Annotated in this window: 56 protein-coding genes, 1 tRNA gene and 2 pseudogenes (1 of these 59 running past the window's edge); 22 read left to right on the top strand and 37 right to left on the bottom strand. The window is 39.8% G+C overall.

Annotation, left to right across the window (positions count from 1 at the left end; translation table 11 throughout):
- From KME09_23420 to KME09_23385, 8 genes are all read right to left on the bottom strand, one after another.
- Positions 1 to 1,095, bottom strand: the 5' portion of a protein-coding gene (locus KME09_23420; GenBank protein MBW4536884.1) for an ABC transporter ATP-binding protein. The gene continues 207 nt to the left of window position 1, outside the view; the window shows 1,095 of its 1,302 coding nt (coding positions 1–1,095); its start codon is at positions 1,093 to 1,095; its stop codon lies off the left edge, out of view.
- 84 nt (positions 1,096 to 1,179) lie between these two features.
- A complete protein-coding gene (glf, locus tag KME09_23415) occupies positions 1,180 to 2,319 on the bottom strand; it encodes a UDP-galactopyranose mutase (GenBank protein MBW4536883.1) in 1,140 nt (379 codons plus the stop codon).
- 221 nt (positions 2,320 to 2,540) lie between these two features.
- The gene (locus tag KME09_23410; GenBank protein ID MBW4536882.1) at positions 2,541 to 3,497 is read right to left on the bottom strand and encodes a glycosyltransferase family 2 protein; all 957 of its coding nucleotides are present in this window, start codon (positions 3,495 to 3,497) and stop codon (positions 2,541 to 2,543) included.
- A 152-nt stretch (positions 3,498 to 3,649) separates the two neighbouring features.
- The gene (locus KME09_23405; protein MBW4536881.1) at positions 3,650 to 5,995 is read right to left on the bottom strand and encodes a glycosyltransferase; all 2,346 of its coding nucleotides are present in this window, start codon (positions 5,993 to 5,995) and stop codon (positions 3,650 to 3,652) included.
- Positions 5,992 to 7,560, bottom strand: a complete 1,569-nt coding sequence (locus KME09_23400; GenBank protein ID MBW4536880.1) for an O-antigen ligase family protein — start codon at positions 7,558 to 7,560, stop codon at positions 5,992 to 5,994. The genes KME09_23405 and KME09_23400 overlap by 4 nt, the downstream gene beginning before the upstream one ends.
- Before the next feature lie 32 nt (positions 7,561 to 7,592).
- Entirely contained in the window at positions 7,593 to 9,728 is a 2,136-nt protein-coding gene (locus KME09_23395) for a polysaccharide biosynthesis tyrosine autokinase (protein ID MBW4536879.1), read from the bottom strand.
- A gap of 125 nt (positions 9,729 to 9,853) precedes the next feature.
- Positions 9,854 to 11,026: a glycosyltransferase family 4 protein gene (locus KME09_23390; protein ID MBW4536878.1), complete on the bottom strand. Its 1,173-nt coding sequence runs from the start codon at positions 11,024 to 11,026 to the stop codon at positions 9,854 to 9,856.
- Positions 11,027 to 11,081: 55 nt separating this feature from the next.
- On the bottom strand, positions 11,082 to 12,290 hold the full coding sequence (locus KME09_23385) for a glycosyltransferase (protein ID MBW4536877.1): 1,209 nt from the start codon (positions 12,288 to 12,290) through the stop codon (positions 11,082 to 11,084).
- Between the two features lie 482 nt (positions 12,291 to 12,772).
- On the opposite strand from KME09_23385, the gene KME09_23380 reads away from it, so the two are divergent.
- Entirely contained in the window at positions 12,773 to 13,846 is a 1,074-nt protein-coding gene (locus KME09_23380) for a hypothetical protein (protein MBW4536876.1), read from the top strand.
- Between the two features lie 81 nt (positions 13,847 to 13,927).
- On the opposite strand, the gene mscL is transcribed toward KME09_23380, so the two are convergent.
- Both mscL and KME09_23370 read right to left on the bottom strand, forming a co-directional pair.
- Entirely contained in the window at positions 13,928 to 14,362 is a 435-nt protein-coding gene (mscL, locus tag KME09_23375) for a large conductance mechanosensitive channel protein MscL (protein ID MBW4536875.1), read from the bottom strand.
- Positions 14,363 to 14,527: 165 nt separating this feature from the next.
- Positions 14,528 to 15,703: an AGE family epimerase/isomerase gene (locus tag KME09_23370; GenBank protein ID MBW4536874.1), complete on the bottom strand. Its 1,176-nt coding sequence runs from the start codon at positions 15,701 to 15,703 to the stop codon at positions 14,528 to 14,530.
- A 658-nt stretch (positions 15,704 to 16,361) separates the two neighbouring features.
- Here KME09_23370 and KME09_23365 point away from each other — a divergent pair.
- Positions 16,362 to 16,643, top strand: a complete 282-nt coding sequence (locus KME09_23365) for a hypothetical protein (GenBank protein ID MBW4536873.1) — start codon at positions 16,362 to 16,364, stop codon at positions 16,641 to 16,643.
- A 17-nt stretch (positions 16,644 to 16,660) separates the two neighbouring features.
- On the opposite strand, the pseudogene KME09_23360 reads toward KME09_23365, so the two are convergent.
- Positions 16,661 to 16,768, bottom strand: a pseudogene (locus KME09_23360) (GMC family oxidoreductase).
- A gap of 793 nt (positions 16,769 to 17,561) precedes the next feature.
- Between KME09_23360 and KME09_23355 the strand changes: the two are divergent.
- On the top strand, positions 17,562 to 18,284 hold the full coding sequence (locus KME09_23355) for a manganese catalase family protein (protein ID MBW4536872.1): 723 nt from the start codon (positions 17,562 to 17,564) through the stop codon (positions 18,282 to 18,284).
- A 62-nt stretch (positions 18,285 to 18,346) separates the two neighbouring features.
- Here KME09_23355 and KME09_23350 read toward each other — a convergent pair whose 3' ends face one another.
- From KME09_23350 to KME09_23340, 3 genes are all read right to left on the bottom strand, one after another.
- Positions 18,347 to 19,279, bottom strand: coding sequence for a phosphoribulokinase (locus KME09_23350; protein MBW4536871.1), 933 nt, complete (start codon positions 19,277 to 19,279; stop codon positions 18,347 to 18,349).
- A 136-nt stretch (positions 19,280 to 19,415) separates the two neighbouring features.
- Complete coding sequence (mraY, locus tag KME09_23345; GenBank protein MBW4536870.1) at positions 19,416 to 20,546, bottom strand: phospho-N-acetylmuramoyl-pentapeptide-transferase; 1,131 nt, start codon at positions 20,544 to 20,546, stop codon at positions 19,416 to 19,418.
- A 106-nt stretch (positions 20,547 to 20,652) separates the two neighbouring features.
- Positions 20,653 to 20,865, bottom strand: coding sequence for a DUF3134 domain-containing protein (locus tag KME09_23340; protein MBW4536869.1), 213 nt, complete (start codon positions 20,863 to 20,865; stop codon positions 20,653 to 20,655).
- 335 nt (positions 20,866 to 21,200) lie between these two features.
- Between KME09_23340 and lepB the strand changes: the two genes are divergently transcribed.
- Positions 21,201 to 21,767: a signal peptidase I gene (gene lepB / locus KME09_23335; GenBank protein ID MBW4536868.1), complete on the top strand. Its 567-nt coding sequence runs from the start codon at positions 21,201 to 21,203 to the stop codon at positions 21,765 to 21,767.
- A gap of 101 nt (positions 21,768 to 21,868) precedes the next feature.
- Here the strand turns inward: lepB and KME09_23330 are convergent, their stop codons facing one another.
- Entirely contained in the window at positions 21,869 to 22,834 is a 966-nt protein-coding gene (locus tag KME09_23330) for a ribose-phosphate pyrophosphokinase (protein MBW4536867.1), read from the bottom strand.
- 418 nt (positions 22,835 to 23,252) lie between these two features.
- On the opposite strand from KME09_23330, the gene bioD reads away from it, so the two are divergent.
- Positions 23,253 to 23,966, top strand: a complete 714-nt coding sequence (gene bioD, locus KME09_23325; GenBank protein ID MBW4536866.1) for a dethiobiotin synthase — start codon at positions 23,253 to 23,255, stop codon at positions 23,964 to 23,966.
- Between the two features lie 101 nt (positions 23,967 to 24,067).
- Here bioD and rpsN read toward each other — a convergent pair whose 3' ends face one another.
- The 6 genes from rpsN to rseP form a co-directional block, all read right to left on the bottom strand.
- The gene (gene rpsN / locus KME09_23320) at positions 24,068 to 24,370 is read right to left on the bottom strand and encodes a 30S ribosomal protein S14 (protein ID MBW4536865.1); all 303 of its coding nucleotides are present in this window, start codon (positions 24,368 to 24,370) and stop codon (positions 24,068 to 24,070) included.
- Positions 24,371 to 24,612: 242 nt separating this feature from the next.
- Positions 24,613 to 24,978: an ester cyclase gene (locus KME09_23315; protein MBW4536864.1), complete on the bottom strand. Its 366-nt coding sequence runs from the start codon at positions 24,976 to 24,978 to the stop codon at positions 24,613 to 24,615.
- Positions 24,979 to 25,047: 69 nt separating this feature from the next.
- Positions 25,048 to 25,293, bottom strand: a complete 246-nt coding sequence (locus tag KME09_23310; protein ID MBW4536863.1) for a hypothetical protein — start codon at positions 25,291 to 25,293, stop codon at positions 25,048 to 25,050.
- Positions 25,290 to 25,718 carry a putative toxin-antitoxin system toxin component, PIN family gene (locus KME09_23305; protein MBW4536862.1) on the bottom strand — a complete coding sequence of 143 codons (429 nt, stop codon included), beginning with the start codon at positions 25,716 to 25,718 and terminating at the stop codon, positions 25,290 to 25,292. Before KME09_23305 ends, KME09_23310 begins: the two co-directional genes overlap by 4 nt.
- Positions 25,719 to 25,728: 10 nt before the next feature.
- The gene (gene nth / locus KME09_23300) at positions 25,729 to 26,433 is read right to left on the bottom strand and encodes an endonuclease III (GenBank protein MBW4536861.1); all 705 of its coding nucleotides are present in this window, start codon (positions 26,431 to 26,433) and stop codon (positions 25,729 to 25,731) included.
- 4 nt (positions 26,434 to 26,437) lie between these two features.
- Positions 26,438 to 27,529, bottom strand: coding sequence for an RIP metalloprotease RseP (gene rseP / locus KME09_23295; protein MBW4536860.1), 1,092 nt, complete (start codon positions 27,527 to 27,529; stop codon positions 26,438 to 26,440).
- A gap of 90 nt (positions 27,530 to 27,619) precedes the next feature.
- Here rseP and KME09_23290 point away from each other — a divergent pair, with 90 nt between their 5' ends.
- Both KME09_23290 and KME09_23285 read left to right on the top strand, forming a co-directional pair.
- Positions 27,620 to 28,171, top strand: coding sequence for a hypothetical protein (locus tag KME09_23290; protein ID MBW4536859.1), 552 nt, complete (start codon positions 27,620 to 27,622; stop codon positions 28,169 to 28,171).
- A 19-nt stretch (positions 28,172 to 28,190) separates the two neighbouring features.
- Positions 28,191 to 29,015 carry an inositol monophosphatase family protein gene (locus tag KME09_23285; protein MBW4536858.1) on the top strand — a complete coding sequence of 275 codons (825 nt, stop codon included), beginning with the start codon at positions 28,191 to 28,193 and terminating at the stop codon, positions 29,013 to 29,015.
- Between the two features lie 130 nt (positions 29,016 to 29,145).
- Here the strand turns inward: KME09_23285 and KME09_23280 are convergent, their stop codons facing one another.
- Complete coding sequence (locus KME09_23280; GenBank protein MBW4536857.1) at positions 29,146 to 29,739, bottom strand: thylakoid membrane photosystem I accumulation factor; 594 nt, start codon at positions 29,737 to 29,739, stop codon at positions 29,146 to 29,148.
- A 143-nt stretch (positions 29,740 to 29,882) separates the two neighbouring features.
- On the opposite strand from KME09_23280, the gene KME09_23275 reads away from it, so the two are divergent.
- Complete coding sequence (locus KME09_23275) at positions 29,883 to 30,350, top strand: GNAT family N-acetyltransferase (GenBank protein ID MBW4536856.1); 468 nt, start codon at positions 29,883 to 29,885, stop codon at positions 30,348 to 30,350.
- Between the two features lie 64 nt (positions 30,351 to 30,414).
- On the opposite strand, the gene KME09_23270 is transcribed toward KME09_23275, so the two are convergent.
- Positions 30,415 to 31,206 carry a DUF2993 domain-containing protein gene (locus KME09_23270; protein MBW4536855.1) on the bottom strand — a complete coding sequence of 264 codons (792 nt, stop codon included), beginning with the start codon at positions 31,204 to 31,206 and terminating at the stop codon, positions 30,415 to 30,417.
- 55 nt (positions 31,207 to 31,261) lie between these two features.
- Complete coding sequence (locus KME09_23265; GenBank protein MBW4536854.1) at positions 31,262 to 32,170, bottom strand: alpha/beta fold hydrolase; 909 nt, start codon at positions 32,168 to 32,170, stop codon at positions 31,262 to 31,264.
- Positions 32,171 to 32,510: 340 nt separating this feature from the next.
- Between KME09_23265 and clpS the strand changes: the two genes are divergently transcribed.
- Together clpS and KME09_23255 are read left to right on the top strand one after the other, a co-directional pair.
- Positions 32,511 to 32,804 (top strand): ATP-dependent Clp protease adapter ClpS, encoded by a 294-nt coding sequence (gene clpS / locus KME09_23260; GenBank protein ID MBW4536853.1) that lies wholly within the window; start codon positions 32,511 to 32,513, stop codon positions 32,802 to 32,804.
- Between the two features lie 175 nt (positions 32,805 to 32,979).
- Entirely contained in the window at positions 32,980 to 33,831 is an 852-nt protein-coding gene (locus KME09_23255) for a CPBP family intramembrane metalloprotease (GenBank protein ID MBW4536852.1), read from the top strand.
- 41 nt (positions 33,832 to 33,872) lie between these two features.
- On the opposite strand, the gene KME09_23250 is transcribed toward KME09_23255, so the two are convergent.
- Entirely contained in the window at positions 33,873 to 34,175 is a 303-nt protein-coding gene (locus KME09_23250) for a type II toxin-antitoxin system RelE/ParE family toxin (GenBank protein ID MBW4536851.1), read from the bottom strand.
- A complete protein-coding gene (locus KME09_23245; GenBank protein MBW4536850.1) occupies positions 34,175 to 34,438 on the bottom strand; it encodes a type II toxin-antitoxin system Phd/YefM family antitoxin in 264 nt (87 codons plus the stop codon). Before KME09_23245 ends, KME09_23250 begins: the two co-directional genes overlap by 1 nt.
- A gap of 231 nt (positions 34,439 to 34,669) precedes the next feature.
- On the opposite strand from KME09_23245, the gene KME09_23240 reads away from it, so the two are divergent.
- Entirely contained in the window at positions 34,670 to 37,429 is a 2,760-nt protein-coding gene (locus KME09_23240; protein ID MBW4536849.1) for an N-6 DNA methylase, read from the top strand.
- A 77-nt stretch (positions 37,430 to 37,506) separates the two neighbouring features.
- Positions 37,507 to 37,699 (top strand): annotated as a pseudogene (locus KME09_23235) (type II toxin-antitoxin system HicB family antitoxin).
- A 261-nt stretch (positions 37,700 to 37,960) separates the two neighbouring features.
- Here the strand turns inward: KME09_23235 and KME09_23230 are convergent.
- The 3 genes from KME09_23230 to KME09_23220 form a co-directional block, all read right to left on the bottom strand.
- Positions 37,961 to 38,320, bottom strand: coding sequence for an SRPBCC domain-containing protein (locus KME09_23230; GenBank protein ID MBW4536848.1), 360 nt, complete (start codon positions 38,318 to 38,320; stop codon positions 37,961 to 37,963).
- Entirely contained in the window at positions 38,317 to 38,640 is a 324-nt protein-coding gene (locus KME09_23225) for a metalloregulator ArsR/SmtB family transcription factor (protein ID MBW4536847.1), read from the bottom strand. The genes KME09_23230 and KME09_23225 overlap by 4 nt, the downstream gene beginning before the upstream one ends.
- Before the next feature lie 129 nt (positions 38,641 to 38,769).
- Positions 38,770 to 42,009, bottom strand: coding sequence for a hypothetical protein (locus tag KME09_23220; protein ID MBW4536846.1), 3,240 nt, complete (start codon positions 42,007 to 42,009; stop codon positions 38,770 to 38,772).
- A 196-nt stretch (positions 42,010 to 42,205) separates the two neighbouring features.
- On the opposite strand from KME09_23220, the gene der reads away from it, so the two are divergent.
- A complete protein-coding gene (gene der / locus KME09_23215; GenBank protein MBW4536845.1) occupies positions 42,206 to 43,567 on the top strand; it encodes a ribosome biogenesis GTPase Der in 1,362 nt (453 codons plus the stop codon).
- A 76-nt stretch (positions 43,568 to 43,643) separates the two neighbouring features.
- Here the strand turns inward: der and lptB are convergent, their stop codons facing one another.
- A complete protein-coding gene (gene lptB, locus KME09_23210; protein MBW4536844.1) occupies positions 43,644 to 44,372 on the bottom strand; it encodes an LPS export ABC transporter ATP-binding protein in 729 nt (242 codons plus the stop codon).
- Between the two features lie 40 nt (positions 44,373 to 44,412).
- On the bottom strand, positions 44,413 to 44,829 hold the full coding sequence (locus KME09_23205) for an OstA family protein (protein ID MBW4536843.1): 417 nt from the start codon (positions 44,827 to 44,829) through the stop codon (positions 44,413 to 44,415).
- 156 nt (positions 44,830 to 44,985) lie between these two features.
- Here KME09_23205 and KME09_23200 point away from each other — a divergent pair, with 156 nt between their 5' ends.
- The 3 genes from KME09_23200 to KME09_23190 all read left to right on the top strand — a co-directional run bounded on the left by KME09_23200 (position 44,986) and on the right by KME09_23190 (position 47,184).
- Complete coding sequence (locus KME09_23200; protein MBW4536842.1) at positions 44,986 to 46,032, top strand: dipeptide epimerase; 1,047 nt, start codon at positions 44,986 to 44,988, stop codon at positions 46,030 to 46,032.
- Positions 46,023 to 47,060, top strand: a complete 1,038-nt coding sequence (locus KME09_23195; protein ID MBW4536841.1) for a DUF1611 domain-containing protein — start codon at positions 46,023 to 46,025, stop codon at positions 47,058 to 47,060. The genes KME09_23200 and KME09_23195 overlap by 10 nt, the downstream gene beginning before the upstream one ends.
- Positions 47,061 to 47,110: 50 nt before the next feature.
- Positions 47,111 to 47,184 (top strand) — tRNA-Met (locus tag KME09_23190).
- A gap of 188 nt (positions 47,185 to 47,372) precedes the next feature.
- On the opposite strand, the gene KME09_23185 is transcribed toward KME09_23190, so the two are convergent.
- Both KME09_23185 and KME09_23180 read right to left on the bottom strand, forming a co-directional pair.
- Positions 47,373 to 47,663 (bottom strand): hypothetical protein, encoded by a 291-nt coding sequence (locus KME09_23185; GenBank protein MBW4536840.1) that lies wholly within the window; start codon positions 47,661 to 47,663, stop codon positions 47,373 to 47,375.
- A 79-nt stretch (positions 47,664 to 47,742) separates the two neighbouring features.
- On the bottom strand, positions 47,743 to 48,897 hold the full coding sequence (locus KME09_23180; protein ID MBW4536839.1) for a hypothetical protein: 1,155 nt from the start codon (positions 48,895 to 48,897) through the stop codon (positions 47,743 to 47,745).
- A gap of 201 nt (positions 48,898 to 49,098) precedes the next feature.
- Between KME09_23180 and KME09_23175 the strand changes: the two genes are divergently transcribed.
- Together KME09_23175 and KME09_23170 are read left to right on the top strand one after the other, a co-directional pair.
- Entirely contained in the window at positions 49,099 to 49,317 is a 219-nt protein-coding gene (locus tag KME09_23175) for a UPF0175 family protein (protein ID MBW4536838.1), read from the top strand.
- The gene (locus tag KME09_23170) at positions 49,314 to 49,577 is read left to right on the top strand and encodes a hypothetical protein (protein ID MBW4536837.1); all 264 of its coding nucleotides are present in this window, start codon (positions 49,314 to 49,316) and stop codon (positions 49,575 to 49,577) included. The genes KME09_23175 and KME09_23170 overlap by 4 nt, the downstream gene beginning before the upstream one ends.
- Positions 49,578 to 49,648: 71 nt before the next feature.
- Here the strand turns inward: KME09_23170 and ppk2 are convergent, their stop codons facing one another.
- Together ppk2 and KME09_23160 are read right to left on the bottom strand one after the other, a co-directional pair.
- On the bottom strand, positions 49,649 to 50,497 hold the full coding sequence (gene ppk2, locus KME09_23165) for a polyphosphate kinase 2 (protein MBW4536836.1): 849 nt from the start codon (positions 50,495 to 50,497) through the stop codon (positions 49,649 to 49,651).
- A 200-nt stretch (positions 50,498 to 50,697) separates the two neighbouring features.
- Positions 50,698 to 52,239: an FAD-binding oxidoreductase gene (locus KME09_23160; protein MBW4536835.1), complete on the bottom strand. Its 1,542-nt coding sequence runs from the start codon at positions 52,237 to 52,239 to the stop codon at positions 50,698 to 50,700.
- Between the two features lie 268 nt (positions 52,240 to 52,507).
- Here KME09_23160 and KME09_23155 point away from each other — a divergent pair, with 268 nt between their 5' ends.
- The gene (locus KME09_23155) at positions 52,508 to 52,834 is read left to right on the top strand and encodes a DUF3291 domain-containing protein (protein ID MBW4536834.1); all 327 of its coding nucleotides are present in this window, start codon (positions 52,508 to 52,510) and stop codon (positions 52,832 to 52,834) included.
- A gap of 1 nt (position 52,835) precedes the next feature.
- Here KME09_23155 and KME09_23150 read toward each other — a convergent pair whose 3' ends face one another.
- Positions 52,836 to 54,449 (bottom strand): Ppx/GppA family phosphatase, encoded by a 1,614-nt coding sequence (locus KME09_23150; protein MBW4536833.1) that lies wholly within the window; start codon positions 54,447 to 54,449, stop codon positions 52,836 to 52,838.
- A gap of 226 nt (positions 54,450 to 54,675) precedes the next feature.
- Here KME09_23150 and KME09_23145 point away from each other — a divergent pair, with 226 nt between their 5' ends.
- The 3 genes from KME09_23145 to KME09_23135 all read left to right on the top strand — a co-directional run bounded on the left by KME09_23145 (position 54,676) and on the right by KME09_23135 (position 56,330).
- Positions 54,676 to 55,554 (top strand): 4-hydroxybenzoate solanesyltransferase, encoded by an 879-nt coding sequence (locus KME09_23145; protein ID MBW4536832.1) that lies wholly within the window; start codon positions 54,676 to 54,678, stop codon positions 55,552 to 55,554.
- A 90-nt stretch (positions 55,555 to 55,644) separates the two neighbouring features.
- A complete protein-coding gene (locus KME09_23140) occupies positions 55,645 to 55,782 on the top strand; it encodes a photosystem II reaction center protein K (GenBank protein MBW4536831.1) in 138 nt (45 codons plus the stop codon).
- Between the two features lie 194 nt (positions 55,783 to 55,976).
- Positions 55,977 to 56,330 carry a DUF4870 domain-containing protein gene (locus tag KME09_23135; protein ID MBW4536830.1) on the top strand — a complete coding sequence of 118 codons (354 nt, stop codon included), beginning with the start codon at positions 55,977 to 55,979 and terminating at the stop codon, positions 56,328 to 56,330.
- Between the two features lie 244 nt (positions 56,331 to 56,574).
- On the opposite strand, the gene KME09_23130 is transcribed toward KME09_23135, so the two are convergent.
- The gene (locus KME09_23130; protein ID MBW4536829.1) at positions 56,575 to 57,300 is read right to left on the bottom strand and encodes an SIMPL domain-containing protein; all 726 of its coding nucleotides are present in this window, start codon (positions 57,298 to 57,300) and stop codon (positions 56,575 to 56,577) included.
- Positions 57,301 to 57,671: the final 371 nt, after the last annotated feature.

Here is a 57,671-nt window from a genome sequence, read left to right as displayed (position 1 = left end):
TAAGTTCTCAATACCGCAAAAAATATAACCGCGATCGCCATCGAGATTAAGAGTATGATTGGTAAAACTGTTTTTGAGTAAAAGAATCCTCGCACCATGTTCGTCAATCAGCTCGCAAGAAAGAACTGCATTTTTTAGACAACCCCCCGTATTATTGATATACCCAAATTCAAAGTAGTAATTTTTCCCAGACTGCATAGCTGGTTCTTCTTGACCTTGTTCGTTTAAGATCCGAAAACTTAAAACTCTAATCTTGCCATTGCCACTACGATCTTTTCTTTGGCTTAAAGGTATATCGCGAGCCAAATTATAGGCTTTGTCTAGATAAGCTTTGACAGCTTCTTCAGCAGTGCTATCTAAATATAAACCACCAGATTCTAGTAAAATTCCACGATTGCATAAAGATTCCACCGTACTCATGTTATGACTGACAAATAAAATTGTTCGTCCTTGTTTGGCGACATTATCCATTTTGCCGAGACATTTTTTTTGAAATTGCATATCTCCCACCGCCAATACTTCATCGACAATCAGAATTTCTGGTTCTAAATGAGCAGCGACAGCAAATGCTAAACGGACATACATCCCAGATGAATAAAACTTGACTGGCGTATCCAAAAATTTCTCAACTTCAGCAAAATCAACAATTTCGTCAAATTTCTTGGTAATCTCAGCTTTACTCATCCCCAGAATTGCACCGTTGAGAAAAATATTCTCTCTTCCCGTCAATTCATGGTGAAAACCCGTTCCTACTTCCAATAAACTCGCTATTCTCCCTTTAATTCGGATGCGTCCTTGGGTAGGTTCGGTGATTCGACTTAAGATCTTCAAAAGGGTTGATTTACCTGCACCGTTACGACCAATAATACCGACAACCTCACCTTGTTTAATTTCAAAGGAAACATTGTTTAAAGCCAGGAAATCTTCCCGACTGGGGATAGAGGTCTGTTTGCTAAAGGAAGATTTTAGTTTACGACCGAGAGATTTAGTACCATTAGCGATCGCGTCTCGAAAAGAGATATTAGCACCCTGTTTTTGATGTGCGATCTCGTATTTTTTGACTAAATTTTCCACGCGAACTACTATGTCGGACAATTTTCTTACTCCTTAATTAGGGTGTGGGATGTGGGAAAAGTAACGAGTAACGAGTAACGAGTAACGCTTAAAGCCGATGAAGTTTTAGACAGAAGCTAACTCAAACTCGCCCTGTTTTTGTACATTATCATCCCCACTGACAATGAGATTGCTGTAGACTTTAAGGGCTTGAGCGACGACGTGATCCATGTTGTAATACTTGTAGGTAGCTAAACGCCCGACGAAATGAACTTCTGGAGTGGCATCGGCTAAAGCTTTGTATTGTTTGTAAAGTTCGGCATTTTCCGTTCGCGGTATGGGATAGTAGGGATCGCCCTCGGCGCGTGGATATTCGTAGACAATACTTGTTTTGTTATGTTCTTGTCCTGTCAAATATTTAAATTCGGTGACGCGAGTATATAGATGTTCGTTGGGATAATTAACTACTGGCGCGGTTTGATGTAAGGGTTTGTTAATAGTTTCGTGTTTAAATTTGAGCGATCGATAGGGTAACTTGCCATAACAGTAATTGAAAAATAGATCGATAGGGCCAGTGTAAATCATTTTCCGATAGGGTATAACATCAACAATCTCGCGATAATCGGTGTTGAGCATGATTTTAATGTTCGGATGGGAGAGCATTTTCTCGAACATTTTGGTAAAGCCATGTAGAGGCATAGCTTGATAAGAATCAGTAAAATAGCGATCGTCGCGGTTGGTACGGGTAGGTACACGTGCAGTTACGGACTTGTCTAATTCTGAGGGATCCATATCCCATTGTTTGCGTGTATAGTTGCGAAAAAACTTTTGATACAGTTCACGACCAACTTTACTAATCACAACATCCTCAGAAGTCCTGATGCATTCTATTTTTTCGGCGATCGAAGCAAAAAATTCTTCTAACTGAAACGAGGTAAGATTTAAGCCATAGAGTCGATTAACAGTGTCAAGATTAATCGGAATTGGCACCAATTGACCGTCTACACTCGCTTTTACTCGATGTTCGTAAGGTCGCCATTCAGTAAACTGCGAGAGATATTCAAAAACATCACGAGAATTGGTATGAAAGATATGAGGCCCATACTTGTGAACTAAAATACCGTCTTCGTTGTAGTGGTCGTAGGCATTACCGCCAATATGAGAACGAGTATCTATAATCAAAATTTTCTGATCGGACTGAGTTGCTAGGCGTTCGGCAAGAACACTACCAGCAAAACCCGCTCCAACAATTAAATAATCAAACATTAGTTAATTTCCTTATTTTTAACGTGAGTATTACGACGAAATGTAATCATGCGCTGAGGATCGACTCTTCACTATCAATTGTTTTAATTAGCCGTATTTGTAATGCAACACAATTCATTTTGTAGTGGTTGGCTAACTTTATCTGTAACAACAGAATATAGATATCTGTCTCCTTTTGCATATATCTAAGGTATGAGAATAGCTTCAGCAGCGCAGATTCTTTATGTTGCTAAACTTGATTGACGACGACGCAAAATACGAGTTAAATTCCGTACTCGATCGTATGCTTGAGGGCCAAACCAACGCAACATAGCAATAGCTGCATTCAACCGCAGGTCTTGTTTAGAAAAACGCAGTTGGGGATTATAGGCGATCGCTAAATTACGAAAATACATTGCCTCCGTATAATTACCTCGATCGAGAGCGATACCCGCTATATATGAGTTAATTTGACCGTAAGTTTTGTTTTTTAATGACATTAACTCTGGAGAAGCAGATTCAAAGGCGCGCTCAATGACTGTACGACAATCTCTTGCCATACCACGACAGTTTTTAGAGGTATTTTGGGGATGAAGTCGATAACGAACTAATGGTTCTTTAACGACCGCAAAAGCATAGCGAGCAGCAATCCGAATCCAAAGATCCCAATCTCCTGCATAACGCAAACTGGGATCGAAGACACCCACGTGGTCAAAACATTCTCGACGAATCATGGGTGAACTTCCACAAATAATCGTTGGTTCTTGTATAATTTCCGACCAAATTTGCCCTTCAGCAGCAGAAGCATGTACCCAACCTTTAGAATTCCCCTGGCGATCGATTAAAGTAATCCAAGTATCGACTAAACCTACTTCTGGATTTTCATCTAATAAACGTACTTGTTTTTCAAGTTTAGTAGCCTCCCAAAGATCGTCAGCATCTAAAAACGCGACATATTCCCCTTGAGCGTTATAAATGCCTGTATTACGCGCTCCTTGCGCTCCTTGATTTTTTTGAGGAATATATCTAACTCGCGGATCGGTTATTTGGTTAACCCACTCCTCAATATTGTCAGAACTCCCATCATTAACAATTAAAATCTCATAATCAGTAAAAGTCTGTGCCAAAGCACTTTGATAAGCTTGTGGTAAATAAGCCATTGCATTGTAGGCGGGGAAAACGATCGAAACTTTGACCATAATTTGTACTCTCCGTAATTAAATAGGTAGTGGGTAGTGGGTAGTAGGTAGTAGGTAGTGGGTAGTAAGTAGTGGGTAATAGGTAATGGGTAATGGGTAATAGGTAACAAGTTAAGCTAAGTAATCAGTAATTAGTAATTAGTAATCACCAATTAGCCACTAGCAAAAGAACGAAATGTACGAGCAAGCGATCGCAATTTTTCATAAGTTCGATCGCCAAATCGGCGCATCAGTGCTTGAGCAAGATTCAAACGGGCGTATTCCCAAGAACGTTGTAGCTGAGGATAATGAGCGATCGCTGAAGTACAAAATTGCCTAACTTGGTTGTAATCTTTATTATTCAAAGCTTTCCAGGCTAAGTAGAGATTGACCCGTCCATAGCCTCGATCTCTTAAATACAGTAATTCTGTTGGCGCAGATTCAAATGCTTTCTCAATAATTTGGTGAAAGGCTTGTAGTGTTTCTTGGCAGTTAGTAGATTTGCTACCAGAATGTTGGCGATATTTAACTAAAGGTTCTTTAATTGCACCAAATTGATAATGAGAAGCCAGACGAATCCACCAATCTAAATCTTCGAGAAACATTAAATCTCGATCGAATAAGCCAACAGTGTCAAAACATTCCCGACGGATTAAAGGAGTACTATCACAAGAACATACAGGTTGAAACTGCACCAGATGTTTCCAGACATCCCCTTCAGCTTGGGAAGTAACAACTTTACCTGTAGACTTTCCCTCTTCATCGATTAAAACTACAGAAGTATCTACCAACCCGATTGAGGAATGAGCATCTAAAAAATGTGCTTGCTTTTCTAACTTAGTTAATTCCCAAATATCGTCAGCATCAAAAAGGGCGATGTAAGCTCCTTGAGCGATCGCAATACCTTTATTGCGTGCAGCAGCAGAACCTTGATTTTCCTGAGTAATAAATTTTACTCGCGGATCGGTTAAACTTAAAACCCATTCAGCAGTGCGATCGCTACTGCCGTCATCAACAATAATTAATTCAAAGTCCCTAAAAGTTTGCTTCAAAACACTATCTACCGCTGCTGGCAAATAAGAGATGGCATTGTAAGTAGGAATGATTACAGATATTTTTGGTTTGTCGATTATTGGTTGCTCCATTACGGGCAGTAAATGCAGTTGGCGACGCGAAGCTATATGCGAAGCGGTATCCTTATCCGAAGGTGTCCTAAAGGACATTGTATCCTTGTAGTATACACCTGCGGATAGACCCTTTAGGGTTAAGAGTCCTTTAGGGCGAAATGGCTCTAGTTGTTCTTGGTTGCCAGTTACCTGTTGCTTGCGTGTGGCGATTGGGCTCCGCCCACGCTTCGCGATCGCATCGAGAATGGTATCACGATAATTAAGGGCTATGGTATCCCAATTAAACTTTGAAGCTTGTTGACGAGGTTTATTGCCCCAGTCGTGGTTTAAAGCTTGTGCAATAGTATCAGCATAGCTTTCTGGATTAGTTACATCACAAAGTAAGCCGCCATCACCAATAACGTAACGGCGCATTTCATCATCTGTAGCAACTACTGGTAAACCGCTAGCCATAGCTTCAAGATAAGCAAGTCCAAACGGTTCGTTCAAAGAAGGAAGTGTAAAAACATCTGCACTGCGATAAACTTCAGGCATTTGCTCATAGTTAGAATAATAAAGGGTAAAACGTTCTGAACCGAGGATTTTATTGCCAAGTTCCTCAAAATAACCGCGATCGGGCCCATCTCCACAAAGAAGTAAACTTGCTTGAGGTAAACGTGCTACTGCTGCGATCGCCAGTTCGATCCGCTTGTGACTATTGCGATTTAACCAAGCTACGCATAATACTATCGGTTTGGGTAAATTAAAATCGAGCTTACTGCCTTCTGGTGTAAACCTGGTAGAGTCTACTCCGTTGGGAATAATATTTACAGCTTGTTGTGATTTGATAGTTTGTGCAAACTTAGCTGTTGGAGGATTAAAAACTACCAGGCGATCTGGTTGAAAACGAAGATTTCTGGCTAAACACTTACCATCAGCTAATAAACCACAATGCTCTGTAAACATGATGGGTATTCCAGTCAAGGCTCTGACAAAGGCAGCCATTGCTAAACCTCCGTAATCATTATTGGGAAAAATTAAATCGGGCTTTTGATGTAGCAAATGAAGAGCGCAAGGGAAAAAGTTGGTTAAATGTTCCACAACAATTTCAGGATGTCCAATGTGATTTTTCCATAGAGGAGCGATAAGAGGGTGACGCACTAATTCATAAGCATCTGTGCGAGAAATACCGCCAGCAGGACGACTAAAATCTCCACATGGAACACCACTTAAAAGCTCAACCTCAAAATAAGAACAAAGACGACGAGCCAATTCCAAAGCAAAGATTTCTGAACCTCCACTCCAATTGACACCGACACTTGGATGAACAATGGCAATTTTATAAGGTTTACCCGTATCGGGATTATTAGAAAGTAATTCAATTTTTTGAGAATTAATAGACGTTTGAATCATGATTTGTTGATTGTTAATAGTTGATTACTTTCTGCTTCCACTCCCCACTCCCAGCCAGCAACAGCCAGCACAGTCCACCAATAAGACCAGAGGGTTGTGTGAGTCCAGATGTTTTCGGTTAACATCCCGACCAGCATGGCTGCAAATAAAGCCAGAAGAATTAAGCAAAAATCGTTTTGTTCTTTGTTTTTGGTTGTCTGACGTAGTAATTGAACTAGACGTATACCTTGAGCAGCCAGAAAAGTTAAAAAAGTTGCTAAACCTACTAATCCGCTTTCTGCGAGGGCGCGAACGTAATCGTTATGAGCTTCCAGATTATAAATACTTAAGTATTTACTAGTAGCCAAACCGTAGCCAAAAATAGGAAATTGTTGCCAAGCAGTCAAAAGATAATGCCATTGAGCAAGACGCCAGTTAAAACTGTTGTAGTCTGAATCTGAGAGCAAAATAGCTCTTGAGATATCGATGTTGGAATTAAATAAAGGCGTTTGCGCGAGTGATTGTAGGCGTTCTTGTCCAAAAGGAGTACTGATAAACAGTCCTAAAACTAACACCAGCAAAAGTACACCACCAATTAAATTAAGCCAATTAAATTTAGGTGCAATAGTTACCAACACAAAAATGCCTAGCATTGCTAAAACCACCATTGTTCTAGTTCCAATTAACATCAAGGTGAGTACACCAAGTAGCAGCAACCAAAACAAGCGATTTGATGACCAAGAAATATACTTCTGATCTCTATGTTTCTGACCTCTGTACGTCGCCCAACTTACTGCACCCCTGTTTGACTTCTGGCTTTGGGTGAAGCGACTTGAGCAACGTAAGCGCCAATAAGTTAAGCCAATAAAAAACAAGATAAAAGTAGCAAAAGCATTAGGATGACCAAGAGTGCCATTAAGGCGATCGCCATGATAAGTAGCTAAAAAACTGGGTAAAACTGAGTCTGGGAAGATTAACTGTAAGAAACCTGCGCAAATTGGTGTAATTAAAGCAATAAATAGTATAGAAATTATTTTTTGAGGTTTAACTCGCCCTTTAAGTTGCATTATTAACAAATACACCATCAACCAAGAAAATAAGCGCGTCCATTCACGTACGTTATCTCCCAAAACTTCAGTTCCTAGTCCCAAACCACCAAAAACACAGAGAATTAGCCACAAAGCTTGCCAAAGCACCCAACCAGCTAAAAACAACCACAACCAATCAACATTGACGGTTTGCTGTGTTAATAATAAACAGGTGACATAAACTAATGTCAGTCCACTAACCCCAACTGCATAGGCAGCAGGCAACTGTTGCGCAGAGAAAATATCGAGAGAACTACGTAGGATGAGCAAACCCATCACTGCTAACTCGAATTCAGCGAAAAAGCAGACAAATACCACTGCAGCTATTAGCAGCAAGACTAAATATAAAGGTTGCGCCCCAGCTAACCATCCTGTAGCTATACCCAACAACACACCAAAAACTCCAATCCAAAATGTCAGAGGTGACGTTCTCTTCCAAGTATCGGTAAAACTTTGATTCCTATTCAATTCAATTTCAGAATTTTTGCTGGTCAACATCCTATTGATTACTTGCTACTTCTTATTACCTATTAATTGCTACCCGTCACAGCCTTATATTCATACATTCCATAGTGATAAAACCTTTCAGTGCGAGTATCAGTACCATTGATAGCAACGCCCAAGATATTAATGCGATTTTTATTTAACTCTGAAACTGCTCGTACAAATACATCCTTTTGGGTAAAGTTGGGGCGGGCAACCATTAGTAAACCGTCGCTATCGCGACTTAAAGTTACTGCATCAACGCAACTTGTTACTGGTGGAGTGTCGAGAATGACGAAATCGTATTCCTTGGCAGCTTCCGCCAGCAGAGTATGCATTCTTGGCGACTCAAAAAATTGAGAAGGATGCAGTTGTGATTCTCCACAAGTTAAAACTGATAAATTATCGATTTTAGTGTGCTGAACTGCTTCTGCTAGAGCAATCTCACCCTTAATTACATTCGTTAAACCAGGTTGCGCTTGTAAATTAAATAGTTTGTGCTGTTTAGGTCGTCGCAAATCAGCATCAATAATCAAGGTTTTTTTGGCTAAAGTTGCCGATATTGCTGCCAAATGGGAGACTAGAGTAGACTTTCCTTCTTCTGCTAAAGTACTGCTAACTACTAAAGTTTTTAAATCATTAGGAGAGCGAAATTTTAGAGCAGTCAACAGGGTGCGATAAGATTCCAAAGTAGTAATATCTGTCAAAAATGCTTCTGGTCGACCTTGAAAAGAAGGAGGAAGAATAGGCAGAACTCCCAAAACAGATAAATTTACTAGTGCTTCAGCTTCTGTGGCATTAGATAGTCGGTCATTCAATAATTCGAGGAGTAATACCATCCCAACTGAGAGAATTAGACCGCTTGCACCAGCTATAGACATTACTATTGGTACTTTTGGCCAGCTTGCTGCTGCTGGTGGTTCGGCAGAGTCAATAACTCTCAAATTGCGAACTTGTTGAGCTTCAGCAATACGTGCTTCTTCCAGTTTTCGTTGTAAGAATTCTAATGAGACAGCAGCCTCTTGACGCTGACGCATTATTCCTGCTAGTGCTTGTTCTTTAATCGGTAATTGATCGAGGCTAGCTTGTAATTTAGCTTTTTGAGCGCGAATAGCACCTAATTTTTTTTCGATTGACGATATTTCAATCTGCCCTAAAATAACTTTGCTAGCAAGATCTTGGCTAAATTGGTCGGAGGCTGACTTAGAAGAATTTGCCGATAACTTAATGTTGGGTTCGACACCAGATTTTTCTTTATAGAGAGAACGTATAGCTTCGCGATTTTCCAGTAAATTTAACACAACAGGATTGGTATCAGTCAAACGCGATCGCGCTACAGCTATTTCTGATTCTAGATTTACTAGTCTATCTCGCAAATTTTTTAGTTCTTGAGCTTGTCCGCTACGCACTGCTGCATAGGTTTCTTTTAAGCTGGTGTTGTCAGTTACTTGTTTTAAAGATTGATTGCGCTGCTTAGATTCCTCTAGTCCAGCAGATAATTTTCTTTCTTCGTCTTCTAAAGTGGTCAAGCTGGTAATTAAATTTCTAGTTTGAGTATTGTCTTGACCATTCACATCTGCCAAAGATACTAATTTTTGACTGCGTTTGTAATCAGAAAGAGCAGCTTCAGCTTGAACAAGTTCAGCTCGTTTTTTGGGAACTTCAGCTTCTAAAAATTTTCTGGTGGAACTAGCTTCAGAACGAATTGCCGCCCCATTTTCTACCATCATGGCGTTGGTTACCGCATTCAAAATCTTGGCACTGAGAACAGGATTTTTATGACGATAACTTAATTCCAACAGATTTGTAGCTGGAATAATAGTAGTTTTTAACTTTGTTTTTAACTGATTTGGCGTTAATTTCGCTAAATTTGGCGATTTTTTTGTTTCTGAAGACAACTGAGTAATAGCAGATTCCAAAACACTTTGCGATCGCGCTAGTTCTGCTTGAATCGCGATCGGATTAGAACCCGCTATATTAGATTGTGCGCTGAGATTACGTCCTAATTCGGATACACTAGCTTGATTATTATCAAGCATCAGTCTAACTCTTGCCTCATATAGGCGTGGTGTAAAAATCAAGTATGCTATAGCTCCCCCAAGAACAGAGAGAAATGTAGCGATCGCAGGTACACGATGTCTATGAAAAACTATTGGTAAGAGGGAAAAGTTTGGCTCTCTCATGATAATTTAGATCGAGTTGGGTTTTGATAAGGGTCAAAACAGGTAGTGGGTAGTAGATAGGAAATAGGAAATAGGAAATAGGAAGTAGATCGATTACTCATTACTCATTACTCATTACTTGTTCCTCAACTTTCGGTCATAGGCGGAAATGGGGAGGAGCTGACGGAATTAGAAGAAGTCGTCTCGTACAATCTCAAAGTTTCGGTAGTGATTTTGTCCCAGTTATAGTTAGCTTCTACGCACTTTTGTGCCTCTTTTGCCATAATTGCTAGCTCTTCGGGACGTTGAATTGCCAAGTCTAGTGCCAAGATCAAAGATTCTAGATCTCCAGATGGAAAAAGCATTCCTTTTCCCTCATCAAGTAATTGCCGATGGGGAGGAATATCACTGGCTACAACTGGCACGCCTTCTCGCATTGCTTCTAGCATCGCTAAGGGCAACCCTTCTACATCTGAAGGAAGTACAAAAAATCCTGCTCCTCGAACAATTTCTGCTAGATGTTTGCCATAAAGTTGCCCTGTAAACACCACATTAGGATTAGCATTAGTTAAATTAGCGATCTGCTGGGCAAAAGAATTTGTATCACTAGTGCTACCGACGATCGCTAGTTTCCATCCCAGGGGTTTAAGAGCTTGGAAGGCTTCAATTAATAATTCAGGACGTTTCTCTGGCACAAGTCTACCCACAAAGGTAATGTAACGTTTTTGGCACAAACCTAATGAAGTACCATAAGAAAAATCAGAGTTTGTTGGCGGATAGCTGCTGGGAGCATTCGGAATATAAACCGTTTCTCGACCATACATTTCTCTAAAATAAGAACGCAATTCTTCAGATACCACAATAATTTTGTCGGCAAAACGCACTCCAGCCTTTTCACCCAGATGTAGTAATTGACTGGAAAAATTCCCCCATTTAGCACGTTGCCAGTCCAGTCCTTGACAACTGACAATAACTTTTGAGGGAAAAAGTGAAGTAATTTTTGGCAGCCAAGTAAATAGAGAAGGGCCCAAAGCATGAAAATGGACGATATCATATTGACCGCTGCTAGCCAACATAGCTCCTAGTAGAGAACTAAATAATGCATCTATTCCTCTTAACTTTAAACAGGGAAGAGAAATCACTCGAACTCTCTTAAAGTAATATTGTTTCATCCAAGGAGAGTCGATATAAGAGGAGCGAGCGAACAAATCGATAGAATGACCCCGCTCGACCATACGAGGGTAGATTTCTTGGCAATAATGTTCAATACCGCCTTGTTTAGCTGGCAACCCTTTGGTACCAATAACTGCAATTTTCATCAGGAGTAGTCTCTTTAAATCTTTACTTTTAACTTTTAACTTCCGCGCAGCGATACTAGACGTAGTTTAATTTCGTCTGCCAACGAGATAACATATTTTTGTAAACAGCACTGACGATCGCCTTAGCACTATAAGGCTCAGCAACTCTTACGCAAGCCTCAATCGGATAATTTTCTGGATGGGTCAAAACCTCTTTCAAGGCATCTGCGATCGCTTGACTATTGCGTTCTTGGCAAACAATGCCACTATGAACATCAAGTAGTTTTGGGGTTTCACCGCATGATGTTGTCACCACTGGAGTTCCACAGGCAAGTGCTTCAAGAGCTACCAGAGGTAAACCTTCATAGGTACTAGTTAAAACAAAAACGCTACAGATGCGCTGTAAATCTGCTAATTCTGCTTGATCTACTGAGCCAAGCATGGTTACTTGTTGAGCAATTTTTAGACGTTCGATTTCTGCTTGTACTTGTGCTGCTAACTCTCCATCACCTGCTATCAAAAGATGAGCATTGGGATCATTTAAAGTAGCAAAAGAACGAACCAGTAACAGGGGATCTTTTTGAGGGTGAAGACGACCAGCAAATAAGATGAACTGCGTTTGAGCGGATAATCTAAACTGCTTTGCCAATATACGTCTACCTTCTTCGCGTTGTGCCGATGTTAATGAATAAAAAATCTCGCCATCTACAGAGTTTTTGATGTAAAAAACGCGCTCGGCTATACTTGGATAACTCTGCTGATAATGTTTGACTGAGTTAGTATTACAAGCAAAAATTTGGGAGAACTGATTAACCAGCGCTCGTTCTAGAGCAAAATATCCTGTCGGAAAATAACGCCATAAAATAGCATTTTTACTGTCTGAAGATTGCATTTGTTTTTGGATATCATTATGAACAAACAAAGTCTTTTCTCCAGACCAATTAAGTGCTGCAAGTGTTGGTTCAAGTCGATGAAAATGCATAAAATCAGAGGCGAGACCTTGTCTCAAAAGAGCAGCAGTGTATTTAATTGTCGTCGGAACTAAAGTTCTAAAGTTATCATTTAGCAGTGTAAACAAAGGTAAAAAGTAAATTTCTTTATCTGCTAATTTCACTTTTTGCCACTTACCTTTTGGCAAGTTAGGCTGGTTTGATATACCTACCAAACGAACCTCAAACTCACTCGGAGCATACTTAATAAAAGAACGTATGACTGTCTGAATTCCCCCTATGCTAGGTTTGCCAGGATCGAATTGATAAAAAATAGTTAAAACAGGTTTGCGCATAGGTATTAAATACTTTCAGAATAATCTGGTTTCTAGAAGTAGAATATTTAAAAAAATAAAAAATATTTACTACTTCTTCAAAACTTGTTTTAACTTTTTATCTACTTGATTCAGCTAATTAGTTACTTTTTATGGTAAAAAATGTAATTAAATTATCATTTTTTGCTTTAAATATTTTTAGATATCAAAGTTATTCTTAACCAAAATCTTATGTGTAAAAATGTCAACTATCCATATTAGCCAGTTGTATTAGTATCAATTTTATCTTTTATTTTCAAAAAGTTATCAGTCTAAAGATATAGTTTGCTATCTTTCAAGAGCAACTTTGTGCAAAGTAATCGATCGGAGCGAAAATAGCTATGATTCAGGGTGTGAAGTTGGTTTTAGTGAGATTGAGCTAGTTATCATCTTTAGTAAACCCTATTTAAAACTGCCATAAAAATATCGTGCGTAAGAGTCAAACTATCAACTTTGTAATTATAGTGAGCGTTTTATTCAGTCTGCTCGTCGAAAATTCGCGATCGCTAACTATTACTAATCGCGATCTTGACACTTCAACTCAATTAACTGTCACTTCAAATCAACGTGACAAGTGGCTACAACCTTTCGCATCTAATTCAATTTGGAATATGCCAATCGGTTCGGAAGCTGTTTATCAACCAGCAAATCTTCAACCAGCAGGATATTTGGCTACAGATCGAGAATATTTTTATCAACTAAAAGCCGACGATCCTCAGCGTTCAGTATACGCACCTGGTAATTTTGGGCCAGGACGTTGTACAGGCACCGAATCGATGGAAATTTCTTTACCTGTTCCCGATGACTTAATCGTACCAGATGCTACAAATGAGCCTTACTCTACTCCTAATAATGCCTCTGCTTTTTTGATGCCTGATGGCGAAACTATTGAACAATTCCAACCTCTAGCAAGATGTGAACCAGGAGGTAATATTTATGGATGGCGCAATCCTTGGGGTGGAGTCAGTATATATGGTGATGGCATTCAAGGCACTCATTTTGGTTCTGGACTCTCAGCCATTGGTGGTTCGATTCGTCTTGGAGAACTGACTAGCGATCGCGATCCGATTCCTCATGCTTTAAAAATTAATATCTGGGGAGAAAAGTATCTTTACTACTCCGACAGTGTTCCAGGTTATCGTTGGCCAGCAGACCGTTCTGATTCCTATGCAGCAGAACGCTATGGGGGGAGAAATCCTAAATTAGTACAAGGAACACTCTTAGCCATTCCTCCTGAAATCTCAAAAGCCAGCTTACAACTACAAACATCAGTTGGCGAAAAACTCTTTGACGCTTTCCAAAATTATGGTGCATACATAGTAGACGATGCTCATTGGGATGCTCATTATTTAGCAGTAGAAAATGGAGTCAATGAAGAGTTTCGAGAAAAATATGGTTACGATTTTGAAGGTAATAATAGTCCATTCTACGAAGATGTCATGAAATTATTTCAAACTCTTTACATCGTCGATAATAACGAACCTAGCAACATTGCTGGTGGAGGGAGAAGACGAGTTGCATTAGCTCCAGCGATCTGACGTTAGGTAGTAGGTAGTGGGTAGTCTTTTAAGGCAAATCGGCGATCGCCAATTTACCCCTAAAAACTAAGCTTTACTTCTTTACCTGGTTTCCATTACGTTAGTTAAGCGTTCAATTGCACTAGTAAGTCTTTCTTGAGCAACAAGATTCGCATCAGGTGCTTCTTCTTCTGCTAAAGCCTCTTGACGAATTAGACGTTTTTTAGCTTTCTCAAATGCTTGCACCAGTAGATAAATACAGAAGGCAATCACCAAAAAGTTGAGAACTGCCGCTAAAAATAAACCATACTGAACTCCTCCAGCAGACAGTTCGGCTAATCTATCTACTCCAGCAGCCTTCATGGCGGGATTTAAGATCACAGGAGTAATAATATCGGCGACTAACGAATCAACAATTTTACTAAATGCGGCACCAATAATTACAGCTACTGCTAAATCAATAACATTACCGCGCATAATAAAGTCGCGAAAGCCTGAGAGAAATCCTCCTGCTGCTTCTGATCCTCTTCTAACCATAATTGTATAATCCTACTAAATTTAAAAAGTTCTCTTAATTTTATTTTTTTCTTTTATCGATCTTCAAAATTATAAGTGCTTGACACGACACAATAAATTTAAATTTCATAAAGAATTTGTGTTAAATGTATCAAAACAGCGACTAAATTATCGAGTTCTAGAATACTATTGAGCAGCTAAAATTTCTAACTGTTGCCAGCATAAATATAAAGCGCGAGGAACATGAAAACAGCCTTTCCATTTACCTCCTTTAAGATTTAGTAATAACTCTCCTCGACAGTTTAGGTAGCCAAACCATTCCCCATACTCAGAATCGGAGAAGTGATTCCAAGTATAATTATGAACTTGTTTAAACCATTCTAAGCACTCTGTTCGTCCAGTAAGATTAAATCCCATCAATAATGCTACTAACGTTTCCAGATGTACCCACCATAGCTTTTGATCCCACTCTAGCTGCTGGAGAGGATGTCTCTGTGCATCCATCAAATAATAAATACCCTGATATTCCTTGTCCCAACCAAACTCTAGAGTATTTATGACAACATCAACTGCCTGATTGATTAAATCCAAATCGTCGCGACGACGGGCAATATCTATCACAAACCACATAGCTTCAATACCATGACCAGGATTAATTAATCTACCGTCAAAACAATCTAAATGTTTGCCTTCGGGGGTAACGTTTTCATACATTAATCCTGTTGCAGAATCGCGAAAATCCTGCATGACTTCTTGCACTGTGCGCTCAAGAATTGTCTCTAATTCACTATCTTCGAGTAGCCAATCCATTTCTAAAGACAGATTGGCTAAAATCATCGGTACGGCTAGACTTTTTAGCGATCGCGTTCCTGGATAAGCTTTATTATATTTACCCTTGGGATTATGCTGACGACGCAACACGTTATTATATGCCTGCAAGGCAATCTCTTGCGCCGATTTCTCCCCCGAAGCCAAAGCATATTGACTAAAAGCCATCGCTGCAAAACAATCAGAAAAAATATTATAAGGCTGCACCAAAGGCTGTCCTGTTCGATCTAAAGCAAAATACCAGTTACCTTCCTCATCTCGACCATATTTTGCCAGAAACTCAGCACCATGACGCGCAACATCTAGCCACTCAGGTTTTTTTTCTAACCGATTGTAGAGCATCGAATAAGTCCATACCTGACGGTTTTGTAGCCAGATGAACTTATCGGTATCGTAGACATTTCCCACTCGATCTAAACAGGTAAAATAGCCTCCATATTGGCGATCGAGCGAATGCTGTGACCAAAAGGGCAAAACATTATCAAGTAAGGTACTTTTATATAGTTCAGCCAGTCTCTTAAATTGTTTCATCATATCCATAAACTTGGGAAAGTTACGCATTAATCATAACTTTGGTAGATTTATTAGCCAGTTATAATCTTAGTTAAGTAGGTAGGCAAAATAATTGATCAAACCCCTACCCTTAGAGCTATTTGTTACTCGTCCTAAAGGACGACGCGAAGCTAGTCATAAAGGATAAGCTTCGTGACCAGAGGGAATCCTTTAGGGCAAATGCCGTGGCATACCGCTCCGCATATTACTCGTTACTCGTTACTCGTTACTCGTTACTTGTTACTCCCTAACCTCATTTCCAATTTAATTACACCCACCTACTTATGTTACTTGTGGGATGAAATCCGCTCTTTACTAAAAGCTAGCTTATCCCTATCTTGAAGATCTAGAGTACAACTAAATATAAAGAGCAACAGAAGCGCAAATTAGAAATTTTTATTAAGTAAACGCTTGCCAGCAACAAGAGCAAAAAGGTTGATGCTAATCTAAACAAAGAACCAGAAGTCATTGTTGACTCAAAAATAGCTTCAACAGACTTGGGATTCAACTGGCAGTATTCTCTGCTCAATTAGAGTAATATTGCATTTCTTGCTACTGAAGATTACTTAATTATTCAATTATCATCTCGATTATTCCTTGGTTAGAGATTTGTTTGAAGCAAAATGCAAAAGTCTAGATTATGACACCACTTAACGCCACTAGTGCAGATTTTGAGCAGGCTGCCTTAGCGAGGTTCCGTTCATTAGTAGGGTTTTTACCTCAAGACAGCCTAATTTTTCGCGAATTATCGGGTCGTTCTACAGTTTTATGCTTAGATTTTGTTAATTGTCCCCATTTATTTAGTGTAGACCAAGAACAAATACGTACTTTGTCTCAGGCGATCGCTGAACTAGGTTTAGCTGATTCCATGATTTTTCGGCTGGGTAGCAAAATTGTGGGCTGGCAAAAGGTTATGCTTTAGTCTTGGGCCTTATTTTGCTAGTTACTGGGAAAAATTGGGATAAAATCTTTAATTGTTAAAGTAGGATTAACCCCTGAATTTGAAGGAAAGAAACTACCGTCAACTACATAGAGATTGTTTAGCTCAAGCGATTAGGCTCCCCTAAAGGACTCCTAAAGGATACCGCTTCGCATATAGCTCCGCGTGACGCGACGTTAGGAGCTAATCCTTTAGGACGCGCCTAGCCTTCGGATCGCCCTTTCAGCAGGAGAAGTTGAGTGGCAATATCTTAAAAGCTAAAAGCTAATAGCTCTTAGCCAGTTGACAAACATCGTAGTCCCTTAACTTGTCACCAATGGTGAATAGGTATTCATTAGCTAATAAATCCACTTTATTGTCTCAAGCTCAAGGCAGGTAAGATGTCACAAAATTGTTTGCCTCCATAATTTGGTGTATTTTTTATTAGTTAGTAATCATCCACCAAAAGTTATAAAAATTACAGGATGAGCATGAGCTAAATATGGCTTTTTTTGAGCGAGTTAACTTTAAAATTAACAAATATTATTCATATAATCTATACTTTAAATTAAAAATTTTAGCTAAAAATTGACAATTCAATTTAACAATTTTTACTTAAAATACAGTTAAAATTAATAATATTTAAATGTGATGTCGATTGTGATATTAATGACATTTCATAATTTCTTAGAATTGCCTCAGAGTATAGCAAAAACCAATAAAAATATCATTATAATATCGAGATTTTATCTGTCAAAAAAAAGCTCTATCCTAAGATAGTGCAGACAAAAAATTTAACAAATTAAGATTAATACATATGTTCATTTCAGAGAACAAACTTTTTCAAGCTGACTGGTATGCAGTTTACCAATATATACCATCAACACTTTTAAATAATTTACTTATAGGAGACCCCAACTCATGTTTTTTCACAAAAAAGAAACCATTCACAATGTTGATATAAAAGAAGCAAATCCCCGCTTTGCTCAACTGTTGCTAGAGCAATTTGGTGGTGCTACTGGAGAACTGTCTGCTGCCTTACAATATTGGGTGCAATCATTTCATGTTGAAAATCCAGCGATTAAAGATATGCTCCAAGACATTGCAGTTGAAGAGTTCGGTCACTTAGAAATGGTAGGTAAAATGATCGAAGCTCATACTAAAAATGTAGATCAGACCGAAGCATACAAAAGTACTTTGTTTGCCGTGCGGGGAATGGGACCTCATTTTATCGACAGTCAAGGTAGTGCTTGGACAGCAACTTATCTGAATGAAGGCGGTGATGTCGTACGCGATCTACGTGCTAATATTGCCGCAGAAGCGGGAGCGCGTCAAACTTATGAAGCGTTGATTAAGTTAGCGCCAGATGAAGGAACTAAAAAAACTCTAGTACATTTATTGACTCGTGAGATTTCTCATACAAAAATGTTTATGAATGCACTGAATGATATGGGCAAGCTTACTGAACCCTTCTTTGGCAACGTTCAGCCCGATGAGACAGTAGATCTTTACTACAATCTATCAACTTCTACTTCAGCAGACGGCTCAAGCGTTGAAGTCGATCAACGGGGTTCCTGGAATCAAGAGCCTGACTTTAGGTATGTTGCCCACCCCGAAGCCAACCATTCTCCGACAGCCAATTAAAAATATTGCCTCAATTAAAAGCTGATAAAAAGTTAGTTAGCGATCGCTAACTAACAAAAATATCAAGATGCTGCTTTCAACATATGGTAGGTAATCATTAACTGAGTTAAAGCCAAAGGATAACTCTGTAGAGTTTCTCCAGTCGTTCCCACCAGCTTACCTAGTTCTTGGTTTCCTTCCAAACTACAGAATTGACCCAGGTAAGGCACTTCATTACACATAATTTTTTCTAATTCCTTAACCTGTTCCATCGTGGCATGTCCATCTATTTCTAAGATATCTACAGGTTTGCCCATATCACGACTTAAACCCAAGCGAATAGCCTCACCTAAATGATTTCCCTGAGCATTAAGAATTGAAGTTAGTTCTGGGTGAGGAATAGTCGGACGTAAAATGAGATTGGCATTCAGCAACAGGTCAGCAGCCAAATTTTCCTCTTCTGGCGGATAGAAAGAAACAACCATATCTGCCCATTTGCGTTGGGGACGGATAAAAGCTTCTGAATCTGGCTCTCTTTGGCGCAGTTGCTCCATTACCTGTTCTTCGTTGTAACCTCTTTTACGTGTATCCCGTTTAATTTTCCAAGTGGCACGCAGAGATTCTGGAGGAGCAAGATAAGTCTTAACGTCATAACTATCCCGCATTGCACGAGTAGAATAGCCTAGTAAGCCTTCAACAATGACGTATTTAGTCGGTTCAATATATTCTGGCGGATCGAACGCTCCTGTAGAGTGATTATAAATTGGCTTGAGGATAGCTTGCCCCTCTCGCAATAGCGCCAGATGCTGCTCAATAATGTCTAAATAGTTACAGTCGGGGTGGAGAGCGGAAATTTTCATTTCGGCCCGTTGCTTGCGGTCATAACGATGGTAATCATCAGTACAGATGATCGTCACCTGATCTTCTCCCAATATTTGAGCAATCCCCTTGGTTAAAGTCGTCTTACCCGCTGCACTATCACCAACTATGCCAAGAATAATCGTTTTCTCACTCATACATTTCTCCTTCCCAGAAATAATTGCTCAAACATCCCAAACATAGAATATATCGGATGAGTAACACTTGTAAAACGAAAAAAAGACCCAGGCCTTGAGCTTGAGATCTTTAAAGGGGGTCTTGAACTCTCTTGGCTTATAGCTTATAGCTATTTGATAAATAGGCGATCGCCACTAGCAAAACATTAACCAGATAAAATATACCTACCACCTGGGTTTCACTCCAGCCACTAAGTTCAAAATGATGATGAATTGGAGCCATTTTAAACAGGCGTTTGCCCTTACCATCTAATCCTTTAGTTGCTTTGTAATAACCAACCTGAGCAATGACAGAAAGAGATTCGACGAAGAAGACACCACTAATTAAAAATAAAGCCCAAAGATTATCACTACTAAGACCTACGGCAGCTAAAGCACCACCTAATGCTAAAGAACCCGTATCCCCCATAAATACCCGCGCGGGGTTACGATTATGCACCAAAAATCCCAAACAGCCACCACTGAGGCAGGCACAAAAAATTGCTAGCTCTGGGTAGTCTAGTCCGAGAATTGCTGCTAGTCCTAAAAAAGCGATCGCTCCTGTTCCTGCTGCCAATCCATCTACCCCGTCTGTTAAATTAGTAGCATTGCTTTCCGCCGCTAAGACAAAGATTGCCAAAGGTAGAAACAGCCATCCCAAAGCCAGACTCAATCCTCCAGGCAGACTAATATTCGTAACCGCATCAGACTCATGCCAAAACAGCCACAGGGAAAACAGTAGACCAAAAACTATCTGTAGAGTAAGTTTCAGGCGTGGAGAGATGCCCTTGTTGGACTTGCGCCGTAATACTTGCCAGTCATCAATCCAGCCGATTAAACCATAACCTAGCGTCACCAAACAAACGGCGATTAGTTCTGGAGTGAGAGCTACTGTACCACCGCTAAAGTTCACCCAGACCAAGGTGAAAACCACCGCTACTGGCACAAAAAAAACCCCTCCCATCGTCGGAGTGCCTACTTTCTTTAAGTGAGCTTGGGGCCCATCTTCCCGCATAATCTGACCTGTTTTCAGCCGATTCAGCAGCGGAATGATGACTATTCCTAGCAAAGCGCTAGCGATCAGACAGAGGAGTAGAGGAAAGAGCAGTAATCCGAACTGCTCTAAAGAAAAGCTAGAGGCATATTCAATGGCGATCGCGCTTAGAGTCAAAACGCAGATCAGAGAAATTAGCAAAATCTTACCAGAAGGATCGATTAGTTTCTCCGTACCAAATGGTTTAACATTCACAATTAAATTTCACTAACTTACTAAGAAGATCAATTACTTGAGAACGATAACATAGCAAAAACTATTTGTGATCTAATTTCTCTAAGCGATCGCCAATCTGCTTAATCTAGTCATCTTCGTCAAAATCATCATCCTCTCCATCCATCAACACGTCTAGATCTTCATCGGATTTAATCTTTTCAGTTTCTATTTGTTCACGAGGAATCAGACGGTTATTTGCTTTTAACCAATCTAAAAGAGAAGCCTCTTGCTTGAGAGGGATGACAATTGCTGGCTCATAACGCGGTTCTTGAACTAGAGCAGGATTTTTATGTTCCATATTAGAATAGTAAGATTGTTAATTGCATCTAGAGAATTTAAATTACTGATGTTTATGATTAATTAACAGCAGTGATTATCTCTACTGACAATGGCGGTTAGTCCCTTTCTAGTTTAGCCTAAGAAACTAATTCAAATTTTTAACTTAAATTTTCTGATGATGTTAACATTCGCCATTGCTATACATTGCTTTATTTGAGTAATTTTAATTGCAAGCAACAAAACTACATCAATCGCGTCGGTAACTCGTTCAAATTAAATCAGCTTCGAGAGAATAGCTGTATTTATTCTCATCCCATTGACTGAATCTCATTCCACCCTAGAGGCTGTGTGTTTATGACAGAAAAACAAGAAAATCCTATAGTCGAACTTTTAAAAACTCTGGTATCCGCTGGAATTTTGGCAATAGGAATTCGCGCCTGTGTAGCGGAAGCTCGCTATATTCCTTCTGAGTCGATGCTGCCAACTTTAGAAATCAACGATCGCTTAATCGTTGAGAAAATTAGCTACCGTTTCCGCAAACCAGAACGGGGAGATGTGGTGGTTTTTTCACCGACAGAAACTCTGAAGCAACAAGATTATAAAGAAGCCTTTATTAAAAGAGTGATTGGCATTCCTGGGGACACAGTAGAGGTCAAAAATAACGCAGTATACGTTAACAACCAAAAGTTGAGTGAAAAGTATATTCTCAATCCACCAAACTATGAATATCCTGCTACGAAAATACCTGAAGGACAATATTTAGTTTTAGGAGACAATCGTAATAACAGCTACGACTCCCACTACTGGGGCTTTGTGCCACTAAAAAATCTCATTGGTCGGGCAACAGTTCGGTTTTGGCCCCCCGATCGAATCGGCCCTTTAAATCACCAACCTTTATATCCTGACGCTCAAGCTAAGTAAAAGCTAAGTAAAAGTCAAGTAGGTATGAGCGAAAAAAGCTCCTGCAACATTATCATTAAAAGCGATCGCAGGAGCTTTTGAATTAAATTAACTAGCTTTAATTAGCGAAACATACTGCTGACGGAGCTTGCCTCGTGAATCCGCCAGATTGCTTCTCCCAACAGACTAGCCACTGAGAGAACCGTTAGCTGTTCAAACTTTTTCTCTTCGGGAATAGGAATTGTATTAGTAACGATAACTTCTTTAAAAATACCTTCAGATAATCGCGCTACGGCAGGGCCAGAAAAGACGGCATGGGTAGCACAGGCGTAGATTTCTTTGGCTCCTTCTTGGCGTAATAATTTACCCCCAGCGGCTAAAGTTCCTGCGGTATCAATCATGTCATCGACTAAAATAGCAGTCTTACCCGCCACATCACCAATCACGTTCATCACTTCTGCCACATTATGAGCCTGGCGACGCTTATCGATGATTGCCAAAGGAGCATCATTTAATTTTTTGGCGAATGCTCTAGCTCTGGCTACTCCCCCCACATCAGGGGACACTACCACTAAATCATCTAATTTCTTGGCTGCCAAATATTCGAGAATAGCTGGAGAACCATAGACATGATCCGTGGGAATATCAAAGTATCCTTGAATTTGTGCTGAGTGTAAATCCATCGCCAAAATTCTACTTGCTCCTGCTTCCGTTAGCAAATTAGCTACTAGTTTGGCAGTAATAGACTCGCGGCCAGCCGTTTTACGGTCTGCTCTAGCATAGCCATAATAAGGAATTACGGGAGTAATCTGGCGGGCGGATGCTCGGCGACAAGCATCAATCATAATCATCAGCTCCATCAAATTATCATTGCCAGGATTACAGCAGGGTTGCAGTAGATAAACATCTGCCCCCCGAATCGATTCCTGAATTTGAACGTAAAGCTCTCCATCAGCAAACCGCTTGCGAATCATCGGGCCTAGATCCATACCGATATAGCGGGCTACTTCTTTGGCAAGCGGAACATTAGCCGAACCAGAAAACAATCTAAGACGATTGGAGTCTGATAAGAAGGTGGTCTGCTCCATCGGCTGAGGCATTAAGGTAGTACTATGGCTCACGGCAAATATATTCAAATTAGTTCAGGATAGTCTGAGAATTACGATGATTATTAGTGATAGTTATGGCAATTACAATACCAAATTACCTAGTTAGAGGTAAATAACAATTTGTCTGAAAACAATAGAGTTAAAATTCACTAATAAAAAAATTAAAGTAAAATTTTGAGATTATTTTAGCTTTTTTTAAGCTTCTTAATCTATTTTTGTTTATTCCTATACTAAATCTTTATGGCTACATTGTACTTTTTTTTAACTTATTTAGCCTTGGTAAAATTTACTGACATCAATTTACTGGCATCAATAGAAGAAAGTTTCTCTTCTCAATAATATTGGTATTCTAAAAAAGCAAATCTAAACAAGACTATAGCGAGCCAAAATTGCCATTATGACAACCTTATTAATTGCAGGTACAGATACAGATGTGGGAAAAACTTTTGTGACGATCGCCTTAACAGTTTACTGGCAAAAATACCGTTTAAATCGAGATAATGATCGACAAAATCTCCTAAGTATATTTAAGTTAATGCAGACAGGTGTTGGCGATGTGGAGCTATATCAACGTTTATTTGCTGAGGTAAAGGGCATTGAAATAGTCCCTCCCTTGCGTTTTGAGGCACCCCTAGCCCCACCGATCGCTGCTGCTAAAGAAGGTAAGATAATTAACTTAGGGGAAATATGGCAAAAACTTAGTTTGGCAGAACAAAAGTCTCAGTTAGTTCTCGTGGAGTCTCTGGGGGGTTTGGGTTCTCCTGTGACGGAAGAGTTAACGGTAGGGAATATTGCTGCTGATTGGCGCTTACCTACTGTTTTGGTAGTACCTGTGAAGCTAGGAGCGATCGCTCATACAGTAGCTAACGTTGCTTTAGCCCGTAGTTTGAAGATTGATTTGCGAGGAATTATTCTTAACTGCGCTCAACTCGAAGCGGTGGGTAGAACAGAAGACTTAACTCCCATCAATTTAATTCAGTCTTTAACTAATGTCCCCGTAATTGGTACTTTACCTTACGCCAAAGACTGGGATAACAGCGATCGCATTGCCCAAAAGGTAGCAAACTGGGATCTCGAATTAATTTTGCCTAAGCAAGAAGTGTATCTTTAAAAACGTAAAAATGAATGAAGGTCTGAGAGAGAATTATCTTATGCAACGTTTGTCTCTCTCTTTCCTATTTTTAATGAAGCTTAAAGCTTCCTGTTAGTAGCTTACCAGCTAGATTTGACCACTCCAGGCAGCAAACCTTCGTGCGCCCATTCTCTCAAAACGTTACGAGATAAACCAAAATCGCGGTAGTAGCCTCTGGGTCTACCTGTAAGCATACAACGATTGCGTCTACGAGTAGCCGAGCTATCTCTAGGTAATCTTTGAATCTGACGACTAATTTCTAGTTTTTGAGCAGCAGAAGTAGCTGTACGCAACTGTTCTTTCAATTCTGCTCTCTTCTCAGCATATTTCTCAATCAAGTGAGCGCGTTTTTTTTCCCGCTCTACCATTGCTTTCTTTGCCATAACTTAGTGTATCCTTTAGGATAAAATTTATTGATTTATAAAGACACAGTTTCAAATTATAACTCGAACTCAGACGTTAATCATGGGTTCTTAAATTTTTTGCAGTACGGTTCTGTCTCTGTTAAATTCTTTCAGGCTTTCCTCAACAGTTTGACTACAGCGCCTTTTAGTATTTGTGGAAATAGCTTTGGGCCTGGCAAGAAGACAATTCCTAACTGCTGCATCAATCCGAGTGCATCGCCCTACCCCCAATGCTCCACGATTTTTCCATCCTCGACTCGATCGATGTGCATGACCGACAAGCTGATTTGCTTGCCCGTTGGCGGAAGACCTTGAAATTCTCCAAGATGTCTTGCAGTAAACCTTCCACACGTCACCACTTTATCGTCTGCAACCACAACCTGATCGAAAACGTGTTGACCTTGACTAAAGGCTAAATAAAATGCCATCCCAAACTGCTTAAACTCTTCTCCGTCCAACGGCTTTGGCATCCCTGCCATATGAGCAATAAAATTTGGAGCCAAAAGTTCTAAAGCTCGATCCATCTTGCGATCGTCGAATGCTTTGTAGAACTGGAGAACCAGAGCTTTGTTTTGTTCAGTCAGCATACAAAATTTCGTTAAAAACTAGATTGTATCGAAGTGAAAATTCAATACGATCAATGTGCTACGGGCTTATTAGACAGTCGGTATCTTGTCGTATTCTTCTGGCTCTACATCGGGAACTTTTGCGAGGATCGCCTCATACTTTGCCCGATTACCTTTTCCAGCCCTATCCTTGAGGTAATTCTCGGTCATCAAAGCTGAGAGCTTTTCCGCGATCGCAGTAGATATAAATTGATCGATAGAAATTCCATCACGACCAGCGAGATCGGACAGACTTTTATGTAATGAGTCAGGAATTTGAACTTGAACAATACTCATGGCAGCTTTCCTATCAAGCGTAAAAACTCTGAAGGCTTAAGGAGCTTTAAACCAAACTGCTCAACGCCTGCAAAGTCACGGGTGTTATATGTAATTATACTCTCACATCCTGCTTTGACTGCAAGCTCCAGCACCATTTCATCTTTTGGGTCGCGCAAGAATGGTCGCCAAAGGAAGAAAATTTCATGAAGCACTCTCACTGCACAGTAGAAATCGATTAAATCATCTATTTCATCACGATTTAGGTAGAGATTTGGTAGCTCCCGTAGCAAAACCTCTGTATATTCCAGTACGAGAGGTACTGACAAGTGTATGTCAAATTGTTCTGTATCAATGAATGATAACAATTGAAATGCACTACCACGTCTAGATCTCAACCCAGCAACAATGACATTGGTATCAATAACGACTTGGGGTAAGGGCATTAATAATTAATCACAAGTATTCCTTTGCCGATGGACAAAGCTGAGCCAGTTGACAGACATCGCATTGAGGCTTGCGGGCTTTACAAACTGCTCTGCCATGATAAATAGTGCGAATCGAGTAATTTTCCCATTCTGGCTGGGGTAACAATGCCATAAGATCCCGCTCGATCTGAATTGGGTTATCAGATTTAGTCAGTTTCCAGCGATTAGTTAAGCGTTTGACATGAGTGTCTACTGTAACACCCTGAATATTGCCAAAAGCATGAGCCGAGACAACATTAGCCGTTTTACGAGCTACTCCTGGCAATTTTAGCAACTGCTCCATTTCGCTGGGGACTTCCCCTGCAAAATCACTCATAATCATTTGGCAAGCACCTTGAATGTTTTTTGCCTTATTACGATAAAAGCCAGTGGAGCGAATTAAAGTTTCTAGACGATCGCGATCGCATCCTGCAATCGTAGGTGCATCAGGCAGTTCGGCAAACAAAGCAGGAGTAACCTTATTCACCCGTTCATCGGTACATTGAGCTGAAAGAATGGTCGCCACTAAAAGCTGTACTGGGGTTTCATAATTCAGGCTACAGGTAGCGTCGGGATATAGTTCGGTTAAGAGGGTAAAAATATCGAGCGATCGCTGTTTAAGAGCTTTACTCGGCGATCGCTTTCTTCTTGGTGGTGTTTGCTTAGTGGATTTCTGAGCAGCACTATTTAGCATTTAGCTACTGAAATAAATTCTGGAAAAAAGCCAAGTTAATGGTGTCGCGCACAATAATAAACACTCCCAAGCTAAGTAACAAGACTAAACCAGTCTGCATAATGCCATCTTGCAGCTTGCTAGGCAAGGGTTTACCAGTAACTCCTTCCACCGTCAAAAATGCTAGTTGACCACCGTCTAAAGCAGGTAAAGGCAAAATATTAATAATTGCTAAGTTAATACTGATTAAAGCGCCAAACTGAAATAGGTTACCTAAATCATTCCGCGCTAGTTCTGCACCTACCGCTACAATTGCAACAGGGCCAGCTACTTGTTGTGCATTTTCCTGAAAATTGCTGATTAACTGCCAAAATCCTTGGACGGTTAACTGAATAATCCGTTGAAATTCGTTTGCTCCTGCGGTAAAACCTTCAACTACATTGGCCGCACGACGACGGACAATATCTCCATTGGGAGCTAGCATTACACCGATTTTTCCTTTACCATCCTGACCAATATCAGGTTTAACATTAAGATTAATAATGTCAGTACCACGCTTGATGGTTAATTCTAAAATCTGATTAGGGGATTTTTGAATCTCGCGACGCAAATTTTCTAAAGCATCAGCAGAATCTCCTAAATCTACCTCATCTATGCTTAAAATAATGTCACCAGGCTGAACTCCAGCTTGCGCAGCAGCAGACTCCGCTTGATTTAGTAGTTGAGGAACTAAGACTCCAGGTCGATAGTGAATATCTTGAAATCCAATAGTAAAGGCTTGACCCACTAACAGAAAGTAAGCAAAAATTAAGTTAGCAATGACTCCAGCACTAATGACGATCGCTCGATCTAAAACAGGACGATTGCGCAGTAAATTAGGATCGTCTGGCGGAATCTCACTATCAGGATCGTCATCGGGAAAGCCGACGTAACCACCTAAAGGAATAGCACGGATCGCATATTCAGTTTCTGAACCCTGATATTTTAACAGAGTAGGCCCAAACCCAATCGAGAAGCGGTTAACTCTAATTTTTTGTAATCTTGCGGCTGCAAAATGACCAAACTCATGAACTACGATTAATAGGAGTACGACTGAAATTGCCGCTAAAACTGACATATTTTAAAAATATTACTTTTATAAGTGTTGAGTACGACTTACTATTTTAGAACATTCTTCTGCCTATCTTGATACATCAGGAGTTTTAGCATGAGTAATAATTTCAATAATTTAATTTGGCAACAAAATAGCAGCCAGTCTGACAATGGGGATAATCTCAAGGCGATCGCTCAATGGTGGTCTGAGCTTGCAGGAAAAGAGGTAGCTTGGCAACAGCGCTTAATACCTCCCAGCGGTAATTTAGAAGAGCTAGACTGGCAACCGCAAAAGTTTGATGAGAAGTTGGTCTTAGAAACACCCCAGGTTAGAGGAATTACTCTTTATTGGCGCAATAAACAGGGGACAGATGAGCGTAACATTACTCCCCATAAGCTAGATTTGAACATCAGCAAGCAAAGACTCTATATTTTTCCGCAATCTCAATCTCAGGTAGTAATCAGCGTCAGTCTGCCAGTGATAGCATATCAGCAGCTGAACTTGCTAAATCCGCAGATCGCAGCCACTGTCAAAAATGGTCAAGGAATTATCTTGCTGCGAGACGCGGCTGAAAAATTAGAAGTTAAAGTGGCTTTAAGTCAGTCAGAAGTTAAACAACTAATTAAACAACTACTAGAGCAACTCAAAATTGCCGATAATGAATAATAACCTTAGACGATAACCTATGAATGAATTTTGGGATCGAGTTTTAGACTTTTGTGTCCAGACTACTGAAACAGTGAGCGATCGCCTGATGCAAGACTTTGGTAAAATCCAGGCGCAGGAAAAAGAAGACGGTAGCTTAGTTACTCAGGCGGATAAATGGTCAGATCGGCAAATCCGTGAGGCGATCGCCAAAACTTTTCCCGAACACGGCGTTTTAAGCGAGGAAACAGTACATATCTTTCCTGAGCATGATTGGTGCTGGATTATCGATCCCATTGACGGTACGACTAACTTTACTCGTGGTGTTCCTTTGTGGTCAATTTCTCTGGGACTACTTTATCAAGGAACTCCCGTTTTTGGCTTTGTTTATCTTCCCCCGACTAAGCAGACATTTCATGGCTATTGGTACGGTGACTCAGGATTATCTGGCTATACAGGGTCATATTTAAATCATCAGCCGATCCATACTAGTCGCGAAAATCCTAGTGGTACGCAATTGTTTAACCTTTGCGCTCGTAGTAAAGCTATCTTCCAACAACCTTTTCCCTGCAAGGTAAGAATGCTCGGCGTTGCCAGCTATAACTTACTGTTAGTCGCAGCAGGAGTAGCAATTGGAGGCGTAGAAGCTACTCCGAAAATTTGGGACATAGCTGCTGCATGGGTGATTGTCAAAGCCGCTGGCGGAGAATTTGTGTTTCTCGATCATCAATTTGAGTTTCCACTACAGCATGGTAAAGACTACGGTAAAGTATCCATTCCCAGTTTAGGCTTATGTCGTAGTGAACTAGTTTCTCAGTTTGAACCTTTGGTCAAATGCGTGTTACCAAAAAGCTATAAGCTATAGCAGTCCTATTTGATTCATGAAATTACATTGATTGGTTTTTAGGTAGTAAGTAGTAGGTAGTAGGTAGTAGGTAGTAGAAATTTCTCATTTCATTTAAGATTGCTATATAAGCTGTAAGTCTTTTGTGAAACTAGTCTTTACTCATTCCTGAATTAAACTCATTAAACGAGCGGCGTTTTAATACCTCGGATTCAGAACGTGGTAGCAGATCGAAGACTTTGCGCAGTACATCGTCCATTTCCTCATAAGGAACTTGTCCTTTGCCGTCGTAAACCACTTGACCTTTTTGATCGAGGATTACGGTTTCAGGTACTACCCCACTGTAATAGTAAGCAGGTTCATCAGGACTGTATTTGTCTCGATCGATAAAAGAATCGACGCTAACAGGAATAATACTAGCTGCACGACCATAGAATTCTTGTAGACGAGTAACTAAACCAGAAAACTGCTTACAATCACTACTATCATCGATATAAAATACTAAAATTGCGGGTTTCCCTCGCTTTAAAGAAGTTGGTAAATCCATGCGTGGGGGAACAAGAGAGCCATTGCCACCAAAGAGAACATAAATATTACCTTCATAGCGATCGTCGTTAATCGTTGCTGATGCGGGTATAGTCCAAATGGCAGAACTAGCGATTAAAACTACCAAAAAGAGAGCTAACCGACTCCAAGATATCTTGAGTAATTGAATAAGATTGTTAGATAATGCGCTTAAAATCATGCTGAAAATAAATTTATTCTGAAAAATATGCTGTCAATTAGCTTTAAGCTGACCGAAGGAAATCCTTTAGGGCTAAGCTTTAAGTAAAGACCGATTTGCTCTAGTTTCCAGTTTATCTTTCTTTAGGCTATCAAATATAAAAAGTGAGGATAATCAAAGAGTCCAAGATCGAGCTGATTAAATATAACAGCGAGGAATTTCAGCAAGCTTGTCAACTGAGATACGAATTATTTTATGCCGAACACAGCTTACCTTGGGACATAGTGCAGGATGAACGCCAAGCAGAATATTTTCATGCTGCTATTTTAATTAAAAACTCCGTGGTCGCATGCGGTCAATTAGTTCCCCAAGACAACAGTGTTTATCAAATCTCCCAGATGGTAGTAAAACCTGGTTATCAAGGGCAAAATTTTGGTAGCAGGATACTTTTGTTTTTGATTGAGCAAGCGAAACAAGAGAAGGCGATCGCTCTTACTCTTCATGCTCGAACAACCGCTGTTGGCTTCTACCAAAAATTTGGTTTCCAAACCCACGGCAAGCAATTCCCTTCAACCACTACAGGAATACCCCACATCACCATGAACAGAAACTTATCATCATCTCTACTCTGACTTCTGTACGGGCGATTCGACTTCTGTACGGGCGATTCGCGAATCGCCCCTACTCTGACTGCATTTAACTTGTCTGGGGTACTCGCTCAATTTGGGCATAACCACTAAATAGCAGCATTTGTCCTTCAGTTTGTAGACGATTGAGACGTAATTTAACTCCATCAAGATTAAACTTGTCGAGATCTACCATATCGTTGAGTATTTCTCCCAAAGCTAAGGTTAAATCTTGAGAAATGTCGCGTAGTTCAGGTGGTATATCGTCCTGCGCGAATTGAACCTGGTCAAACTTGACTCTTCGGCGCTTGCCAACTGCCAATATACACTTGAGACTTACAGGTACGGTAGTATCGTTCCAGCTAGCCTTAGCCGACAATTTGACTCTGTTGTCAGGTAATAGCTGTACCTCCACATCAGTAAAAGAAATTGGTACTCCACCCGATATCTCAGTTAAGGCATCAGGAGTTAGATTTTCTAACCGCTTCCTAACTAGATCCGCTTCAAAAGACTTGTTGATATCATCTTGAGACAATTTTACCTGAGCGATCGCCTGAGTCGGTTGTTTCAGCGCTATTTTTCCTTGGACTGCCGAACCAAAATCGATCGCCACCGCATCTGTTTCAAAAGACATTTCTTCGGTACGAAACTGCTTACGGATCACTAACCCTCGACCACTCATTTTGAAACTATCAATCGTTCCCTGAAGTAGTTTGCTAGAAGGATTGCACTTTACCGATACTTCTACCGCATCACTACGAGTAAATAAGTGACGGATTGTGTTGCTTGCGACAGTATTAATTAGGTTTTCGCCCCAATCTCCGCCTTTTTTATTCCCAAATCCAACAAATCCACCAAACATAGAGCTATAGATAGAGTTACTCTTACCTTGTAACAAATTATTAAGAAGACAGCAATTAAGATTGTGACCGATCGATGGTTAAAACCCAGTTAGCAATCAAATCGTTTACCTGTTCTGGAACTTCATCATGAGGGCAATGACCCGCTTGCAGATAATGTTCGGTTAATTGAGGATAGTACTGACGAAATTGTACTCCCTTTTCCCTCGCTTTAATCCAGGGATCTTTTTCACCCCACAAAAGCAGCAGAGGACATTGCATTTTGCCTAACAAGACATCTACTTTTTCCCCTTGAGGAGTTTTAAACACGGCGTTAAACACATCCGCTGCACCGCGATCGCAAGAAGGACGATAGATATCTTCAATCAATTGCTCGGTAACAGCACTGGGATCAAAATAAACCTTATTTAGGGTCTTACGAATTATAGAGCGACGGCGTACATATTGAAACAGCAATAAACTTGCCCAGGGCTGCAATAAAATTGAGCGTACCAGTTGACCCCAAGGATTAGAACGAGACTGAGACTGAGAACTTTCTAAATTGTCAGAAAAAGGCCCTGCACTATTAAGCAAAATTAATCCTGCTGTAGATTGGAGATATTCTGCTGCTACACAAAGAGAAGCATAGCCGCCAAGGGAATTTCCTACTAGTACTGTAGGCTGTCTAATTACTTCAGTAATAAAGTCATGTAGCTGTTCTCGCCAGAGGTTGCCACTATATTCTTGTTTGGGTTTAGCCGATCTGCCAAAACCTAAAAGATCGATCGCCCATACCTGAAACTGTGATTGTAGCTGAATAATATTTTTGCGCCAGTGATCGGTAGATGCCCCAAAACCATGCACCAAAAGCAAAGGAGGTTTGTTGGACTGGGCTTCTCCTCCAGAGACATAGTAGATTGAATTACCACGCCACTGCCAGTAAGTGCCAGGAACAGATTGGGTAATGAGAGGAGAAATTATGGGCATTTCTGATTTGAAGTATATTCATTATTAATTTATGTTAACTTCTTTATGCTGTGGTTTGCTTTAATTAACAATATCTCACTGATGAGTAATATTAATCATTGGTCTAGTTATAACAAGGCAAAAAGAACTGGAAATCAACTCAGAGGTTTAGTTATGATGTATGTAAGTGTTTCAATCTGTAAATTTATTGCTAGGGTAGTTAGCCAATGCAGGCTGGAACTATTTGATAGCTAAGGTGAAACATCTTACTTGGCGATCGCCAAAGTGTAAAATGTCCCTGAACAACTACATCGGGGAGAAGTAAACAAAAGTAAAAGAAATTTCAAAGGAGAATATCATTGTGTCATTGGGAACTTCTGTAATAGACAAAAGCTCAACTTCAACCGTCAGTAAACATGCACCCCGCTATAAGGTTTTGTTGCATAATGATGACGTTAACCCTATGGAGTATGTGGTTCAGGTTTTAATGCAGACTATTGCTGGCATGACTCCGCCTCAAGCAGTCAATATTATGATGGAAACTCATAATAGTGGAGTTGGGTTGGTAATTACCTGCGCTTTAGAACATGCAGAGTTTTATGCAGAAACCTTATGTAATAGTGGTTTGACCAGTACGATTGAAGCGGATGACTAATTCAGCTTACTGTGCTTTTCAGTTGAGTAGAATATATGAGCTAAAAGCTAAAAGCTAAAAGCTAAAAGCTAAGAGCTAAGAACTAGTTAGTCAACAGCGTAGTTTATTCAATTGAAAACAGCTGTAAGTAATGCTATGGTAGGGCTGATTAATTAGCGATAGTCAGTTGCCAAATATTTCACGGTTAAGACGGTTTAAAAAAATAGCCGAGTTTTCAGCACCATTGAGATTAATAATTTTCCTTGGTGCTTTGTCAATTTTATGGCTACCTTTGGCATTACCAATTTATTGGTTCTTACGGGAAGACAGTAACCTTGCCAGTATTTTGACAATGGCGTTGCTATTTTTAGAATTACTTTGTTGCTGGCAAATTTGGGGCAGATTTGTTTATGGCGATCGCCATATTTATACTCGATACGGTTTAGCTAGAAGTCAGAAAAATACGCGAGAATTCTGGCAAGGTTTAGCGATCGGCTTTTGGCTGTGTCTGGGATTATTTATCACCGAAGCACTTTTAGGTTGGATCGAAGTAATTCATCCATCCGCTAGTTTAATCAGAATTATCATCGAAGGCTGGTTCAGCGCCGTCGGTATTGCTTTAGCCGAAGAATTACTATTTCGGGGTTGGTTGCTGGATGAATTGCAGCGCGATTACAGTAAAAAAACCTGTATTTGGGTAACGGCGATCGCCTATGCTATAGCTCATTTTCTCAAGCCAGTTGCCGAGATTATACGTACGGCGGTGACTTTTCCTGCTTTGGTTTTATTAGGAATTACTTTAGTGTTGGCTAAATATCAACATGGCGATCGCTTGGGTATTTCGATTGGTATCCATGCAGGATTAGTCTGGGGTTACTATATCGTCAATGTGGGTCAGTTGATTAAGTACAATAACCAAGTTCCTGTTTGGGTTACAGGGATTGATGGCAATCCGATCGCAGGAGTGATGGGTTTGCTGTTTTTATCGGGTTTGGCTGGGATAATTATGAAACATCAATTATGGCATTGTATTTGTAAGTTTGAGTAAATTTGAGTTAAATAGTGTCGGCAATGCTCACCTCAAAACTATTAACTAAAAAACTTATTTAAAATAGCGTAAATATCTTTTTTCGCTCCCTCTTTACGAATACCTGCGCCAACTATTAATACTGTAATTGTAGAGCGATCGACTCGATAAACAATTCGGTAACGTTGACCTAAAGCTCTAACGCTACGGTATTCCTTCAGCTTTCTCGATAGAGCTTTACCCTGTTTTTCTGGTTCGGAGGTTAATTTCTCAATTCTCTGTTTTAATCCTTGCTGTTCTCTTTTATCTTTAATCTTGCTCAATAATTCTATTGCTAGAGGTGTAATTTCGATTCTGTACTGCATTACCACCCTAATTTTTCTTTAGCCTCTTCCCAGCTAACGCTCTCTCCAGCTTGCTCTTGTTGAATGCTTGCAGACAATTGGGAACTAAATTCTTTATCCTCTAGTATTTCTAAAGTTTCTAATAAAGATTCCATTTGTTCATAGCTGACTGTAACCATTACGGGTTTACCATGCTTGGTAATGATTATGGGTTCATTAATTAGTTCATCAGGTAAGCTTAGAAGATTTTTTCTAGCTTCTGTAATGGTGAGATATTTTGGCATTGAGAAATGTACGCTTAAATGTACACTTTGATTATAATACGATTTTTAAGATTCCATCACGTTTTGAGAATATTAAAGTAGGGTGGGCTATTTACCGAGCAATTCTCGCTTTAATCATCCTGCAAAATACCGAGATTTCGCCATGCATCTCGATCGAGATCGAGTAGATTCCTGTATGTTTTAGGTTTTCAGCAAAGGAACGCTATCTATATCAGTTTTTGGACTAGATATATGGTAGCTACCGCCCAAAGCCTCAATGAGTTTGTCAATTATCGTCGGCAATACATTACAGGCAGAGAAAGAAGTCAGGCACAGGTATTTTTAGACAGGTTTTTTCAGGCTTTTGGACATCATGGTGCATTACAAGCTGGTGCAGAATACGAAGTTGCTATTAAAAAGGGAAGTAATAAAGGTAAGACAGGTTTTGCGGATTTAGTCTGGAAACCCCGCGTCTTGATTGAAATGAAGAAACAGGGGGAAGATTTAGGCAAACATTACCGTCAGGCTTTTAATTACTGGACAAGAATCGTTCCCAATCGTCCACGCTACGTAATGCTATGTAACTTCGATCAGTTTTGGATTTACGATTTTGATAATCAAGTTGACGAACCCGTAGATATTATCAATCTTGAGCAATTACCTGAAAGATCGTCAGCTTTTGGCTTTATGGGGTTGGAACAGCAAAACCCAGTTTTTCAAAATAATCAGGTAGAGGTAACTAAAGAAACTGCTCGCAAAATGGGCGAACTATGCGAAATCCTCAAGCAAAGGGGTATAAAAGAAGATTTTAGTATTCTCGCTGCGCAAAGATTAGTTTTGCAATGTGTTTTAGCCATGTTTGCCGAAGATCGAGGAATGTTACCAACCGATATGTTTATTAACTGCATTCAAGACTGTCTGGGTGGCAGAAGTTCTTATGATGTTTTGGGTGGTTTATTTCAGGAAATGAATCGACCAGGAATTAGTCCTGCGGGTAAGTACAAAGGAGTAGACTATTTTAATGGTGGTTTGTTTGCTACCATTCATCCCATCGAATTAACCAAAGAAGAATTAAACTATCTCGATTCAGCAGCGCGGGAAAACTGGAAACAAATTCGCCCTGCAATTTTCGGTAATATTTTTGAAGGTACGACAAATAAAAAAGAACGTCATGCTCATGGGATGCACTTCACTTCGGAAGCGGACATCATGAAAATTGTTAAGCCGACTATTAGTAATTATTGGGATGCAAAAATAGAAGCTGCTAATACAATAGACGAGTTAAATAGTTTGCAAATAGAACTAAAGAGCTATAAAGTCCTCGATCCCGCTTGTGGTTCGGGAAATTTTTTATATCTTGCCTATCAAGAACTTAAAGAAATCGAAAAGTTTTTATTAGATAAAACAGCTTCTCGTCGTAGATCAGAAATTGGTAAACAACAAACACAAATGGGATTGGTAACACCCTTGCAGTTTTACGGCATGGACATAAATCCCTTTGCAGTAGAGTTGGCGAAAGTTACTATGACTATTGCTAAGAAAGTTGCGATCGACAAGTTGGATTTAACGGAACAAGAATTACCCCTCGATACTTTAGATAATAATATTGTCTGTCAAGATGCTTTGTTTAGCGAATGGGTAAAAGCAGGCGCAATTATTGGTAATCCTCCGTTTTTGGGTGGTAAACATATGCGCTTAAATCTGGGAGATGAATATGTAGAGCAAGTATTTAAACAGTTTCCTGATGTTAAAGATGTTGATTTTTGTAGCTATTGGTTTCGCTTAGCACAGGATAATATTAACGAAACAGGTAGAGTAGGTTTAGTTGGAACTAATTCGATTAGTCAGGGAAAAAGCCGTATAGCAACTTTAGATTATGTTACTAACAAAGGTGGACAGATACACGAAGCAATTTCTAGTCAAGTTTGGTCAGGTGAAGCCGAAGTTCATGTAAGTATAGTTAACTGGAGTTATGAACAACCAGATAAATACTTTTTAGATGACAAGCAGGTAGCTCGTATTAATTCTTCTTTGACTATCAATGTTGATGTTTCCAAAGCTCTTGAGCTTAAAGTAAATAAGAATAAAAGCTTTCAAGGGATTATTCCAGTAGGGAAAGGTTTTTATATTAATGAAAGACAAGCTCAATTATGGATTGCTCAAGATAATCAAAATAAAAATGTTCTAAAGCAGTCTTGTTCTGCTGATGATTTGACGGATAATCCTCATGGTAATCCTAGTAGATGGATTATTGATTTTAATGATATGTGCTTAGAAGATGCTAGTGATTATAAATTACCTTTTGAGCATTTAAAAAATACTGTTAAACCAAAAAGAGATAATAATCGAAGAAAACCAACAAGATTAAATTGGTGGAAATTTGGAGAAAAAAGACCAGCAATGAGAAAAGCTATTGATAACTTATCACATTATTTTATTGTACCAAGACATTCTAAATGGTTTATTTTTCTTCCTGTTAATATTAATTGGCTACCTGCTGATTCTACAACCGTTGTTACATCAGATGATTATTATATTTTAGGAATATTGACATCAAATATTCATCGCTTGTGGGTAAAAGCTCAAAGCTCTACATTAAAAGGCGACACCCGTTATACAAATACGACTTGTTTTGAAACCTTTCCTTTTCCCCAAAATCCTGGTGTGGGTGCATCGGGTAAGGGCGGTTCGCGAACCGCCCCTGCATCACGAAACGCATCGACGGGAACAATTATCGAACAAATCCGCAATAAAACCATTGAATTGCATCAATATCGCACCGAACAAATGTCAAAGAAACAATGGGGAATTACGCAACTTTATAACGCCTACTTTCATGAACCAGCCAGTAAACTTTATCAACTACATCAAGAGTTAGATAAATTAGTTATGCAAGCTTATGATTTTAGGAAAAATGACGATATTTTAGCCAAACTTCTAGAATTAAATTTAGAATTAGCAGCCAAAGAAAAACGAGGCGAGAAAGTAATTGGTGCAAAATCGCCTGATTAATTTTGCCATCAATAAAGACCAATTTATTTACTCAAGATTTATGATCGATAAAGTTAAAACAATTAGATTCAAATCTTATGCGCTATCAAGTCCGACTCAAAAAAAGTGAAGAAGGATAGATACGCTGTCCAGTGTCCTGGTTTACCTGGATGTTGGTCACAGGGAGAGACAGAAGAGGAGGCTTTAGAAAATATTAGAGATGCGATTAGTACATATCTAGAGACAGTTGAAGAGATAAACCAAGATGCTGATCTCGATATCTGGAAGTAGGATAATTATGCCAAAACTTCCAGGTGTTAATCATCAAAAGATATTTCTGTAGGGTGGGCGAATCCCAGTTCAACTCAACAACACAAATTAACAATCAAAATTGCCCACCTTGTTCGTTATCAGCTTCAAGTTTCAAACTCTCCCATTGCACCTAATCGAATTGTCAGCAGTTCGACATCGGTAATTGCTTTGTGAGAACCGTTTTTAGTATTAGCAAGAGTAAACCAGAAAGTTCCCGTTTGACATTCCTTTCCGTCTGTCTCAATAGTTTTTCTTTAGTACTTGCGGTAGCTTTTGCTGAAGACGATAATCCCATTCTTCTTTAGAATTTCTGTAGTTAAGCAACTCCGTTAGTTTATCTCTTAATGACGGTTCACTTGTCATCTCATCCTGCCAAGTATAAGCAAGACGTTTGGGCTTATTTAGTTCCACTACCTCACAGTGAATGATTGTTATTATGCCTGGTAAAGAATTGCTTTCAAACTTAAATTTATGCCCTAAACACGGTTCAAAATTATTATTCATCATCCAAGCATTGAGAATACGGCAGTCGGTTAAAGCTTGCCAGACTTTTTCTGGTGGATGAGGATAAAAAATATTTAGCTTTACTTGCTCTTTCACGGATTATCCTCCAAATAGTTACCAAGAACATCTAACTTGTCTTGCCAGAATTGTTCGTAATGATTTACCCAATTAGATACCTGCTTTAAAGGTTCTGGATTTAAACGATAAAATCGCTGTCGTCCTTCTTTTCTCTGGGTAACAAGTTCCACTTCACACAACACGCTTAAATGTTGCGAAATAGCAGGAAGTGACATAGAAAATGGTTGGGCGATTTGCTTAACAGGTTGTTCTCCTTGACGTAATAAGTCGAGAATTGCCCGTCGAGTCGGATCGGCGATCGCAGCAAAAACATCAGCATTACCAGCAGTTCTACTCATATATCCACAATAGTTAAGTATTTGCTTAACTAATAATATAGTACTTAAGTGTTTGCTTAAATGTCAACTGTTTAAGTAATAATCGTAATCAATTTCTAAAGCAAATCGAGACAACTAAAGAATTAAAGATTAGTTATCCACAATGATTTTGTCTGGTGGAAAAGTAAATTGAGCAGCAGCCGCAACTAGAACGGAGGAATCTTGACGATAAGCAAATAATCTCTGGACTCTCTCTTTATTCCAGCCCAAACGAGATGTTGTTTGTGCCACTAATGCTGATAAAGCCAGACGACGTATTTTTTCATCTTCACTAGCTGCTAAAGTTATTTCAAGATGGTGTAAGCGATCGATATCTGGACGATAATGAGCATGTAAAATCGCACTCTCAGCAGTAGTTAAAGCATCAGAATGTAATTCTCCTCTTTTATTTAAGTCGAGCAAAAATTCTCCTAATTCATTCCAAGGAAGAGAAGCAACGGCTAATTTTATTTGCAGCGAGACAGTAATGGGATCGATTGCCAGTAAGGGTATGATAGCTCTGACAATCAATAAAATATCTTGACCATAGTTAGATAGTTGAGATTGCAGGCTGGAAATAACTAAATTTAAACTACGACGGTTAGGAATAATTTGTTTAATGCTTTCTGCAATGGTTTCTGCATCTCTATAGGTAACAAAAATAGCATTAGCAGCAGCTTTGACTTCATCAAGATAATTTGAATTTAGAGATTTTAATAACTGGGATAACAAGATTTGTTGGGTATCTCTAACAGGTAACTGATAGCAGCGTTGTAAAATAGTGAGACGCAGAGTAGGTTCAGGGCGATTTAAGAGAGTTACAAGTAAAGATACTAATTTAATTTCGGCTACATTTGATAATCTGTCTCCTGGAGTTCTCCCTACCATTGTTGCCACTGCCTCATCAGGATCTGTGGCAGCTTGTTCGAGAATTACCCAAGTTTCTTCTTTTTCTAGATGTTCCCATAAGGATCTTAATAAGGCAATACGCACATCGCGATGTAAATCTCGATCATTCCAAGCTAATAATTCTTGGTAAGCTGTTGCTGAAGCTAAATCGCCCAACAAACGAATAATCTCCTTGGCGACGGTTATTTTCTCCCAGGAAGCATTTTGAAGAATAGACACCGCATTGTCTACAGGCATCTCCAGCAAACATTTACGCAAAGCATAGATGGCAATTCTAGCGCGAGCATCATCTAAAGCTGATAATAATTCTGGTACACCCTGTCCTCCATCTAACTTAGATAAAGCGCGCAAAGCTCTATCTCTAATTGCCTCTTGAGGATTTTTGAGGCTGGCTAACTGCATCAACCTCGTCTGTTTAACAGCAGGTAATAAAGCTAACTGTTCGATTGCACTCCAGACTGCTGGAGTATCTCGTTTGTCGTCTCTAGTTAAGCTTTCGAGAGATTGAGCAAAGATGGTTTGTTGTTTATCTGTCCAACGGCTATAGCCTCCATAAAAGAAAGGAACAAAGCGTGTCTTGCCTGTACTGAATTTGCCCTTGTATGCAGTTTGCCCTAAAAACGGAGTGAGTAAGTCTTGACGGAAGTTATGGAGATATAGATTAACAGCAGACTGAGTAAACCAACTTTTATCCTGATTGAGTAATTGAGGAATTAAAAAAGCTAGGCGATCGCGTCTATGCTCGCTTAAAATATTTAAAATCCAGTTAGCATGGTATGGGTAGATAGTACTATTTAAAACTCTTTCTAAGATATCTACTAAGCCATCAAAGACTTTTAAACGTCTACCAAAACTACGTCCTGCTTCAATAATATTCCATTCTCTTTCTCTAGTTTCCCACGATTTAAAGACAGGAAGGAGGATAGGTGCGAGTTGCTGTACTTGAGTATTATTCAGACGGCTTTCAAGATGATAAAAATTGATTCTTCCTCTGGCTTGAACTAATTTGGATAACCATTCTGCCGACCATTGAGGATAAAACGGTAAGATCTTAATAATGATATATTGAGCGTGATTTGCTGTAGCAGCACTCAAATCCGCAGCTTTCAAAGTATCAGTTAGGATTGTGTCTAAATTTGCTAAATGTTCCTGTTGCCAAATACTTGGAGGTAAACTAGCCAAGCCATAAAGCATGGCATTTCTCACAGGATCTTGTTCGTTATGGCGATCGCAAATTATCTTGAGTAATTCTGGTAAATGAGTACGATTATACTGAGTTGCATCAATAATAGTTTTGAGGGCAAGTATTCTTGAATCTGCATCAGGGTTTTGCAGATAAGGTTGTATAGTTCCCTTGGTTTCATCCCAGGGTAAGAAAGCAACATAAGGAAGGCGTTGAGTTGGACGTGTTTTTAACAGAGGTAAATCTAAGTGATATCTTGCTTCTTTCTCTCTGATAGCTTGAGGAAACAGCTTGATTAAATCCCTAGATAAACAGCCATGATCATCGCGCCAACCTAAATGACATTGTTCATATATTGCTGTACGTTTGGCTGGTTTTAGTTTTGGTAGCCAGAGAGCATAATTATTAACAGTATGTTCTTGATTTTGAATTAGATTAATTAATAAGTCTTGAGGTAATTTATGAGCAATAACATTTAAGTTTATTTGTACTTTATTCTGCGACTGTAAAACTAACTGTGCTGATTCGACAGGGCGATAATAAACTAAGTTTTGCCATCTAAGATCGTTAAAAGAAGGATGACTAACTAAATTTTGAATTAAAGCTAAAGAGCGATCGGGATATAATTTTGCCAATCTAGATATACAGCTGTGAAAATAAGCTAAAAATCGCCAATCTTTACCTGTAGATTTAGTAGCGTATTCTTGTAAGGTATTAAGAGCAATTTCAGGATGTAACCGCGCTAAATTACTCCACTCATCTACTCCTATACATTCTAAAATTCTATCTTGATAGCGATTGATTATTTCTGCTGTACCGTAAACTAACAATTGAGCTACTTTTTGCTCATCGCGCTCAATTAATTTAATTAAACAGGTATCTATGATTGCTAGGCGATTTCTTTTTCGTAAATACTTAAATAAAACTCGAAGCTGTTTATAATTAAATGTTTCCAGGGCAGTTAAAATTTGTCTGTCACTACCCACAATTGTAATTAGATCGATCGCTTTACGACGAATACTGCGAGAATTATCTTTAATCGCAGTTAAAACTCTTTCTCCGTTATAGCTACCATAACAAGAATATAATGCTAATAATCTATGGTAATAATTACCCTGCTGCAAATCATTAATCAGATTAGCAATCTCAGGTTCGTTTGGTTCTTTCTTACCCAACTTAATCCCTTCCAAGATGCGATCGCCAAAAGTTAAGGACTCTAATGAATTAACTAGCTTTTCTAAAGGATTTTGATTAAACATAGTAATTGGGAACGTCTAAAATGTTAATGTAAAATTTCTAGTCTTGGTCACAAATATAACTATAAAAAAATATATTATTTTCTAGAAATCAATTCTAGATTATGATAAATTAGTTAGCTAGCTTGCATATCAGCAAACTAATCTCTTCATCAATCATTAAATTTACAGGCGTAATGTGTAGCGTCTTAAACAGAATATGAAATTACCTATAGTGGCTGTTATTGGTAGACCCAACGTGGGCAAATCTACCTTTGTCAATCGTTTGGCTGGAGATCAACAGGCGATCGTCCATGACGAACCAGGAATTACCCGCGATCGCACTTACCGTCCTTCATTTTGGCGCGATCGCGATTTTCAAATAGTTGATACAGGCGGACTAGTTTTTGATGATGATACAGAGTTCCTACCCATGATTCGTCAGCAGGCAATGGCTGCATTAGTAGAGGCTTCGGCAGCGATTTTTGTGGTGGATGGTCAATTTGGCCTAATGGATGGCGATCGCGAAATTGCTGAATGGTTACGTCGTCAATCTGTCCCTGTTTTACTCGCTGTTAATAAGTGTGAGTCTGTTGAACAAGGTTTAGCCCAAGCCTCGGAATTTTGGGAATTGGGACTGGGAGAACCCTATCCCATCTCGGCGATTCACGGTAGCGGTACAGGAGAACTTTTAGATGAACTCGTGACCCATTTACCTCCTGTGGATCAGTTGGTGGAAGACAACGAGATCAAGGTAGCAATTATTGGTCGTCCTAATGTGGGTAAATCTAGCTTGCTCAACGCTATGACAGGGGAAGAACGTTCGATAGTCAGTCCTGTTTCGGGTACTACTAGAGATGCGATCGATATGATCGTCCAGCGGGGAGAACAAACCTATCGTCTCATTGACACCGCAGGGATTCGCCGTAAGAAAAACGTTGACTACGGTGCAGAATTCTTTAGCATCAACCGTGCTTTCAAAGCGATTCGCCGTTCAGATGTGGTGCTGTTTGTGATTGATGTCCTAGATGGCGTTACGGAACAGGATCTAAAACTGGCAGGACGCATTATTGATGAAGGTCGAGCGGTTATTTTGATCATTAACAAATGGGACGCAGTAGAGAAAGATACAGGCACAATCAACGAATATAAAAAAGAAATTTTGTCTCGTCTCTATTTTATGGAATGGGCGGAAATGATTTTTGTCAGCGCCATGACAGGACAACGAGTAAATAAAATCCTCGATCTGGTGGATGTGGCTGCGGAATCTCATCGTCGTCGGGTAACTACTTCCGTCATCAATGAAGTCTTAGAAGAAGCTGTAGGCTGGCACTCTCCCCCTACTAACCGTCAAGGAAAACAGGGCAGAATTTATTATGGTACTCAAGTAAGCGCCCAACCGCCGACTATTGCCTTATTTGTGAACGAACCCAAACGCTTTAATGATAACTATCGCCGTTATATCGATCGCCAATTTCGCGATCAGCTTGGGTTTACAGGGACACCTGTTAAGTTGATTTGGCGTGGTAAAAAAATGCGGGAATTGGAAAGAGGCGCAAATAAAGCGACTAAGGTTAAATAGAATAAAGCTACATGATTAGTAATTACTGATTACTAATTACTAATTACTAATTACTGATCATTGTTGAAGCTGTTGACTACTTGTGAAAATTATCTCCCAAATAATATTGCTTAACTAAAGGGTTGCTATATAGTTCATCTGCCGTTCCCGAAGCGAGAATTTCTCCATCGCGCATAACATAAGCACGATCAGTAATAGCTAAGGTTTCGCGAAAGTTATGGTCAGTAATCAAGATTCCTATTTGGCGATCGCGCAATTGAGCAATAATATCCTGCATTTCTGCTACAGCGATCGGATCGACCCCAGCAAAAGGTTCATCCAACAATAAATATTTAGGCCCATTTAACCCTGCGGCTAAGGCTCTAGCTAATTCGGTACGCCTTCTTTCTCCCCCTGAAATGAGCGATCCCAAAGTATTTGCCACTCTTTCTAGACGAAACTCTTTAAGCAACTGCTGTAGCCTAACTGGTCGTGCTGGACGAGGTATTCCTGTCTGTTCCAAAACCAAGAGAATATTATCTTGAACACTAAGATTACGGAAAATACTCGCTTGTTGAGTCAGATAACCCATTCCCAAACGCGATCGCTGATGCAATGCTAAGGAGGTTATATTACGCTCATTCAACTTAACTGTCCCTTCATTAGGTTTGACTAAACCTGTGGCAATATAAAATGTCGTGGTTTTACCCGCACCATTGGGGCCCAATAAACCGACAATTTCCCCTGGCGAAACCTGAAGATTTACCCGATTAACAATTTTTCTTTTAGCGTAAGATTTATGAATATTTTCTAAAATTAAAGCCACAATTTTTAGTAATCAGTAATCAGTAATCAGTAATCAGTAATCATTTATCGGGTGCAGTGATCAGATAAGTTGATTCTACTTGGCGATCGCTTTCGGGTTTAGCAATAAATCGTCCTTCATCAACTAAATAGGTCATTTCTTCCGCTCGCAGACTGTTTCCTGCTTGAAGTACATAAACACTGCCTGTCAGAATTAAGCGACGTTCACGGCTGTAATATTGAGCCTGAGTTGCCGTAGCTTGAATTTGTCGAGCAGGATAGTTGATTTGGACGTTACCTCTGGCAGTAATTACACCTGTTTTAGAATTAGATTCCTGCACATCTGATTTTAGAGTAATTGCTCCTGATGGAGGAACTTGTGCTTGAGAAATTTGGAGGGGAGTCAAGATAACTACATTAAGTATAGTAGCTATCATTAGCCTCAGCCAAAAGCTTGAGGGCAAAATAATTAAAGCCATAAAATAAATAATTGACAGTAATGCGAGTAACTATAATGTGGTTTCAGCGTTAATAGTTTTTTAGACGTTGCTGGTTTTAGAGAAGTTGCACTTTTTAAAATATTTAACTGTCGATCCCAAACCAATATTATTCATGAGAAAAAACTAAATTAACCTATGCAATTAACGGTTGAGACTTTTACTGTTCATAAGAAATTTGCCTTACGCATTAGTCGGGGTACTACAGCAGAAAGTACTAATCTGTGGCTGCGTATTGAGCAAGATAATATTGAAGGTTGGGGAGAAGCATCTCCTTTTTCTATAGATGAGAAGCAGCCACAAGATGCTTCAGGTTTGCGATCGCAATTAGCACAGATTAGCTCTCACCTAGAGCAGTTTCATCCCCTACAGCGCCAACAAATAAAAGCTAAATTAGATGAGTTTAAAGTCTCTTCGACGATTCAAGCAGCGGTAGATATGGCTCTCTATGATTGGCTGGGTCAAAAATCTGGTTTACCACTGTGGCAAATTTGGGGCTTAGATTGCGATCGCATTGTCCCTATATCCGTCACCATTGGGATTAATACGCCAGAAAAAGCCGTTGCTCGACTCAAAGACTGGCAAGATACTCTAGACTTTAAGATACTCAAGCTTAAGCTGGGTAATCCAGACGGAATTGAGGCAGACAAGTTGATGGTGGAAGCAGTCCGTCAAGCAGCGCCCCAGAGTAGAATTACCGTAGATGCTAATGGTGGCTGGAGTTTTGAAGATGCGGTGTATATGTCTCAATGGTTAGAGAGGCAGGCAGTAGAATATATTGAGCAACCCTTACCTGTTGCCTTAGACCACAAGCTTTCAGACTTATCTCAAACATCACCTCTACCCATTTTTGTTGATGAAAGCTGTTTTACAAGTGCCGATATTCCTCGCTTAGCCAATTCAGTAGCGGGGGTTAATCTCAAAATCATGAAAACGGGAGGTTTAACCGAAGCTATGCAGACAATTCAGGTGGCTCAAGCCTGTGGCTTAAAGATTATGTTTGGCTGTTATTCCGACAGCAGCTTAGCTAATACCGCAATGGCTCATCTTGCTCCTTATGCCGATTATTTAGACCTTGATAGTCACCTAAACCTCACAGACGATCCATTTCAGGGTGCGACCATAGAAGCAGGACGTTTATTACCCAATCATCAACCAGGATTAGGAGTAACAAGATGCAGCTAACAGCTAATAGTCGAGTCGCCATTTTGCTTCAAGGTGGAGTTAAAGGTCATCACGGGAAAACTGGATTAGCTTTTCTCCGCTATAGCCAGACAAAAATGGTCGCGGTAATCGATTCTGAGGCAGAAGGAGAATCTTTAGTTGGGTTAACTCAAATTGAGCGAAATGTACCAATTGTTAAAAATGTTCAAGCAGCTTTAACTTATCAACCCGAGATCCTACTAATTGGCATTGCTCCTTCTGGTGGAAAATTACCCTCTGATTTATTGGCAGAAATAGCGATCGCCGTTAAAGCTGGTCTATCAATCGTCAATGGCTTACACACCTCCCTTAATCACCGTTTTCCTAATTTACGGTCTGGACAAAAGATTTGGGATATACGACAAGAGCCTGCTGGCTTAAAAATTGGTACGGGTCAGGCGCGATCGCTTTCGGCTCAGAGAATCTTAACAGTTGGGACAGATATGGCGATCGGCAAAATGTCTACTAGCCTCGAACTCCATCGTGCAGCATTGGCTCAGGGAATCAAAGCTCAGTTGATCGCCACAGGACAGGCGGGAATTGCGATTTCAGGTCAGGGAATCGCCTTAGATGCTGTGAGGGTAGACTTTGCAGCAGGAGCAGTCGAAAAAACGCTCTTAGAGCAAGCAATAGAGCAAGATCTAGTCATTATTGAAGGACAGGGTTCACTATTACATCCAGGTTCTACTGCCACCTTGCCTCTAATACGCGGTAGCCAACCGACAGGCTTAGTTTTAGTACATCGTGCAGGAGCAAAACATATTCGCGATTTACCCAATTTTCTCATTCCTCCCTTACCAGAAGTAATTCAACTCTATGAAACCGTAGCTAGTGCAGGGGGTACTTTCGGCGAAGTTAAGGTTAAAGCGATCGCTCTTAATACCCTCGGCATGAATCACAATCAAGCAGAAGCCGTAATTAAATCTACAGCTGATTCAACAGGATTACCCTGTAGCGATGTAGTTAGGTATGGTGCAGCAAGTTTATTGCCTGCCGTATATGCCAAATAAATCGATTAATTGCTTTTCCTAAACTAACTGTGCTATTGTTACTAAAGCGACGCGGGATAGAGCAGTCTGGTAGCTCGTCGGGCTCATAACCCGAAGGTCGGTGGTTCAAATCCGCCTCCCGCCATTTCGCCTTCGCTCAATCTCTGACTGGTTTTTACCTTAGACCTTCGGGTTATGAGTCCTAATATTCGCTCAAAAGCAATAATAGCGATCGCCTGTGAAAGAGTCAAGCAGGTACAAGTGTACCCCAACTTATCAAGCGCTTAGATAGCTATAAGTCAAAAAAATAGTAGTTAAACAACCTAGAAGTACCTACTTACTCAGGAGTAATTTCGAATAAGATTTCAAGGGATAGATCAGAAAAATAGTGTCTCTTAAATCTTGCCAAAAAGGTAGTCGATTCGTTCTAGCCTTAGTAGCATTCTTGGGAGAACTAATACTGCTTTTGTCTCTAAAATCAATCCAATCTAAAGCAGCATGAGCTAATACCTTCTCAGTAGCATTGATTATTTGAACGTCACTATGTTTTGGCGATCGCAAATTAGCTAGTTGCTTAAATAAATCTCTTGCCTTATCCTGCTTCAATTCAGCTTCATACCTCACAAACAGCTTGTGTTTAGTATAGATTCTGATAAACAGACTAGAGCGTCTTGACCCGATACCTAGAGTACCTACAAGCAAATTATCTATGAATTTTACCTTCTTTTTTCTTTTCTCTATCATAGGGGGTTAACCCCGATATAAGTTTTAGAAATTTGTAATAATCGCTAGGGATCTCTCTTAAGTTAAAATTTTCTAGCCACCTAAGAGGACGTGGCGCAAAAGCAGCCCTCTTAACTCCCTTCCCTTCGGTGTAAATAATTCCTCTAGGGTTAGCTTCTTTGTCAGTAAAAGCAGGATAAAGCTTCCCGTCTTCACCTCTGTATTCTTTGTCTAAGTTAAAGATGTTTAACGTTTCGTGATTACGAAAGCCATAAGTAGCTTGCATCCCATACATCCATTGCCACAATTGCCATTGGCTGGGACTGGATACATTGCCCGTCCATTCTGGAAATTTATGATACCACTCTTCGATTTCTGTATCTGTCATCTCTTTCTTGGGTTTAGCTTTAACAGATACTTGCTTTTTGGTGATTCTGAATTCCTTAGAATCATAATCAGCCAGTCCGCAAAATTGAGCTAGATATTTGATTCTGGTACAGCATTCGTTGCGTTTGCTTGATTTGGGGTAATTCCTACAAACGTCGTTAAAAATTTCCTTACTAGGGGACTTAGACCAATCAGAGATTCTGTTGAAGTAAAGCAAATAAGCTTTATTCCAGTTCCGACTGTCTTGGTATCTACCCTTGTCTCGCGATAACCAATAATAAGCTTCGTACTCTTCTATCCATTGGGCAATAGTTTTGCACTCTGGCTTAACCTCGTCTACTGGTCTAAGCTTTTTAGGCATCCATTGGGGATAATCTAGCCAGTTGAATGATTCAGCTTGTATCTTGAGGTCTAATTCTTTAGCGATCGCGATCGCGTTATTAACAGCATTGGCAGTGTGAGGAAACTTCCCTCTACCTAGCGCGTTAAGCGTTCTTTTTACCCTCAATGGTTCAATTAGCTTGCTGTTGTCCCAATCGACATAAGACTGCCATTGAACACCGATTGCGGTTTTATCTTTGTACAGCTTAACAGTATTGTTTTTAAGCAGCTTTCTTTGAGACTCCCAAGCGGTATCGAAATCAGCCTGGATCTTTTTATCTTTTAATGCCTTTCCTTTTTTTGCTCCTAGATAACTACCGTCGTTTGGTACAACTGTATTGTTTGACCGAGTTTCTTTTTCGCTCATTTTTCGCTCACTTGTAAATGAATTATGAGCGAATATTGTTAAAGGTTACGAGTTATCATAGGATATAGCTTTCTGTCGGTGGTTCAAATCCGCCTCCCGCCATTTTGATTGCACTTTATCTATAACAGCTTATCTCTTATAACCTTTGGGTTAGTTTAAAGTAAGCTAAGATCGTCTCGGCATCTATAAATCCCCATAAAAATGAACGCTCTAGAAGTACAACTTCCTCAAGACATCCCAGTAGAAGAAGCCCGACTTCTGCTAATGGTCAAACTATTTGAAACGGGAAAGCTTTCGGTTGGACAAGCAGCAGATTTAGCAGGTTACTCTAAACCTACTTTTATCGAACTACTTGGTAAGCTGGGTGTTCCCGTTATTGACTATCCTCCAGAAGAACTCGAACAGGAGCTAAACTATTGACTGGACGAGCAGTTACAAACAGTACTTGTTTAATTGGTTTGGAGCGTATCGAAAGACTGGATATACTACCTCAAGTTTTCAATACTGTCTTTGCGCCTCCTGCTGTAGCCAAGGAAGTGCGAACATCTTTAGATTGGCTGAAGGTACAAGCAGTAGTTAATCCATCTGTCGTGATTGCTTTGAGGACACAAATGGATGAAGGGGAAGCAGAAGCGATCGCTTTAGCCCTTGAGTTTGCGGTCGGAAGGCTTCCTTTTTAATTGTATTGTCTCAAGCGATCGCTTTATTAACAGCATTAGCGGTATGCTGTTGAGTTAAATATTAGTCATGCCTAATATTTTTCAGGGACAAATTTTTGAGTTTCTACAGGAGGACGTTCATAGTCGATCGCTTTTTGTCGGGGAGGTAGCTTAATTTTCTCGACTGGCAAATCTTTGTAAGGAATAGTTGCTAAGAGGTGACTAATAAAGTTTAATCGCGCCTTTTTTTTGTTGTCGGCTTCCACCACATTCCAAGGTGATTCAGGGATATCTGTGGCAGCAAACATCTCATCTTTTGCCCTGGAGTAATCCACCCATTTTTCTCTTGCATGTAAGTCCATCGGGCTAATTTTCCAGCGTTTGGTCGGATCTTTCATTCTGTCTCGAAACCGTTTTTCCTGTTCGCGATCGCTGACGGAGAACCAATATTTAATTAATATAATTCCCGATCGCTCAATCATCATCTCAAACTGCGGACATGAGCGCATAAACTCGTTGTATTCGTCATAGGTACAGAAACCCATTACTTTTTCTACCCCTGCACGGTTGTACCAACTACGATCGAATAAGACTATTTCTCCTGCTGCGGGAAAATGAGCCACGTATCTTTGGAAATACCATTGAGTTCTTTCGCGATCGTTAGGAGTTCCTAACGCCACTACTTTACAAACACGGGGATTTAAGGTTTCGCTAATTCGTTTGATTGCTCCGCCTTTGCCTGCTGCATCGCGACCTTCAAACAGTACCATTATCTTTAAGCCTTTGTGCTGCACCCATCGCTGTAACTTAACTAGTTCAATCTGTAACTTGGCTAGTTCTGCTTCGTATTTTTTCCTGCTTATTTTCTGATTTTGTTTGCTTTTTTGTTTACTATTTTTTGGAGACTTACTTTCCTGTTCAGGCTGATTTTTTTTAACCATAATTTTATTGCTCTGTATAGATTTCTGTATATATTTTTTTTACGACTTACTTTTCAGGCTGATTAATTACAGCGAATTTCAGTTGGATAGAACCCATTACCTATTACCCATTACCTATTACCCATTACCCATTACCCATTACTTCGATAAATTAATGTGTCTACTCAATTGAAAACTGTTGTAAGACCTGCAAATCATTTTTACTGCTCATAATCACTACCTGAACCATATTTCCAAGCATCTAACCAACGTTGATAATAATATTGCTGAAGTAAAGACAAGTTTTGAACTAGTGGTTGAGCTAACTTTCCTACAGGATATAAACCGCTATATAACACCAAGTTTAAATAATGAATTATCCAGCTAACTAAAGAGTTAATGCCGATTTGCGGTAATAAAGGAAGGACTAACCGAGGATCGACTAAAGGTAAGGTTTTGGCTAAAGGTACAAACTGAATTACATCCTGCAAAAATGGCTTGAGTACATCATCGCCCAAGCGATCCATCACGGCAAAAACCCCATTCATAAGGTTATTAATTTGCTCAGGATTAACTTGTTTGCCTACCTTGACACTCATAGTTTGTTGAAATAGCCAAGTGACAGAAATATTTGGTTGATATGGTTGCAATAAAGCTAAGTTTTTGCTGTTCAAGCTATCTATGCTCAAAGCTTGATCGATTCCTTGGGTCAAGCGTTTTAAATGTCGAATCATTGCCCCAAAGCCACCAAAACTAACGGGAGACTGCGCACCTGCGCTATCACCTACAGGTAAAATTCGATTAAAAGGTAGCTGGATTGGACTGTCTTTGTAGGCAGGAAAAAAGCCAAAAAGAAATCGCTTAAATTCTAGCTGTTCTAGTTTTATATCCTGATACTGTGGTAGAAGTCTGAGATATTCATCCATGAAATACTCTAAGCTTGGTCTTGCTGGATCGGGATCGAGATAGCTAAACATATAGGTGGTGCGACCATCTTTGGCAGGAAATGCCTCCCAGAAATACTGACAGCTATTAATAATCGGCGTAAAAGAATAAATTAAATCTCCCGTATTGTTTTCAGGAAACCCTTTAGCACAACTACCAACTACGACACATACTGCATCTGGCTTAGCTCCATTTCTTGCCTGCTTGATAATGGGAGAAAAATGACCCATAGCATCGATTAACAGACGAGTTTTGATTGTTTGTTCCCCTGTGTCAACTACTACCCCATCAGGATGAACTACGGCTGATTTAAACGCCGTATTTTCCAGCAGCTTGCCTCCTGCTTGCAAAAACTTCTGCTTTAACTGTGCCAATAAATAAACAGGATCGACTCCAATATTTAATACATCTTTAACCCAAACTTCTACACCTGCTTTGAAGCTGACTCTAGCTGGATTATATTCAGTGGCGATCGCTTGTTGTAATTCTGCTTCAGTCAACAATTCTAGGTCAACAAATGTCTGCAATTCATGACGAGAGATATTCCATTCTTGTTCTCTACCTCGTAAGATCCCCCGCTCAATTAAAGTAACTGACCAACCACGCTGCTGTAGTGCTGTACCAAGCAAGATGCCTAACGTCCCACCACAAATTACTAGGTCTGTATCAGTCTGACCAATGTCCGCTGTACTATTGCTGACAACTTCTGCTGCATCAAGTTTTCCCGTTCGTAAAGCCGACCAAAACTGATCTGCACGACGTAATCTGGCTAATACGTTATCTGGCTGCTGAGACAGTATTTCTGACGTTAAACTCATTTAAGCAACTGTGATTGTAACTAGATCGGGTTCGGTTGAATAGTTAAATAGTTTGGCTAATCGGGATTTAGGAGAAATTTTATTTAAAGCCATCATGACGAACTCGATCTTATCTATATCTTAGTGGCTTTTTTATCTTGTTTGGAGTCTACAGCTGCTAAATATAAAAACCTATCTAAACCGAGGATTTTGTTTGTAGGCTTGACAAAATAGTGAAGAGTAACAGAAGAAAAATAGTAACCAGGAAAAATTAAGCTCAAATTATTCTATGATTGCATCAACTACTAAATATACTCTTAAGAGTATCCCTGCTTTTTTAATGTTTGCCATCCTGTCATTGAAATCTATAGTTCAGGCGAATAGGTCTAGTGGCTTGATCGCAATTAAAATCCGTTTACAAGACTTACGAACCTTAACAGTTTGGGAAACTATCGAAGATCTCAAAGCTTTTCGTAACTCAGGAGTACATCTACAAGCAATGATAGACTCTCCTAAAATGGGTGCTAATCAATTCTCTTCTTGGGAAACCGATCATATTCCTACTTGGAAAGAAGCGATCGCCAAATTAAACACTAAGATATCTGTTGAGCGTTAACTTAAACTGATGAATTGAGGGTGGAAACGGGTATTTTTTCTGCAATAGTAGTAATTAGTTCCACATCAAATTCTTCTTCAAACACTTGTTTTTTATAGCTAAGATTCCATAATTCAAGAGAACATTGATCGCCAATTTCTGTAGGTTGAATTTGAAAAGAGAGAGAGCGATGAAGATAATCATACTGACAATTCACTTGCGCGATCGCACCTCTATTTCTACGGTCTAAAGCTACTGCTAGTCTTAGAATTGCGCTTAGTTGACGTACCATCAGCTGATGCTGTTTGTGTGGCAATTTATAATAAGCTTCATGTTTTTTCTTGGGTTTGCTACGGCGATGGTAGCGAGCAATATTCGCAATCAATTCTAGTTCTAGTTCAGTAAAACCCAGAAGTTCGGCATTACGAATTAGGTAGTAAGAATGTTTGTGATGGGACGAGTGGCTAATATATACGCCACTGTTGTGTAAGATGGCTGCCGACCAAAGTAATTCTCTTTCAGCTTCACTCCAAGAATGAAGTTGTCCTTTTAACTGATCGAAGATACTGAGAGCAAATTTTGCTACTCGTTGGCTGTAGTCGAGATCGACATGATACTTTTGCGCAATTTTGATTACATTGCGGTTTTTAACTTCGTTTTGATACCGTAGCCGACTATTAATTAGACCATGAGTTAACATCCAATCAACGATCATGCCTTCCCGCAAAGCTCGCTCGCAAATGATAATAGAATCTAGCTTGAGCATCTGCATCGCTTCGAGTAGAATAACCGCTCCTGGAACGATAATCTCGGCTCTTTTATCCGTCAACCCAGCTACTTCGAGTCGTTCTTCATAGCCCATTCTTGCCAGTCTTTTGACGATTTTTTCAATCTCCTTATATTTAATTTCATAGCCATTGAGAGGATCGGGAACTGCTCCTAATGTTTCCTTGGCATGAATTTCGGCAATGGTTTCAATCGTGCCAGAAGTACCGATCGTGCGGGGAACTTCGTTTAACTGAAGATTGTGCCAGATTTCCTCAATCGGGCGTTCTAACATGCCTCTGACATAGGATCTTAAAACCTTTAATTCGCGATCGCTAATAGGATCGGTAGTCACAAATTCTTTAGCTAACCGTACTGCACCTATTTTGGTACTGCTCAGGAAACGAGGTTCATGGACATCAGCTAAGACAATCTCGGTTGAACCACCACCAATATCAATAATAATGTGAGGCTGTTCATTGAAGTCCATGCCCGATAGTACGCCAAGATAAATCCGACGCGCTTCTTCCATTCCAGAAATAAGATTGACGACGATGCCCAACTCTAATTCGATCTGACGCAAGAAATCCTCCCCGTTAGGAGCTTCTCTGGTGGCGCTAGTAGCCACTGCAATGATTTGTTCTGCCTGTAGGCTAGTTGCCAGTTCCTTACAGCGTCTTAAAGTATTAAGAGAACGTTGCATCGCTTCTGGGGTCAATTCTCCTGTAGTTGGATGGCGATCGCCTAACCTGACTGGCTCTTTTTCCTTTGCAATTACGGTAAAAGCAGGGAGAGAAGGCTCGATCCGCACGATTACCATATGAATTGAGTTAGTGCCGATATCGATCGCTGCAATAATCTTTTGGTTCATGTCAATTGACGACGTGGGTAATTCCCTGGGAGTGCAGATTTATAGATAAAATTAAACTGAGAAAATTTAGCACATCTAGCAAACTAACTACATTTCTAAACTTGGAGCATTAGCGACCAGATATTGTTCATAATCTCATGTATTTTGCCTGGGGTAACAAATAATCTTAAGATTTTATCAATATTTATTAATTGCTCGACTGAAATTATTTAATTTTAAACTCAACATGTCCCAATCTCCAACCAGTGAATCAACCTGGCAAAAAGTGATTCGTCTACTGCGCTGGGATAAACCAGCAGGAAGACTAATTTTGATGATTCCCGCACTGTGGGCAGTTGTTCTGGCTGCCAAGGGTATTCCTCCTCTGCCATTGCTGGGGGTAATTGTCTTAGGCACTTTAGCTACCAGTGCAGCAGGATGTGTAGTTAACGATCTTTGGGATAAAGATATCGATCCTCAAGTAACTCGAACTAAGACTCGTCCTCTGGCTTCTCGCGTCCTTTCCGTGCAAGTGGGGATAGTGATCCTAATTATTTCTCTTGCCTGTGCAGCTGTGTTGGCTTTTTATTTGAATCCTCTCAGCTTTATGCTTTGTGTGGCTGCTGTTCCCTTCATTGTCTTCTACCCTCTAGCAAAGCGAGTGTTTCCTGTTCCTCAGTTGGTTCTATCCCTTGCTTGGGGGTTTGCCGTACTAATTAGCTGGACGGCGGTAACGGCGCAAATTGAACCCGCCACCTGGTTACTTTGGGGTGCGACAGTAGCCTGGACTTTGGGTTTTGATACAGGATATGCTTTAAGCGATCGCGAAGATGATCTTCAACTAGGAATCAAATCCAGCGCCATCTTTTTTGGCAAATATACCCCTGAAGCGATCGGCATTTTTTACGCCCTAACTGTGATCTTGCTTACTTTGACAGGTTTAAAGCTAGGTTTAGGTTCAGCCTTCTGGTTCAGTTTAGTATTAGCTGTGGCTGGCTGGATTTGGCAATATCTAACTCTCCGCAAACCCTCTATCCCTCGTTCGATCTATGGCAAAGTTTTAGGTCAAAATGTTTGGTTGGGTTTTATCCTATTAGCAGGAATGATTTTGGGTTATGTAGCTTAGAAAATCAGAGTTATCACCCTCAGTCCGATCGGCAAATGTGGTAATATTTTTACTATATTTTAAGAAAATTGTTGGAAGGTATATAGATATATGGAAGCTGCAATGATCTTGGCAGATTTGCCAGAAGCTTACGCTATGTTCAAACCCTTGGTAGATGTATTACCAATCATCCCCGTATTTTTCCTCGCTCTAGCTTTTGTTTGGCAAGCAGCAGTCGGATTTAAGTAAATTAGCTTAGATTAATTAGTTTAAAATCATTTTAAGTTGAGCATCTAGCAATAGCTAGGTGCTTTTTATTTGGACTCAATCAAATTGGAAAATTTCAACCTTCGACCGTAGTGTAGAATCTCTACTTCCTCAAACGCTGTCCAAAAGGTAGTATTTAACTGTTGGGTTTGGCTCATTTTGCCATAGGAGAAATAATGGAAACAGAATCTAATCTAGACAAAAAAAAGCTGCTTTCGGCTTTAGCTCATGGTTCAGCTTTTATCAGTGTACTCGTCCTATCCATCGGTATTCCGATCGCCATTATGACAGTTTCTGAAGATACTGTTATAAGAGACAATGCCAAAGAAGCAATTAATTTTCACCTCAATATTTGGCTGGTTGGGGCAATCATTGGCGTAATGTCCTTTTTCTCATTTGGACTGGCAGGCTTTGTCTTAGGCCCTATTTGGCTGGCTACTCACTGGGGTTTATCTATTTGGGCAATTGTGCAGTGTCTGCAAACCCCAGATCGAGTTTTTCGCTATCCTTTTATCTTCCGTGTTGTTTAACTACAAGGTAAACATAAACCAAGTACCAACGATAAAAGTAATATAGGCGATCGCTACAACAGTATAAGCTGCGGTGTTAGTAATCATAGTTGACTGACTCCTAAAAGTTTTTATATTTCAGTCACTGATGCTAACACCCGTCTTGAGGACTCAAGGTGTTAAAATATACCATTGATTTAATGTTTACTTAATTATTTTTAGCGATACAGAAATTAATTTTTTGTTGCATTTGCTATCAGCAAGTTTAATAAGTAATTTGCAGAGTAACAGAAGCTTCAACTGTTTGCTCTCCAGCAATCACAGGAGTACTTGCTTTTGATTCTGAAACGTATAGTTCATCTCTGGCAAAAGGTTGAGGCTGAGAAACTCTGGCATTATCCACTTCAATCTTGACAATTTCTTTCGATGTCAGATTAAGAGTGTCTAAAACAACATCTGCCCGATCTTGAGCATTAATACTTGCTTTGCGTAAAGCTTCCTTTTTAGCCTGGAAAATTGCTTCGGGAGTAGCGGTAAAGTTTACTCCATCAACACGACTTGCTCCTGCTTTAACCGTTTCATCTAACAAGATACCTACCTGCTCTGTTGAAATACGAAAGCTAACGGTATTAGAGCCAGTGTAACCCGTTAAAATCATCTGACTATTATTTTGATCGACTTGCTCGTAATTTGGATATAGTCTAACTCCAGTAGTTTCTAACTGTTTAACATTTTTTGAGCGTAGAACATCCACCACTGCCGATGTTCGATTGGCGATTTCTTGCTGTACCTGCGCAGCATTTTTCCCTTGAATCTCTACTCCTAGTGACACTTCTGCAACAGTAGTAGCAATTGATTCCATGCCGTTTCCCGTTACCGAAAGCGTTCTCTTTAGTTCTGGTTCAGCCATAACTGAACTAGCTGACATAAGGCTTAAAAAGCTGCCGACGAAAAGGAATAAACTCAAACGCTCATAACTTTTTTTGATCATTTTTCCTATTTCTCAGGTAGATTTTTAGTAATTGTTAATTGACGTAGCACTTTAAGTTCATTGTTCCCAGAGTAGCTATAATAATTTGCACCAATCAAGCAGTTATGCTGTGAAGCACTAAATCTCAATAGTTATAATATGAAGTCCGTTTAAACAATTTCAATTAAAACTCGCGCAAAGACGCTAAGACGCAAAGATTTTATTAGAGGTAATTAAGCTGACTTGATATAACTGGTGAAAAGCAAAAAAAAATGCCCCCCATTGCTGGAGAGCATTTCTTTTATTCAAAACTTACAGCTGATGTAAGTCCGACAAGTTCTTAACCGTTGATTGCAGGAGCAGTTAGTGCTACAGGAGCAGAGTCGCCACTA

It is taken from the genome of Pleurocapsa minor HA4230-MV1 (assembly GCA_019359095.1).
Classification (GTDB): domain Bacteria; phylum Cyanobacteriota; class Cyanobacteriia; order Cyanobacteriales; family Xenococcaceae; genus Waterburya; species Waterburya minor.
Note: the sequence above shows the minus strand (reverse complement) of the source record. Positions and strands in the feature narration are given on the sequence as shown.

Coding starts and splice junctions, on each gene's coding strand:
- KME09_23350 (MBW4536871.1), bottom strand. CDS start 19,279: ATGAGTGAGAAAACGATTATTCTTGGCATAGTTGGTGATAGTGCAGCG.
- bioD (MBW4536866.1), top strand. CDS start 23,253: ATGACAACCTTATTAATTGCAGGTACAGATACAGATGTGGGAAAAACT.
- KME09_23405 (MBW4536881.1), bottom strand. CDS start 5,995: ATGATTCAAACGTCTATTAATTCTCAAAAAATTGAATTACTTTCTAAT.
- KME09_23195 (MBW4536841.1), top strand. CDS start 46,023: ATGCAGCTAACAGCTAATAGTCGAGTCGCCATTTTGCTTCAAGGTGGA.
- KME09_23290 (MBW4536859.1), top strand. CDS start 27,620: ATGAGTAATAATTTCAATAATTTAATTTGGCAACAAAATAGCAGCCAG.
- rseP (MBW4536860.1), bottom strand. CDS start 27,529: ATGTCAGTTTTAGCGGCAATTTCAGTCGTACTCCTATTAATCGTAGTT.
- KME09_23250 (MBW4536851.1), bottom strand. CDS start 34,175: ATGCAGTACAGAATCGAAATTACACCTCTAGCAATAGAATTATTGAGC.
- mscL (MBW4536875.1), bottom strand. CDS start 14,362: ATGGTTAGAAGAGGATCAGAAGCAGCAGGAGGATTTCTCTCAGGCTTT.
- KME09_23135 (MBW4536830.1), top strand. CDS start 55,977: ATGGAAACAGAATCTAATCTAGACAAAAAAAAGCTGCTTTCGGCTTTA.
- KME09_23240 (MBW4536849.1), top strand. CDS start 34,670: ATGGTAGCTACCGCCCAAAGCCTCAATGAGTTTGTCAATTATCGTCGG.
- KME09_23175 (MBW4536838.1), top strand. CDS start 49,099: ATGAACGCTCTAGAAGTACAACTTCCTCAAGACATCCCAGTAGAAGAA.
- KME09_23270 (MBW4536855.1), bottom strand. CDS start 31,206: ATGTTTGGTGGATTTGTTGGATTTGGGAATAAAAAAGGCGGAGATTGG.
- KME09_23410 (MBW4536882.1), bottom strand. CDS start 3,497: ATGGTCAAAGTTTCGATCGTTTTCCCCGCCTACAATGCAATGGCTTAT.
- KME09_23305 (MBW4536862.1), bottom strand. CDS start 25,718: ATGCCCTTACCCCAAGTCGTTATTGATACCAATGTCATTGTTGCTGGG.
- KME09_23355 (MBW4536872.1), top strand. CDS start 17,562: ATGTTTTTTCACAAAAAAGAAACCATTCACAATGTTGATATAAAAGAA.
- KME09_23280 (MBW4536857.1), bottom strand. CDS start 29,739: ATGATTTTAAGCGCATTATCTAACAATCTTATTCAATTACTCAAGATA.
- KME09_23155 (MBW4536834.1), top strand. CDS start 52,508: ATGATTGCATCAACTACTAAATATACTCTTAAGAGTATCCCTGCTTTT.
- KME09_23265 (MBW4536854.1), bottom strand. CDS start 32,170: ATGCCCATAATTTCTCCTCTCATTACCCAATCTGTTCCTGGCACTTAC.
- KME09_23140 (MBW4536831.1), top strand. CDS start 55,645: ATGGAAGCTGCAATGATCTTGGCAGATTTGCCAGAAGCTTACGCTATG.
- KME09_23370 (MBW4536874.1), bottom strand. CDS start 15,703: ATGATGAAACAATTTAAGAGACTGGCTGAACTATATAAAAGTACCTTA.
- KME09_23145 (MBW4536832.1), top strand. CDS start 54,676: ATGTCCCAATCTCCAACCAGTGAATCAACCTGGCAAAAAGTGATTCGT.
- KME09_23330 (MBW4536867.1), bottom strand. CDS start 22,834: ATGGAGCAGACCACCTTCTTATCAGACTCCAATCGTCTTAGATTGTTT.
- KME09_23310 (MBW4536863.1), bottom strand. CDS start 25,293: ATGAGTATTGTTCAAGTTCAAATTCCTGACTCATTACATAAAAGTCTG.
- KME09_23365 (MBW4536873.1), top strand. CDS start 16,362: ATGACACCACTTAACGCCACTAGTGCAGATTTTGAGCAGGCTGCCTTA.
- glf (MBW4536883.1), bottom strand. CDS start 2,319: ATGTTTGATTATTTAATTGTTGGAGCGGGTTTTGCTGGTAGTGTTCTT.
- KME09_23160 (MBW4536835.1), bottom strand. CDS start 52,239: ATGAGTTTAACGTCAGAAATACTGTCTCAGCAGCCAGATAACGTATTA.
- KME09_23130 (MBW4536829.1), bottom strand. CDS start 57,300: ATGATCAAAAAAAGTTATGAGCGTTTGAGTTTATTCCTTTTCGTCGGC.
- KME09_23400 (MBW4536880.1), bottom strand. CDS start 7,560: ATGTTGACCAGCAAAAATTCTGAAATTGAATTGAATAGGAATCAAAGT.
- KME09_23385 (MBW4536877.1), bottom strand. CDS start 12,290: ATGCGCAAACCTGTTTTAACTATTTTTTATCAATTCGATCCTGGCAAA.
- rpsN (MBW4536865.1), bottom strand. CDS start 24,370: ATGGCAAAGAAAGCAATGGTAGAGCGGGAAAAAAAACGCGCTCACTTG.
- KME09_23390 (MBW4536878.1), bottom strand. CDS start 11,026: ATGAAAATTGCAGTTATTGGTACCAAAGGGTTGCCAGCTAAACAAGGC.
- KME09_23225 (MBW4536847.1), bottom strand. CDS start 38,640: ATGAGTAGAACTGCTGGTAATGCTGATGTTTTTGCTGCGATCGCCGAT.
- KME09_23315 (MBW4536864.1), bottom strand. CDS start 24,978: ATGCTGACTGAACAAAACAAAGCTCTGGTTCTCCAGTTCTACAAAGCA.
- KME09_23340 (MBW4536869.1), bottom strand. CDS start 20,865: ATGGAACATAAAAATCCTGCTCTAGTTCAAGAACCGCGTTATGAGCCA.
- KME09_23245 (MBW4536850.1), bottom strand. CDS start 34,438: ATGCCAAAATATCTCACCATTACAGAAGCTAGAAAAAATCTTCTAAGC.
- KME09_23395 (MBW4536879.1), bottom strand. CDS start 9,728: ATGAGAGAGCCAAACTTTTCCCTCTTACCAATAGTTTTTCATAGACAT.
- der (MBW4536845.1), top strand. CDS start 42,206: ATGAAATTACCTATAGTGGCTGTTATTGGTAGACCCAACGTGGGCAAA.
- nth (MBW4536861.1), bottom strand. CDS start 26,433: ATGCTAAATAGTGCTGCTCAGAAATCCACTAAGCAAACACCACCAAGA.
- lepB (MBW4536868.1), top strand. CDS start 21,201: ATGACAGAAAAACAAGAAAATCCTATAGTCGAACTTTTAAAAACTCTG.
- KME09_23180 (MBW4536839.1), bottom strand. CDS start 48,897: ATGAGCGAAAAAGAAACTCGGTCAAACAATACAGTTGTACCAAACGAC.
- KME09_23285 (MBW4536858.1), top strand. CDS start 28,191: ATGAATGAATTTTGGGATCGAGTTTTAGACTTTTGTGTCCAGACTACT.
- KME09_23205 (MBW4536843.1), bottom strand. CDS start 44,829: ATGGCTTTAATTATTTTGCCCTCAAGCTTTTGGCTGAGGCTAATGATA.
- KME09_23220 (MBW4536846.1), bottom strand. CDS start 42,009: ATGTTTAATCAAAATCCTTTAGAAAAGCTAGTTAATTCATTAGAGTCC.
- KME09_23150 (MBW4536833.1), bottom strand. CDS start 54,449: ATGAACCAAAAGATTATTGCAGCGATCGATATCGGCACTAACTCAATT.
- KME09_23200 (MBW4536842.1), top strand. CDS start 44,986: ATGCAATTAACGGTTGAGACTTTTACTGTTCATAAGAAATTTGCCTTA.
- ppk2 (MBW4536836.1), bottom strand. CDS start 50,497: ATGGTTAAAAAAAATCAGCCTGAACAGGAAAGTAAGTCTCCAAAAAAT.